This is a genomic window from Methanobacterium sp. BRmetb2, assembly GCA_003491285.1.
Taxonomy (GTDB): Archaea; Methanobacteriota; Methanobacteria; order Methanobacteriales; family Methanobacteriaceae; genus UBA117.
The window spans coordinates 1,136,543-1,194,213 of the sequence record CP022705.1; the positions used below are offsets into that span (position 1 = coordinate 1,136,543).

The window sequence follows — 57,671 nt, forward strand, 5'->3', positions numbered from 1 at the left end:
TTAAATTATTGTATAGTAAATAACTTAGAATTGACTTGATAAAGAGTAGTTTACACGCATATTACATGTTAATTCTTTAATAAGGCTCTAAAATTACTTTAAATTTATTCCTATTTGTACTAATTAGTGAATAAATTCCTTTAATATTTACTTTAGGAGGGATTATTTACTAGGAGAGGGGGACTTATGGGTGATAAACTCAATATCCTTATACTTGAAGATGTTGCTTTAGATGCTGAACTAATCGAATATGAACTGCGTAGAGAAAAAATAAACTTTTCATCAGTAATAGTTGAAACAGAAGAAGATTTTACTGATGCTCTTACTAATTTTAATCCAGATATTATACTAGCTGATCATTCACTTCCTACTTTTGATGGTTTATCTGCTTTGAAAATTACAAAAAAATTATCTCCAGAGATCCCTTTTATTTTCGTCAGTGGTAAAATAGGGGAAGAATTTGCAGTTGAAGTTTTAAAAGAAGGAGCAACAGATTATGTTCTAAAAAATAATCTTTCAAAGCTAGTTCCTGCACTTCAAAGAGCATTTAAGGAGACAAAAGAGCAATCAGAACGTAAAAATGTTGAAAATACTCTTAAAAAAAGAGATGAACAGCTGCGTCTTATTACAGATAATATGTTGGATATAGTTGTTCACATTGATTCTGACGGTTTTATTCATTATTTAAGCCCATCTGTAAAAACAGTTCTGGGCTATAATCCTGAGGAAATTTTAGGTTTAAAAATTTCTGAATTAAAGAAATTTGTTCATCCTGAAGATTTTCCAACAGTTAAAACCGGTTTTGAACAGGTTTTTACCAATAATACTTCTATTGTAGAATATCGTTGTCAAAATGTTAATGGAAACTACTTGTGGTTGGAGGCAATTGGAAATGTTTTGGCCAGTAATTCCCAAAAGTTAAGGGGCGCTGTTTTCGTGATTAGAAATATAAATGATAGAAAAATTGCTGAAAATAAGTTAAAACAATATCATGATGAACTGGAAAAAATGGTTACAGAAAGAACAGCAGAATTGGAAACCATTAACAAGGAACTTGAATCATTTAGTTACTCTGTTTCTCACGATTTAAGAGCTCCGTTGAGAAGAATAGACGGATTTAGTCAGGCACTTCTAGAAGATTATAGTGATAAAATGGATGAACAAGGTCTTTATTATCTCAATAGGATGAGAATAGCCAGTCAACGTATGGCTCAGCTCATTGATGATCTTTTAGAACTTTCAAGATTGAGCCGCACTACTATTAAAATTGAAGATGTTAATCTGAGCTCCATGGCCAAAAACATCGCCAATGAATTAAAAACTAACCATCCTCAAAGAGATGTAAACTTTATAATTGGGGATAATATCATGGTTAAAGGCGATCCCCGCCTCTTCCAGATATTGATGGAAAATTTATTAGATAATGCATGGAAATTCACCAGCAATAAAAGGGAGAGTATTATTAATTTTGGCTTTCAGGACGATAATGGAAGATTAACTTATTTTGTAAAAGACAATGGTTGCGGTTTTAACATGGAAGAATCTGAGAAGATATTCAAACCATTTAAACGTCTCAATTCTGAAAATAAATTTCCAGGTAGTGGTATAGGTCTAGCTACAGTACAGCGCATAGTGGCTAAACATGGAGGCGTTATTTGGGCTCAAGGAGAAATCGGCATTGGTTCAACATTTTATTTTACCCTTAATCCCAAAGGTGATGGACGTGAATAAAAATTTAAGAACAATACTTTTAGTTGAAGATGATCCTGATGATGTAAATTTAACTATACGTGCTTTGAACAAGTCTAAAATAGAAAACGAGATTGTGGTAGCTAACGATGGATTTGATGCACTAAATTATCTTTTTGGAGAGGGAAAATACGCTGATAGGGATTCAAGTAAAATTCCGGCAATAATACTCCTTGATCTAAAATTACCTAAACTGGACGGGATTGAAGTCCTAAAAAGGTTAAGGTCTAATGAAAAAACTAAAAATGCGACAGTTATAATTTTAACCTCTTCTAAAGAGACTGAAGATATATTGACTTGTTATAAATTTTGTGCTAATAGTTACATCCAAAAACCCGTTGATTTCAACCGTTTCATGGAAACAATATGGATTGTAGGTACGTATTGGTTAAATTTTAATGAAAATGCACCTTCAGGAGGATAAACTGTTGAATTCTCCTATTAAAATTTTGATTGTTGATGATTCTAAAGACGATACCGAACTAATTGTTAGAAAACTAAGACATAATCATCATGATTTAATTTATAAAAGAGTTGAAACTGAAAAATCCATGAAAAGTTGTTTGAAACATGGATCATGGGATATAGTAATTTGTGATTATGTAATACCTGGTTTTGGAGGTTTGCAGGCCCTGAAAATTTCGAAAATTATTGATGTGGATCTGCCAGTTATAATTGTTTCTGGAAAAATTGGGGAAGAAGTAGCAGTAGAGGCTATGAAAGCAGGGGCCCAAGATTACTTACTAAAAGATAATCTTTCAAGATTGGCACCTGCAATTGAAAGAGAGATTAATGAGTTTAAAACCAGGAAAAGACAGAAAATTGCTCTTAAAAAATCTGAAAGTATTTATAAAACTATTTTTGAAAATACTGGTACTGCAACAGCAATTATAAATGAAAATATGTACATTGAAATGGTAAATACTGGGTTTGAGACTATATCTGGTTGTAAGAAGGGCGAAATTGAGGATAAAATAAAATTCACAGATTTTACACTTGAAAAAGATAAGAAGATTCTTAAAAATTTATTATCATCTACACGAATTAATTCAAAACAGGCACCTCAAAACTTTGAAACCAAATTCAGGGATTCACGGGGCAAAACTAAAGATATTTTAATGACTTTAGCAGTTATTCCCGGCACTAAGAAAATTTTAACATCAATTTTAGATATAACTGATAGAAAGATTGTAGAAGATCAAATTATCGCTGCTTTAAATGAAAAAGAAATACTTTTAAAGGAAATTCATCATCGTGTTAAAAATAATTTACAGATTATATCCAGTCTTCTTAGACTTCAATCAAGGTATATAAACGATGAAAAGGTAGCTGAAATTCTTAACGATAGCCAAAATAGGGTAAAATCTATGGGAATGGTTCATGAAAAACTTTATCAATCTGATGATCTTTCTAAAGTTGATTTAGAAGAATATGTTAACAATTTGGCAGTTGAACTTTTCAGGTCCTATGGAAAAAGTATTCGTAAGATCAAATTAAGGGTGGATGTGTGTAAGATTTTAATGGATGCCGATGCGACCATAAACTTTGGCTTAATTATAAATGAATTATTGTCTAATTCGTTGAAACATGCGTTTCCAAGTGATTTAGAAGGTGAAATAATTGTTGAATTTTATCAGAGTCCAAATGGTAATTATATTCTAAAAATTGGCGATAATGGAATTGGTTTACCTTCAGACTTTGATCTTTCAAAATCAAACTCATTAGGGATGCGTTTGGTAAATAATTTGTGCAATCAATTAAATGGTGAGATGGAAATTATTCGGGATAATGGAACAATGTTCCATATAAAATTCGAAAGTCTATAACTAAAACATAAACAGTACTAATATTCAGTAATATATAAATATTTGCTGAATAAATATTTATATAAATTAAATTAATTAAATCAATATTTCTATAGCTTATATAAAAATTAGGGATTATATAAACGGCCGTGGGCATAATTAATATTCAAGGGGGTAATAAAATACCTAACCCAAAATTAATGATAGTGGAAGATGAAAGAATAACCGCCGAGGATTTAAAGGAGGGTTTAGAGGAATTAGGTTACACAATATCTGCTGTGGTTTACTCTGGGGAGGAATCGATTAAAAAAGCAGAAGAATTAAAACCGGATTTAATTATAATGGATATTCGATTAGAAGGGAAAATGGATGGAATAGAAGCTGCTGAATATATAAGATCTAATCAAGGTATTCCTGTAATATACCTCTCTGCTTATTCTGATGAAGATACCATTCAAAGAGCAAAAATCACCGAACCTTCTGGTTTTATTCGTAAAAGCCCAGCCGGTTTTTTAAACAAGCCATTCGAAGAAAGTGAATTACACACAGCCATTGAAATAACTCTATACCGTGATCGGATGGAAAAACGATTGAGGGATAATGAACGGTGGCTTAAAGCTATTTTGAATAATATTGCCGATGCAGTAATTGCTACAAATTCTAAAGGCCAGATAAAATTCATGAATCCAGTTGCAGAAGATTTAACTGGCATTCTTCAGGAAGATGCCATTGGAAAATATTTGGTAGAAGTATTCACCATTATAAGTGAAGGACCCGGAAAACTAAGCAGTGTATTGTTAAACAATATTTTCCAAGAAAATAGCTCCCGGCAAGTTTACATTGATCATGTTATATTACAATCTAAAAATGGAACGAAAATTCCCATTTACGGAGCTATAAATCCCATTAAAGACGACAAAGGCAGTATAATGGGTATTGTCGTTGTTTTCAGGGATATAAGTGCTTGGATTAATTAAATTGAATTTATTTGATGGAATTCAATCCAAAATATTTTTTAGCTAGTGAAAACACTTAATATTTTATTATAATTTGAATTTTTTCTTAAATATTATTAATCATACTTTTAATGTTTTAATACTACTTCAATGTAACAAATTGATTGTTAAAAGACAATTCTTTTGATATTATATGTGAGAAACTAATCATAAACTATATATAATATTGAACAACTGAAAATCATTATAGTAATTCTTTCGGAGGTAAAGTGATGTCAGAGGAAAATGTTGTATACATTGGAAACAAGCCTGTAATGAACTATGTTTTAGCTGTTGTAACTCAGATGAATGGTGGAACTCCTGAAGTCATTCTAAAAGCACGTGGAAGGGCCATAAGTCGGGCAGTAGATGTGGCTGAGATTGTTAGGAATAGATTCATACCAGATATAGACGTAGCATCTATAGACATATGCACAGAAGAAATCATCGGTAACGAGGGTGGATCAACTAACGTATCTGCGATAGAAATCCAACTCAGCAAAGATAATTAAAGGGGAATAAATTGAAACCTTAGGGTTTCATTTTTTTAAATTATTTTTCAACCGTTTTATTTACCTAGATCTTTTAGGAATTCTGAAATATTATTTTTAAATTAATTAGATATAATTTAATCAATTTTTGGTTAATATTTATTAATATCTCTTGGTTTTGAAATTAGAATCAAATTTAATACTGTTTAAATTTGTATTTTTAGAACTTTAAAATTAAAATTCTCTGGAATCCAAAAAATAAGAAATGTAGATCAACGATCTACAAACAAAAAATTATTCTTTTTTTGCCATTATTCCTCTAAATGTTCTAATAAATAACAAAATACCTATTAGAACGGCAGCAATGGCAATGATATAATATACAAATATTGAAGTTGGTCCTTCTTCTTTATCTGCATTTAAAACATACATATACCCATCTTCACCACCAATATAGACAGTTTGGCCGTATACTACTGGTGAAGAACTAAAGGGGGAGTTAAATATATAATAACCTGGCATGTAACTCCATTCTTGTTGCCCTGTATATTTATTCAAAACATAGACTGTTCCGTCATTTGATCCGAAGGTAATCTTATTATCAAACAGGGCAGGAGTTGATCTTACAGGTCCTCCTGCTTTATATGACCATTTAAGTTCCCCATTACGAGTATCAAGGCAAGTCATATTTCCATCATCTGATCCAACAAATAAGTTATTATTCATTGGTTCTATAAGGGCGGATGATCTTATGGGATTTCCTATATAGTAATTCCAGATTAATTCACCGTTGGTAGCATTGAGAGCATATAACTGCCCATCATCTGATCCAACATACAATGTCCCATTATAATATGCTGGGGATGATCTCACCTTGTCTGCTGTAGCATATTCCCAAATTTTGTTTCCGTCCAAACTGTTTAGGGCATAGATTTTGCTATCATCCGAACCCACATAAACAGTTCCATTAAAAACGGTTGGTGATGAAACTACAGCTTTACCCGTTTCAAATTTCCAGGCCAGAGATCCGTCACTAATATATGTAGCATAGATATTTTTATCATCAGATCCTACAAATACTAAATCGTTATCAACTGCAGGTGACGATTCAATTCCCGAGCCTGTTTTATATTTCCAGTCTAATTTTCCATTTCCGGAATTCAGTGAATATAAATACCCATCCATAGATCCAATATAAACCGTGTCGTTTACAACTGCAGGGGATGATAAAACTTCTCCTCCCGTTTTATAAGTCCATTCCTTTGAACCATTTGCCATCTTCACTGCATACACATTTTTGTCATTTGATCCAAAGTATAATATTTCATTGTATATTGCAGGAGAAGATTTAATAGGTCCATCTGTCTGAAAAACCCATAAACTTGGATTAAAATTCGCTGCTTCTGTTGCAAATCCTGTATTTTCCATATTTTGGTGGAACATTGGCCATCCGGTTGCAGCTGCTGCAGGACTTATCAATAAACCTATTAAAACCAATCCTATTATTATTTCCTTTTTTCCAATCATATTAACACCTTAATATATGTTATGGGGATTAGATGTCCCTATTAAATTTAGTTACACCTAATCCGAAGAATAAAGCGGTGAAACCTATTAGAACCAATATATCGATCCATACATCTCCAATACCTCCACCTTTAAGCATAACAGTACGCATAGCATCGTTTACATAGGTTAAAGGTACTAAATATGCAATTTTTTGGAATATCCATGGCATAGTTTCTATAGGATAAAAAACTCCTGAAACAAACATCATAGGCATGGCAAAGGGCATGACCATCTGCATATAATCTTCTTGGGTTCCGACCCGTGCTGAAATCATGATTCCAAAACCTACGAAACAAAGAGCTCCCAGTACTAAAAGCAATACTGTAAGTAACATACTGCCTTTGATCACAATACCAAACAAAATAATGGCTGCGATTATTAATATTAAAGCTCTACCAGTTTCAATCACTAGTTTTGATATTATTTTTCCACCAACTACTGTTGAAACATTTGTAGGTGTCATAAAAAGCCTTGCAAGTTCGCCACGTTCTCTTTCTCCAGCAATGGATTCACCCATTCCAAACATACAAGAGAACATTACGGTCATGGCCAGTACAGCGGGTACCAGAAAGTCGATGTATTTAACATCTCCATATAACTTGTCTATCTGAAAGTTGATGGAGTTGATTATGTTATTAAAATCCACGCCCTGATTGCTCTGTGCGGAGGAGGCAACATTTGCAGACTGAACCTGGATAAGGTTAGTTTGAGCGTTCATCATCTCTAACTTTTGGATACCAATCTGATTAGATATTTGGTTGAAAAGTGCTTGAGTAGCTGGAACAACTGCAGTGGAAGCCATTTGATCAGATGAATCAACATAAATTAGCACATTCTTGGCTTGGGGATCTGTTAGATTATCATAATTGGTAGGTAGAATTATGGCGGCCTTTACTTGTCCATCCATTACCATCTGTTTTGCTTCGTCAGGGTTACTGATAATGTCTTTTACATCATAAAGATCCATGTTCTTTATGGCGTTTAATGTGGCGTCAGTTACAGCCCCATTACTTTGATCCACAACTACTATTGGAATATTGCTTAGTTCCCCACCCATACCATATCCAAATAGAGTGATCATGATTATTGGAAACAAGAGGAGTGACAGTAAACGTGGTTTATGTCTCCAAAGCACCATTAAATCTTTTTTAAGCATCCACATAATTTTTTTGGTTTCCATCTAATCACCTTCCGCCTGTTTTTTAGCAGTAACTTTCATAAACACATCCTCTAAGGAGGGATCTTTAGTGGATAAAGAGGTAATATTCCCTCCATTTTCTATTATAAAGTTTAATACGTCATTAATAGCACATTCAGTACAGCTTATATCCATTGTAAGTCTTCCAGATTTATGCTGATGAACGTTAAAGACAAGGGGAATATCGGATATTTTTTCAAGCAGATCTTGGTCCAAGTTATTTATCATAACACTTAATTCTCTAAAATCTCCTTCTTCTTTTTCAATATCAATTATAGCATTATCAAGTTCACCTAACGCTTTTTCATCCATTCCAGATTCTGTCCTGATTTTAGACATGATCTCAGTTATTCGAGTATTTTTTTGGGATCTTTCCTCTTCCATTATAGTATCTTTCAATCCTTGAGGCGTGTCAAAAGCAGCTAATGTACCTGTATTTATGATACCTACATTTTCACAGAGGAGTTCTACCTCGTACATGTCGTGGGAACATAAAACAATGGTGTGGCCTTTAGAGTTTAATTCTTCAATTAAATCCCATAAAATTCGTTTGGTAGTGGGGTCTAAACCTATGGTTGGTTCATCAAGGAAAAGTATATCTGGTTGATGAACTAAACTGGCAACAATTGAAACTTTCTGTTTCTGACCGCCAGAGAGCTGTTTTACAAGTTTATTTTCAGCATATTTAATGTCCACCAGTTCCATAAGCTCTACTATTCTTTCTTCTTTCAAATCACGGGGTAGACCATAGTAATCTGCGCATAATTCTGCATTCTCTCTAACTGTGAGATCTCCGTAAAGACTAACTAATTGGGGAACCATTCCAATTTTTTGTCTTACTGCATTTGGATCTTTTATTATATCATAACCAGCAACTTTTCCGGTTCCAGCGGTTGGTTGGATAAGACATGTAAGCATTTTTATGGTGGTTGTCTTACCTGCCCCATTGGGACCTAGAAATCCAAACACACTTTTATCTTCTATTTTCATGTTCAGTGCATCTACTGCTAAAAAATCTTTATATTTTTTGGTAAGATCGAAGGTTTCTATTGCATATTTCATAATTTAACTCCTTCATGTCACGTAATTATTTTATGGATAGTATGTCTTCCAAGAATTCTTCGTAAAGATTGGTTTCACGGGCTTTAAATAAATTCTTAATTCGGTTAAGTGTTTCAACACCATCATCAGTTATTTCATAGAATTTAACCTTACGTTTTCCATGATGCTCCCATGTACCTTTTATAAGACCTTTTCTTTCTAATAAGTGCAGTTTAGGGTATATAATACTTGGACTGGGCATTTTAACATCTTTACCAAATGGTGAAGCTTCGTGTAATTGGGTCATTATTTCATATCCATGTTTTCCTTTTTTACTAATAAGCCAAAGCATAAATATTAAACCAGAACCTCTCATAAATCCTTTTAAAAGTTTTTTATCAAATTTATTTAAATTAAAAGTTTTTTCATATTCTTTCATAGATTTAACATGATATTGAATAGTTTTTTTTTTATTTAAATCATTTAAATCATTTAAATTCATTTCAGACGATTTTTCATTTGAATTTTCGTTAAAAGAATCATCATCGTCCATTAAAGCACACCTCACTTTTTTAGATATTAGTGTAAATCAAACATATCTGTCTAAGATATATCACTTTTGGATATAGTAAAACTTGATATATCAATTTTATATATAAATGTTTCTGTTGAAAAAAATTAATAGAGATAAATAACACAGATTTATAAAAATTTAACTAGCTTGGTAACATCTAAAATAGTCTAAAAGTGATTTAAATGAAAATAGGATTCTCTACTCTGGCACTTTTCATGGATTCTTTTGAAAATTTCTTAGAAAGAGCATCAACTGATGGATTTGATTTAATGGAAATATTATGTGAGGGTCCTTACTGGCCAAGAAATGTGATGTTAATGGACACAGAGGAGTTAGCTGTTTTCACTTCTTATGATATTGAAGTATTTTTACATTCTCCTACAATTGATCTAAACCCTGCTAGCCTTAATCCTGGAATAAGAAAAGAAACACTTCGTCAACTTGAGGAAACCATAGATTTAGCGGTTAAAATTGGCGCCGAAGCAGTTACCACTCATCCTGGAATGATCCATCGTCTGGAGGAGAGAGTTAGGGATTTAGGGAGGGAATATGCAATTGAAACACTTCAATCTGCCAGTGATCATGCAAATAATAGGGGAATAAAATTTTCTATTGAAAACATGCCTGGAAGATATGCCTATTTTTGCAACAACTTTCAGGAACACCAAACTTTTACAGAAACATGTGAATGTTACGCCACACTGGATGTAGGCCATGCCAACACATCCAAAAATACTGATTCCTTTTTTAAGATGGATAATATTCTGTATTACCACGTGAGCGATAACAACGGCGAAAAAGACCAACATTTGAGCTTAGGTGAAGGTAATTTAAATTTAAATCTATTAAAAGGTCTTGAAAATGTTATAATTGAATTAAATGATTATAATAACATCTTAAAAAGTAGAGAAGTTTTGATAAATCTGAATCAAAATTAATCTGTTTTATTTTGGAAAAAAATTTTTAGGTTTAGATTCATATTAATAACATAATCACAGATCAAATAGATTTAAAATTGATGAATTAATCCAATTAAAAAGGGGATACAATGAGGTCCGTAGTATATTTTTCTGATTTTAGATCAAGAAGTAGTCATGAAAACAAGTTAAATAAGATAATCAATCTTTTTGAAGCTTCTAAAATGGATGGAATTTTTGACGAAGGAGATTTAACAGCAATAAAACTCCATTTTGGAGAAGAAGGTAACGATTCCTTTTTAAACCCAGTTTTTGTCCGGATTATTGCAGATGAGTTACATAAATTAGGTGCCGAACCTTTTATAACTGATACTAATACTCTTTACTTTGGTAGCAGACACCAGGCAGTCAGTCATATTCAAACAGCTATTAAGCATGGATTTGACTATGCTGTGGTTGGTGCACCCCTTGTAATTGCAGATGGATTAATGGGAAACAATTATCGGGAAGTGGAAATTGATAAGGAGCATTTTAAAAAGGTCAAAATAGCTGGAGAGATTGAAGAAGCACAGTCCATGGTGGTACTCTCCCACTTCAAGGGCCATCCTATGTGCGGTTTTGGTGGGGCACTGAAAAATCTGGCTATGGGATGTGCCAGTGCTACGGGCAAGATTGATCAACATGAATGTTCTAAACCCCTTATAAATGAAAATTGCAATCTCTGTGGGACTTGTGTACTGCTATGCCCCCTAAAAGCTATTTCATTGGGAAAGGAGAGGGCAGTAATAGACATGGAATTATGTATTGCCTGTAACCTTTGCATGGCAGAATGTCCTTTTTCTGCTATTGATATGGATTGGGATAGTTTACCTGAGTTCATGGAAAGGATGATGGAATATGCATATGGTGCAGTGAAAAATAAACCAAATAAAATTGGATACTTCAATTTTTTAATGAATATAACTCCAGATTGTGATTGTGAAGCATTCAGCGACGCTCACATTGTACAGGATATAGGAATTTTAGCTTCCAAGGATCCGGTGGCACTGGATACAGCCAGTTACCATCTGGTCAATAAAGAGAGAGGTTTGAGAGGATCTGAAATTCAAACTAACTTAGATGAAGGTGAAGATAAATTCCGGGGAACATGGCCAGATGTGGATGGTTGGATTCAATTAAAACATGCTCAAAAGATCGGTTTAGGCAGTATGGATTATGATATGGTTAAAATATAACTGTTGAAATGATTAAATTTATAAATTCACAATAATGTTTTCAAAATATATCCTTTCTTAATGATTAACCCATTGGGGTATTAAAATGGTTAATGGGTGTGTATTAGGCCGTTTAGTGGATGAAGACGATAATCCTATTCCATATTTGGAAGTCAGGGTAAATGTAGATACCAATATTTTTTTACCTGACAATAAATTAGAAGAAAGAATAACGGATAATGATGGGAAATTCAAGATTAAATTTCATGAAGAAGATTTTAAAGATTTTTATGATGATAACAAGCCAAACCTTAAACTGGAGATATATATAGATTCTGAACTACTTTTCACCTCCCCGTTAATGGGGAATATAACTGATGATGTCCTTGACGTAGGCACCATAAAAATAGAAGGTCAAAATATAGGGATAAAAGGTAGAATAATAAATGAAAAAGGTAATACCATCCAAGGTTTGGTAGTGATGGCATGGGACAGGGATTTTGGCCCAGACGAATTCATTGGCAGTACTTTAACAGATAAAGACGGATATTTCAACATACGTTATCCTCCCCAAAAATACTTGAAGATAATAGATAAAAGACCAGATATCCAGATCATAATAAAAGATTATCTAGGAGTATTTGAACTATATAGAACCGATACTTATAAAGATATTGAAAAAACCTTTTTAAATATTGATGAAATAATATTAGACAGTTCATGGATTCATGGATGGTTTATTACCCTTAATGATAACAAAAAATCACGATTAATCAGAAATCATCAATCAGAAGTTCTTGTAGATAATGATAATTCCTTGAAATATATTGTAGATGCTATTAATAAGGCCAAATCCTACATTTATCTAACTCAATTTGAATTTTTTCCAGATTTTATTCCAATTTTTTTATCGGATGGTAAGCAGGAGAACACAGAATGCCTGATGGTAGATCTGCTAAAAAGAGCAGAAAAACGCGAAGTTAAAATTAGAATAATCTTAAATGAAAATGCGGTAATTCCAGACAATTATGCTGATATATTCTCCAAATTCAAGGATACGAATGTAAATGTCAGGCGATTTCCCACATCTGGTCCTCATGTGATGCATGCTAAGATCCTGGTGGTGGATGGTAAAGACTCATTCATAATTGGATCTCCCTTCAGGCAGGATTACTGGGATACTTCCCAGCATTTGATCAATGATACCCAAAGAGATGAATCTCACCCAGTACACGATGTTTCTATAAATATAAAAGGTGAAGCTGCTGTCTATATAGAAGAATATTTCATGGAAATGTGGAATTACCTTTCAGATGAATACTTCCACGGACAAGATAAATTAGTTCTTAATTCTAAACCTTCTTCAAATACTAAAGAACCTGTAAAAAGTATAATGCAAGTGGCTCGATCCATTACTCCTGGCACATTAAATAAAAATAGTGAAAGAGGTATTTTAGAGGGTTATCGTCGGGCTATAGGTGAGGCTAGGGAATACATTTATATTGAAAATCAGTACTTCACCAACCGTCTCCTTGCAAAGGCCTTAAAGAAAGCATTGGAAAAAAATCCTCAACTACAACTAATAATGGTTACCAATCAGGATCCAGACATACCTACTTACAGACATCAACAAAACGAAAATTTACAGGTATTAGGAGTTGATACAGATAAAGAAATACTGGAACATCCTCAAATAGGAGTTTTTACCCTCTGGGCATCTAAAATTGTCAGTAGTAATCCAAATTCTGAAAAACTCCATGTTCAGCCAATTTATGTTCACAGTAAAGTAGCAATAGCTGATGATAAATGGGCCACTGTCGGAACGGCTAATCTGGATGGATCTTCTTTAAATTCGGCTGATGAATTTGGAATAGCTGTAGATCCAGAAAAACATCTGAATATGGAAATAAATGCATTTTTAATGGACTGTGATAATGATAACCATGTTCTTAAAATCAGAAATGAATTATGGGGCGAACATCTGGGAATTGGAGATTTATCCTCTTTAAATCAACTGCAGCAGGGATGGCTAGGATTGTGGAACAAAGTTGCAGCAGATAATATTGCTTCATTAAACAGTAAAAATCCATGGATGAAATCTACTATTCTGCCCTATAGCTTTAAAATATCAGCTGAAAGTCAGATTAAATCCATGAAAGTAGATACCCGTAAAATAAATGTGATGGAAAAATAAAATAAATAAAATTAGTGAATTAGATAACTTTATAATTGAATTTTAAAATATTACAAGTAATCAAGTTTTCAAAGCATATTCTATTAAACTTCTTAATCAGTAAATGGATAATAGAGGAGATAATAAAAACATGGAACAGAGAAATAGGGACGTTTGGATGACAACTCAGCGCATAGAAACTCTGGTTGACGGCATATTTGCTATTTCAATGACTTTATTGGTTTTAAATCTTGATATTCCTCAAATCACTGGTGTAGTTTCTAATGCTGCCATATGGAATGCTTTAGTTAATTTATGGCCTAAAATATTTACTTATGGTTTAAGTTTTGTTTTGCTGGCCATATTTTGGAGGGTTAATCATCAGCAGTTCTATCTTATAAAAAAATCAGATACTACTCTTTTATGGATTAATATTTTCTGGCTGATGTTTGTGGCACTGGTACCCTTTTCCACGTCACTTGTAGGAGAATATGGTGAATTTGAGATTTCAGAACTGTTTTTTCAAATCAATTTTTTACTGATAGGAATATTTTTTAATTTAAACTGGAGATACGCGGTAAGTCGGGGTTTATTGGAGGAATCAGTTACTCCAGAAAAAATTGAACATGTAAAAAGAATAAATATAGTTCTTCCTGTTGCAGCTGTTTTTGCAATTATTTTAGTATTTATAATACCTAGCTATAGTTCTTTAGCCTACTTGTTGATTTACATTTTTAAAGGATTATTTAAAATGTCTGATTCATGATTTAGGTGGATAATTTCTAAATTTAGATTATTCATACCTATAATTTATTTATTATTCGATGAAAATAGTTAATGCGGTTTTGGGAAGATTTTACTATTTTTAAGAGTTTTAAATTTTGAAACATTACATTTAAGAAAGTATAATACTGAAAATTGACCATAAATGGATTAATAAACTTAAATCTACTTAATTTTTGTTATTAAAAATATTTGATACATTCGGATGTTTTTAAGCTAAAATCAATTAATTGAGATTATAAAATTAGGAATATTTGAGGGCTTTATCAAAAATCAATATCCAGAACTTCTTTTATGTTATTAACCACCACATCAGCAGCATCAAAGACTTTTTGAGGGGTATTTTCTTCCTGTTGTAAAGTTAAAACTCCAATATCTGCTTCTTCTAGGGCCAGTATGTCATTGGCACTATTCCCAACCATCATAACTTTATATTTCTTTTTTAATTCCCTTACAATTTCTTTTTTTCGTCGGGAATCAGCTGTACTGAACACATTTTCCAGTGGAATATCTATAAACCGGGCCAGTTCTTCAAGGGATTTTTTACGATCTCCAGAGGCAACATATATATCAATGCCTCTTGTTTCAAGTCTCCGAATAACATCTGTAACTTCAGGGAATAATTTACCCCCTGCAGTTATGGTAAATTCGATTTTACCTTTTTTGATATTGACTATAAAACCGGAACCACTGCATATTTGTACATTGAACTTTTTTTCAATAACTGCATTAATAGTATCCTTAACATCTTGTACTGTGGTTTTATCATCTTTTATTGCCTTTAAAACACTGTCTTTTTTTATATCTGCTGCAGAATAACTTACATCGAATTTTATATTGTTGCGGGTAATGAATTGATATATGGTCTGAGTTGGTATGGCGTTGATGATACATTTAGATGGGTCGGTTTGCAGGACTACCAGCGCTCTCTTGGAATCATAATCCACAACATCAATTGAACTGACGTAGTCACATATCTGGCCGTTCTTAATATTTTTCAGGGCCCGATACCTTTCAATCAAAGTTCCAGAGTTATCAAATACAACTGCCTTAGGAGTCATTTTATTCACATTCAGATATAATAGTAGTTAGATCGTCTAAACAATATATAATTATATAACCTCTACTTAAATCCGCTATATTGATTTGTTATCATATCATTTTAAAGGAATATTTAGGATTATTTAAGGATAGTAACGCTTGTTATGAAGTATAAACCAAGAGCTACTAAAAATACACCACATATCCTCATTATCCAGGTGTATGAATGTTTATTCATTATTCGAGATCCTTTACTGGTAAAAAACGACACCATACTGTACCATGATAGATCAGCAGACCAGTGGCCCACTAAAAATCCAAGAAGTCCAACTATTCCTGCGATTTCAAGTCCTTTAAACATGAATGCAAATCCTATGGTGGCCCACCAGATGAAAAAGTAGGGATTAGATATGCTGGTGATAATACCATCGGCGATTGAACTGTGATTACTTTTCAATTCTTCTTCAGGTTCATATGAATCAGGATCTGTCTTGAAGAGATTGTAACCCATGAACATCAATACAAAACCTCCCAATACTCCTATAACCAGCGCAGCCATAGGAGAATCTATTAACCAACGCAATCCGCCGATAATTAGGATTATCAAAACTATTTCTGCAATAATATGCCCGGAAACAACCATTGGGCCGGCCAAATATCCTTTTTTCAAAGAATCGGAGATGGTCACCGTTAGCATAGGCCCAGGAACCAGTGCTCCAGATAGTCCTGCTGCAAATGAGGTTAATACAAAAAATATTAATTCCAACAATTAAATCACGATAATTGTAAAAAATTACATGAATTTGGACTTATAAATCGATTTATGGGGTTAGTTACATTCATTTAAGATTTTCATTATTTCTGTGAGGTGATAGTCAATGGTTTCCACTTTTTCTTTTCTAAATGATTTTGTCCTGCTTAATAATCGGAAACGTTCGGAAATATGGCCCATCTTGTTAATTAAATCTGTTACATATACTTTATTTTGGTACATTGAACCACCAGTATGAGATTATGTTTCAATGGGTATAAATTTATTGAAGGAAATTTTTTTCCTTATTTAATACAGTAGATTATGTTAAAATAAAGTTAATATAAAACAATTAAGTATTTAAAATCTTTAATATTGGTTCAATTCATGAAAAAATAGGAATATATTAAAATATAAAATTTTGAAGTTATTATTTTCTTTAAAGAGAATTTTAGAGTATTAATCGAGGAAGTTGATTTTTTGGCCCTTTCCTTCTTTCAATGCTTTTTCATAGATCATCCAAGCGGTTGTTATATCTTGAACAGCAAGCCCAGTAGAATCAAAAATTGTTATTTCTTCATCGGACTGTCTTCCTGGACTTTTTCCGGCGATAACATCCCCAATTCTAGCTTGTATATCCTCTCTTTTAATTTGTCCTGTGGATACGGGTATATTTATTTCACCACTGTGGCTAGCCTGTTCCCAGCAGTCTATTACTACTTTTGATCTAAGAGTTAAACTGGTTTCAAGTTCTTGTTTTTCAGGAGCATCAGCACCCATGGCATTTATATGTGTTCCTTCTCTTATCCATTTCGATTTTATAACCGGAACTTTTACAGGGGTACTGGTTACCACCACGTCAACATTAGTAACGGCCTCTTTTGCAGAATCCACTGCTTTTACAGGAAATCCAAATTTTTCGGATATCATTTTAGCAAATCTGGTACGGGATGCACAGGTTCGACAGAATACCTTGGCATTTTTGATATCCATAACTTCGTTTAGAGCCATTATTTGTGTTTCAGCTTGTTTACCTGCCCCCACCAGTCCAATTGTTTCAGAATTGTCACGGGCCAGATATTTGGTTGCAATACCCCCGGCGGCACCAGTTCTCATGTTGGTTATCCAGGTTCCATCCATTAATGCTACTGGAAAACCTGTTTTTGGTTCAACTAATTCAATTAATCCCATTACTGTGGGAAGGCCATGATTTTGTGGATTGTCTGGGTGTACATTAACATTTTTTACCCCAGATTGGTCCATATTTCTAAGGTAACAGGGCATTATCCGCAAATCCCCATTATGTTTTCTATAATAAAGATATTTTTTGGCAGGCATCTGCACCCTACGCCGGGCATGCTCCAAATACCCAGTTTCAACAGATTCTATTATTTCATCCATTTTAGCCATTTTTTTTATTTCGCTCTGTTTTAACACAATTGTTGCCGGCATTCATGCACCTCAAAGATTGATAGATATACTGATATTCTCATGTATCCATATACAGATATACTATTTTAATTTTACTAGTAGTGCACGTTAATTCACAAATGGAGAAATGTTGATTAAAATTAAGAAAGTAGAATTCTAAACTCAAAAAAAACTCATAAAGTTTTGTAAATGTTATCGAAACTCTTTTTTTATAGTTTGATACCAAATTAACTTAAATTGTAAATTATTTATTAAACATTCACAATAATGATTTAAAGGAAGATGTAATTTCACTTAATTCATACTTATATGTTTAAATAAAGGCTTTTTTAAAATAGGATTATAATAATCTTAGATCATAGTTTTTAGAAACCATCAGCTTTAAGTACATTATCTTTTTATCAAGAGCACTCATCTTATCTTTCATTTCACGATACATTTCCATATATTTGGCTCTATCACTATCTGCATCTTTATACTCTCTTTTGAGGTCTTCGTGTAATTTAATAAGGCTTTTTTTGACAATTTCATCTTTTTCTTTGTTAGCAGTGTCTATTTCATCTTTTTTCTGGACGATTCGCTTTTCAACATCTTCTTTATTCTGTTTTAGCTCATCAATTTCTGTTTCCAGATTTTTTAAGAGTTTTTCCATTTCAGAGTCATTTTCTTTTTCCAGTAATTTCTCTTTAAGTTTTATAATCTTGTCTGCTGTGTTTAAAACTATATCATCGTTTTTGACTTTTAAAGACTTTAATTTACTTAATTCATCTTCAGAATTATTAATAATATCTTCCATAGATTTAACTGTGTTTAATACTCCAGCATCTTCTAAAAATTCATCTAATTCAATTATAATAACATCTCCAGTTAATCTTCAATAAGTTAATCAAAAAATAAATCTATATCAGCATTTAAATAAAAACTAAAATTTTCATTCTTTGACGTAAACTTATATTGATCTTATGCAGATATAATACTTGTGAAAATTTTTTTAAAATCATTATAAACAAATTGTTTTAGCTATAAACATTTAAAACTATTTAAAAAATATAAAAATTACTTTTTAATGTTATAAAATAAAAAATGGAATTAAAATTTCATTTTTCTAATTAAAAAACTCAATCTAATCAATCAAACTTTTTTGAAAGAAATTCTCTTTTAAAAAAATAAATTTAGAAAGGTAATTGAGCGTATCTACCTTTCCAATACAAGATTTTACAGTTGTTTTGTGTTCCAAAAGTATTTCTGGAGCTAGTTGGGTCAGCTGTGATCCATTTTCCATTTACATAAAGTTCAGCCCAAATGTGTCCCACGGTCATACTGGTAAATTTGCACTGTGCATGAGCATATTTCGCTGGTATCCCTGAGGCTCTAGCAAGAGCTATCAGTAGATGACTCTGGTCTATACAATTGGCATTCTTACGTTCCATAGTTTTGATGGCACCGTATTTAGTGTTATAATAAAAAGTGTAACTGACTTTGTCTCTGACCCATTTAAATAAAGCATTAGCTTTATCATAGTTAGAAGTTAATCCTTTGGTTATAGATTTTGCCAGGGCTTTTATCCTAGAATCAGTCGATTGACAATTGTTAGTGGATTTTAAGTATTGTTGAAGTGAACTGTTAGTTTGATTGATTTGTTTATCAAGTTCTGATTGTTTTACATATTTGTAAGCGTATTTTGTCTGATATTTGTACGCTGTTCTATATTTCCATTGGTATTTCCACTTGTAAGTCCATTTATAGGTCCACTTGTAGCTATAGGAAGATTTCCAATAGTATTTCCAACGTCCGTAAGATTTATACCATCGCTTGTAACTTCGTTTGTATGTTTTTTTATACCATTTTTTATACCATGATTTATAATAACTCTTATATTTTTGTTTATAAGCCGTTTTCACGGTATAACTATACTTTACTTTGACTAGGGGATCTTCTATTGTGGTGTTGGTTTTGTTTGTTTGATTGGTTGTATTTACCGCACCTTCTTCAAGGTCATTGTCTGTAGTATTATTTGTAGTTTCTATGGTTTGATTTTCTTCTGTTGCACTGACACTAGTGACACAAATTGCCATAACGCTAGCTACTAAAAAAATTGCTAATAATAATCGCCGCGTAATTTTACCGCCTCCAACCCAATACAAGGATCTTCAATTCATGTTTCACCGGATATTTTCAATTTTTTAATATCTTTTTTTAGGTGGATGATCACTTGTTTGGGACTGGAAATAAAATTAATTTGAGAGTATTTAAAGTTTTTCATTTATTTTCCATAAAAAAACTTTTTTAAAACTTATTTTTTGGTTTAAAACACTTTTAAAACGAATTATATTGGGGTAAATGGAAGTGTTTATCCCTATATCTTTTTTACAAAAATATCCTTTTTTAATGACTATTTTTATATAAAAACAGTTTAAATTGTTTTGTTTTATCATCATTTATCAGAGGATATGAGTATTTAGAGTAAAATTACAATTTAAATTATATGACGACCTATTTTTATTCCTGTTAGAATTAGATTCAGAAAATTTGTTATTTATCTATTAAAAAGCAACATATACCTTTTTTAAATATTAAACTCGTTTTTAATAGAATAAATATGCTAATTCCCCACAATATTAATGAGGGATTCATAAAAAGTTATATTCAGTACTTTTATTTAGTAATTCAAACGATTTTACTAAATTTAATCATTAAAAACATCAGTTTTAATAGTGAATATTAATTATAAAAATCTATTTACCCATTATAATGGAATAAAAAATTATATTTAGCTTATGGTTTGTTTTAAAATTCATTTATTTTATTAAATAATAAATATGAATCATATATCATTTTATTAAATAATTCAGGTTGTATCAGGTTCTAGATAAAATATATTACAAAATTAAAATATTAAACAGGGTATTATTATGGTTTGGTAAATGAATGAAATTATCATTTTGCAAAAATTTATATAGAAAGGCTCTTTAACATTAATCGATTTTTCGAATATTTCCATTAAAATATTTCCATTAATAATTTTATAAAGATCATTTCTTAAAATAGATTTGCAGGTGCTTTAATGTATGTAGTTATTATGGGTGGAGGAAGAGTTGGATTGAACCTGGCCAAGGCACTGGTTATGGGGGGGCATGACATAACTCTTATTGAATCTGATGATGTTTTATGTGGAGATTTAGCTTCGGAATTGGATGCTCTGGTCATATGTGGAAACGGTTCTGATAAAAAAATATTGGACGAGGCTAATATTGGTGACGCTGATGTTTTTGTTGCAGCCACGGGTAATGATGAATCAAACATTTTAGCTTGTATAATGGCCAATGATTATGACCTTAAAAAGATTATTGCCCGAGTTACTGATCCTAATCACGAAAAAGTTTTTTTGAAGATTGGAGTGGACGCGGTGGTTAGTCCAGAACTTACAGCAGCAAGTTATCTGGAAAAAGTCATAATAAGGCCTAAAGTGGCGGATCTGGTTGTTTTAGGAAAAGGCGATGCGGAAATTATCGACATTACTGTTGCTAATAAACAGGTAGTAGGGAAAAAAATTAGTGAAATTAACCCTACTGAAGATTACATGATATGTGCCATGCACGAAAATGAAGACATTGTTATTCCTAAACCAGACATGGTTTTAAAAAGGGGAGACAGAGTTTCTGTTCTTGCCAAAACAAAGGCAGTTAGAAAAGTAGTAAATAAATTCATGGTTTAAACAATCTTATTTAGATTTAACTTTCATTTTAAAGTCTATTAGCAATAAAAAATTTTTTTCAAAATTAAAATAATTTAGATGGATTAACTCTATTTCTGTTCCTATTTTGTGCCTGATTTTTTTGTCTGGGCTCTGATTCAATATTGGTTTTGTAATTGGTTACAATTGTTAGTACAATCTGCTTTGATTTTGATATTTGGTCTGATTTTGTTGTTGGCTTTGATTTTATGTTTGTAAATATGTTCTATTCGTATCTTCCAGTCTGCTAATGCCTCCTATAAATTGATAATGATATTTAAGTTTTCAAAAGTTAAAACTTATGTTAAAATGATGGGAAATATAAATCTAATCAATATTAATCTCTAATCATTTGCATTTAATGCTTTTTTCCTAAATTGGTTCCAGTATTGCTAACTGACAAAATTATTTCTTATATACGAATATAGTACATCTTAATAATCTTTATTATAAAATATTTCCAGGAATATAAAGGGTTTTAGAAATGAATAAAAATTTAAAAAAAAGATTCTGGGAAATTGATTCTTTAAGGGGTATTGCAATAGTATTGATGGTAGTATACCATTTTTTGTTTGATTTAAACTATTTTAATATTTATAATTTTAATTTAAGTTCAGGATTTTTATGGTGGTTTGCAAGAATTGATGCAGGCATATTCATACTATTGGTGGGAATCTCTTTAACTCTCAGTTATTCTAGAAACAGATTAATAGGTATTGATTATGAAAAAAAATCGTTGTTTATCAAATATCTTAAAAGAGGTTTGAAAATATTCTTTTATGGTATGATAATAACTTTGATCACTTGGATTTTTATTAGAGAAGAGTTTATTATATTTGGAGTTCTTCATTTCATTGGTTTGGCCATAATTTTAGAGTACCCCTTTATTAACTATAAATATCTCAATTTAGTTTTAGGAACGATTTTTATAGGTTCTGGTATTATCTTAAGCTATTTTAGGTTTAATTTCTATTTTTTAGCGTGGATTGGTTTCATACCTTCAACTTTGAATACTGTTGATTATTTTCCTCTTTTGCCATGGTTAGGTGTGGTTTCCATAGGTTTGTTTTTAGGAAATATTTTTTATAGGAACTACAAGAGAAGATTTTTTTTGCCGGATCTATCAAAAACCGGGATCATTCGACTATTTAGTTTTTTAGGACGAAACTCATTAATCATATATTTAATCCATCAACCAGTATTGATAGTTACTTTATATTTATTGGGGGGTTTAAATATAACTCTTTTGTTCAATTAAACCATTATTGCATGTTAGTTTTACTAATGGAAAAAATGTTATTTGACATAATTTTGTAATAATAGATAATTAAATACTAAAGGAACCATGATATATTATGGTTATATCCAGACATGATTATATGCTAGTCATATCGGTTTTAATATGGAAATTGTACTTTTATCAAATGTCATAATAATTCATTGTAGGATATTCTTATCTAAAAATTGTCGGGTGTAATTATGGACACTATAAAAAAATCAAAATCAATTAAAAATCATGATTTAACTGCTTCAGATAATGTAAATAATTTTATTAAGAAAATAGACAAAATTAATCCTAATATTAATGCTTTTTTGGATATAAATAAAGAAAAAGCCCTTAAAACTGCCGAAAATATTGACAATAAAATTAAAAAAGGTGAAAAGACAGGTAAATTAGCTGGGCTGGTAGTAGCTATAAAAAGTAACATTAACGTTGAAGATTTTAAAATTACAGCAGCATCTAGAACTTTGGAAAACTATCTGGGAAGTTATGATGCAACCGTTATCCAGAGAATAAGGCAGGAAGATGGTATAATAATTGGAATGACCAATATGGACGAATTTGCGGCTGGGAGTTCCACTGAAACTTCTTATTTTGGCTATACTGAAAATCCTGCAGCTCCTGGCAGAATCCCAGGAGGTTCAAGTGGGGGAAGTGCAGCAGCTATTGCAGCCGAGCTTTGTGATCTGAGTTTGGGATCAGACACAGGAGGATCAATTCGTAATCCTGCATCTCACTGTGGTGTCATGGGATTTAAACCAACATATGGTGCGGTTTCACGGCAAGGGTTGTTGGATCTGGCCATGAGTTTTGACCAGATTGGTCCTTTTGCTCGGGACACCAGTGGAATTGCACTTATGATGGATACTATCACTGGTTTTGATGAGAGAGAATGTACCACTATCGATTGGGATGTGCCCCACTTCACACAAAAAGGTGAAAATTCACAAAATCCACTAAAAGGGATCAAGGTGGGTGTAGTAGAACAGTTCATGGAAGTATCTGATGAGAACATAGTCACTATAATTGAAGGAAGCATTGATAAAATGGTGGATATGGGGGCGGAAGTTGTTGAATTAAGCTTTGATTATATTGATTTATGCCTACCTACCTACTATTTAATAAACTATGTTGAATTTTTCTCAGCCACCAGAAAATATGATGGAAGAAAATATGGTTATAACATAGAGAACGTATGCGGAGAAGAAGTTCTACGAAGAATACATATGGGCTCCTACATAAGTCAAAAAGAATACAGTGGTAAATATTATAAAAAAGCTCTCCAAGCCAGATCATTAATAAGAACCGAGATGAAAAAATTATTATCTGATGTAGATGTTATTGCTGGCCCTACAGTTCCAAAACTACCCCACAAATTAGGAACCTCACTTGACACCATGGAAATGTACGCTTACGATGTATTAACCGTAATAGCTAACCTCGCAGGGATTCCAGCAGCAAGCATGAATGCCGGAAAAGTGAATGGAATACCAGTAGGGATCCAATTACAAAGCAAACCACAAGAAGATGTTAAGATTCTACAAGTAATGGCAGGATTAGAAAATATTCAGAACAAATAAATCTGAAATTAAACCAGATCTTGTAAAATAAGATTAGCATGTCCAAAGAAAAACTTCTAAACGAGTATGAACATTTAAACAGGGAACACTACAAAATATTTGGACTTTGCTTATCCGGATGGATCTTTGATTTTTATGATCTGATCCTGTTTACTTTTTTAATTATTCCCATATCCTTTGAATTCCAAGTAACCAACTTCACAATTTCCTTTGTCCTTGGAGCCTCATTATTAGCTGCTGCAGTTGGGGGAGTAATTTTTGGGATACTTTCAGATCAACATGGAAGAAAAAAGGTTCTCCAATGGACAATTGTGATATATAGTTTGGGAACCTTTCTTTGTGCTTTTTCTCCTAATGTTGAGTCACTAATAATATTTAGAATTATCACAGGTTTAGGTATAGGTGGTGAATGGGCCGCCGGGCAAACTTTTGTTGGCGAAACAGTTCCTCCCAAATACAGGGGATTTACCGGAGCTTTACTCCAAATGGGCGGACCATTAGGTTTCATTTTAGCGGCTATTGTAGGCGGATTTATTGCACCTGAGATTGGATGGAGGGAATGCTTCTTACTATCTGCCATACCTGCTCTAATGGTAATCCTAATTCGTACGAAAATATCTGAATCTGATGTGTGGTTAAAAAATAGGGAATCAAAATCTAAAATAAGAAGATCATTTACCCTGACTGAAAATAAATTCTTTTTACTATTTTCCAAACCATACCGAAAATTATTTTGTTTATCATTAATCTTGGCTATCATAGGAAGTTCGGCTTATTGGTTAACATTTTCATGGCTACCTGATTACCTTTATTCTGAAAGAAATCTTTCTCTAGCCAAATCTGCCTTGTGGATTATATTGTCCCAATTAGGAGCAATTATAGGTCATATAATATTTGGTTTGACTGCAGATTACTTGGGAAGAAGACCGGCATTTACTATTTTTTCTTTCATAATGGCATTAGGAATAGTGATGATAACCATGTTATGGGTCCCCATCTCAGTTTATCCAGTATTAATTATGATTTTTATGTTCTTGGTAGGATTTGGAACCGGTTTATACGGTGGTTTTGGTCCTTTAATGTCAGAACTTTTCCCCACTTCTGTTAGAAACACAGCAATGGGTTCATCATTTAATCTTGCCCGGGGGGTGCAATTTTTCACACCGGTTATAATCGCGATAATTGGAGGAAGTTATGGTCTTTCCAGTGGAATATTCATAGCCGCCCTTTTTGCCTTGAGTATAGGATTATGGGTTTGGACTCTACCTGAGACCAAGGGTAAAAAACTTCAAGAACTTGAAAATAATAGAATAAAATTAGGGAATTAAAATGAAGATAGGAATTGTATATGTTAAAGGAGCAGTACCTGCATTTGAAAATTTCGGCAATTTACCCACGCACCTAGTTAAAGAAAATGGAATGGTTAATGGCCAAAAAGCCCACAAAGTTCTAGACGGCCTTATAATCCCTGGGGGCAGTATTGTTGAATCTCAAAGTATTAGTAAGGATATGGCCCAAGAAATAAAAAAAATAAATCGAGAAGGGCTTTTCATAGTGGGGATGTGTTCTGGTTTTCAAGTACTGGCTAATAAGACAGACATCGGTAGAAAATCCCCTTGTCCCATTGAAAAGGAAGGGTTAGGTATTTTAAATGTTTCTTTTAGTCCAATGATTAGTAATGATCGGGTGGAAGCAGAAATTGTAGATCAATCCTTCTTAACCAAAGGAATGATAGGTAGTACAGCAACTGGATTCCATTGCCATACTTATGGAAAAATTGAAGGGGAAGCTCCACCACTATTCTTTTCAAGAGTTAAGAGAAGAGATTATAAGGAGAATCCAAGTAAAATTTTATCTGGCGTTAGAAATGATGATGGAAATGTGGTAGGAACCATGATTCACGGATGTCTGGATGAAAATCCAGTTCTGGTACAAAATACATTAGATTATCTTGGTGCAGATAAAGATGATTTTGAAAAAATTCAGGAAGCTAATAAAGACTTGATTAAAGTCATGAAAAGTGAAATAGGCATTGATACCAACATATTTTCACCAAAACCACTAAATAAAATTCAAAGTAACTCCCATTCGAAAGACATTCCTCCAACTTTAATGATATCCAGCACAGGTTCTGATTCTGGTAAAACTTTTTTAACTACGGGTATTGTTGGAAATCTTAGAAAAAAAGGTTACAAAGTCGGTGTTTTAAAGATAGGTCCAGATATTAGAGACATAGTTCCTTCCCTTTATCTTAACAAAGAAAACATGGAACCATTCTCCTCAATAAAAATTGGCCATTTAGGATGGATGGAACTGGAAAGTGTGTTAAATGAATTTAAAACTAAAAATTATGATTTAATCGTGATTGAAGGAGTTATGAGTGCATTTACGGGATTATTAAATGAAAAAACGCCCTATTCCTCTGCTGAAATAGCAAAAGCAGCCAACATTCCAGTAATTCTTGTATCGGCCTGTAATAAAGGGGGAATAGAGACGGCTGCAGTTGATCTTGCATCTCATGCTGAAATAATGAATAAAATGGGAATAGATGTAAGTGGTCTTATTTTAAATAAAGTTTACGACGAGAATATAACTGAATCAGCTTCTTATTACCTTAAACAAAAAGTGGAAATAGATAATATATGGAAGGTTCCTAAAATCAAAATCACTGAAAGAGGTAATATTCCAGAAGTGGAACTAAAATTGGAAGATTTCTGTTTGAGTTCTATGGAAACAGTTGAAAAATATTTAAATATAGAAGATATAATTAAAATTGCTAAAAAACCAAGTTTCACAGGTTATTTATCACATAAATCTATTTTAAATACCTTTAAATAATAATACTGCAACTTTTTTCTAATTTAAAGTAATGTACAAGATTTTATATCTTGATAATTACATATTTATACCAGTTTTTCAGGAGGTATTTCAACGCGAAAATACAGAATCCACATATACAAGGTCGAGGCAGTAGGTGTAGTTGATTTAGAGGCTGAAAATAATGTAGAAGCTAGAGAAAAGGCTCTTTCGATCGCTAAAAATAAAAAAATCGATTTTAAAAAACCTAAATCTGATTTAATTGCTGAAACCTTTTTGGTGGGATGGTAATGATTTTCGCCTAATATCATATCATTTTCTTAAAATAAGTTAATTAGACATTTTCCTTAAATAAAAAATTTAAAGGTAAATTTTTTAAATTACCTATAACCATTATTTTTGTGCATTGAATTCTTTATATGCTTTTATAACATCGTCACCACTTAAAAATACCAGATCATGCTCTTCTGCATATTTTTTGGCATCATTGGTGCTTAAGGAACCACCACTAACATCATCCATCATCTCACAGCACACGGCAACCTCTGTAAGGCCGGCCATTTCCATGAGTGCGATACTCATTTCAGTATGACCTTTTCTTTTAAGTACATGTCCTTCTGCAGCTCGCAGTAGTGTAACATGCCCTGGTGATCTGAATAATTTACCAAGATTCTCTTGATTTTCATTTTTACAGATTAATCCCAGTTCTTTAATAGTAAGAGCTCGGTCAACATCTGTAATTCCTGTAAAAGTTTTCCTATGATTTACAGTTATAGAAAAAGCAGATTTTTCATCGTAAGGTATATCTGTAGGTGATAATTCTTTAAGAACCGGATATTTTTCACTGGCTGCTTCCATGATATCAGTCATAAAGGGTATTCCCAGTTTATCGGAATTTTCAGATGATATTGGGACACAAAAAAGTCCGCCAGCATCATTTCTCATTACAGTCATGTGTTGTGGGGTCATAAATTCAGCGGCCACAATCATATCTGTTTCTCTTTCCCGGTTGTCTGCATCAAATACTAATACTATTTCTCCATTTTTTAATGCTTCTAATGCTTTTTGAATCATATAATCACAACTTAATAGTTTTATTTAATTATTCACTCGTTTTAAAGGTAAATGTGATAATAACAGAATCGCCATCTTTAAGATTTAATTTTTTTCTTAAATTAGTAGGGGCCACAAATTCTAGTAAATTTTCGGGGTGATGTGTTTTTTCAGGAAAAATAACTGCGCCCTCAGTTTCATGGTTTAAATAAGCCTTTATAAATTTAACATCTCCAAAGTTTCCAGAACCTTTTATAGTTCCATAATGTTCATTTGGAATTTCTTTTAACCTTGAAAGTTCTTCTTCTATAATTTCAATATTTAAAGTACCGGTGTAGGGGGTAAATCCTAGTTTATCCGGAAATTGATTTTGATACACATCTTGACCTATAAAGTAGGCACCTTCCTTGGATCCTGAAACAACAATTCCTTTAATTTTCATTTTAACTCCTAATTTTAACATATTTTAAATTATTTCGATTTAGATATTGTATCTAATATTTAATTCATAAATAATTATTTTAAAAACTTTTTTAAGATATTGGTAATTTTATTAAGCCCATTTTCCCAGAGAAAGACATCTACAATCTATTTAATGTAATTTTTTTTAATTGAGTATTAATATTATTCTCATATTTTTATAAATTAAGTACCATGATATGTATAACTTTCACTTTTTAATCTTTTTCATGTTAAATTATTTTAATTAAATCATATCATTAGGCAATTTTTAATGTGCTGCTGATTGTTACTAAGATGTAAAAATAAACTAATCTATTTAAAGCTATATCTTTTTGTTTAGTTAAAAAAATTAAATAGATGATTAATATATTATTTAAGCGTTGAATTTATTAAAAGCTATTTCATTGGATTGTACATTTTATTGTAGAGAATATGGGTCCTCTAATGTCTATAGTCTTATTTAAACTGGTTATGTAATTTAAGCCCATCTCATCCAGTCTTAAATTAATATCTGAAATTGATCGTGATATGGTTGTTCTAATCTTAACCTCTTCTTCACCACTTACAACCATTTCCTCAATTTTATATGCTGCATAGGCTGCTACTCCGTCCATATAACTGATATTTAGATTTATACCTTTATCAATAGCATTAAACGCTATTTCATCGGTTATTTGTCCTTCAACAGCTGTTCCAACGATATTTCCCTGGTATAAATATATCTGATTCCATGCTGCGGGCCCTAATAGTTTCGTTCCTTCTTCCGGTTCTATTAATTCAACCTTTATATTTTTTCCCAGAAATTCACCTTCAAACACTGTAAATTCGCATGGAGATAATTCATCAGCATATTCTTGGCCAGTTTTTAATATTTTTTCCATTAATGATCGACCCTCTGCAGTGGCGGGATAATAATTAATTCGAAGCATAGATGCCAGTTCACGATCAGTTACCTCCCATTTTTCATATATTTGGGGATAAACCATTTCTCTGATATCTTTTTGCTCATTTAAAATCATGGCTATTCTTTCAGCACCAACACCGAGATTCATCACTTCTACTTCGATCCCATATTTAGCCAGTGCTATAGGTGAATAAATTCCAAATGTTGCAATTTCCACCCAATTATTTAATTGGGGGTGGTAACCATAGACTTCAGTTTGAGTACCGGGTATGTAGTACTTGGATTTCTTTTCATCAGGCAGGAATTTGAATTTTTCAAAACCAAAATGTTCCAGTAAACTTTCTGAAACTGCCATTCCCATATCCAGTGATACTTCATCATCCATAATAACACAGGAAGCAGAATGATAGGTCATAAGATGACTCATATCCTCTTTTTGTTCTCTTCTAAAACATCGATCAATTGAAAAAAGTTTAAGAGGCAAAGATCTTTTGTTTTTAAGATGATTAAGTGTTATAAACCATCCAGAGGTCATGTGAGATCTTAGGGTAGTCCTGCCGGCAATGGGTTTCAGTTCATGGATTTCAGGAAAAACCCGCTCTAGAACCCTTAGGCCCATTTCATTTTCCACATTTAGGGCAATGGAGAGATCTTGGACCAGATCATCACCGCTGATATCTCCTTTTTTGTATCCTCTAAACACATTTTTAAGATTATCTACTTTATCGTCACTTAATTCAATACCTAGTTTCTCAATTTTTTCAATCTTTTCCATTCCTAAACCAATATCTGGCCGTGGAAGCCCTGCCAGATAGAAGCACCTGTCTAAAACTGCCGGGGCTTCAGGTCCAAATTGTTTGTAAATATGTTCTTCATCAATGAACACTGGATTAATTACCTCATCAAATCCCAACTTAATATAAGCTTGTCTTAATTCTGATATAGTATCGTAAAGCATGTGAGTTTTACCGGTTTTAAAACGCAGCCGGGGATATTCATAGTCGTGATGGGGCTTTTTCAGCGTTTTTGAAGTTTCAACCCATGCCTTCTCAAAATCTTTTTTTGCAAGTTTTATAATTTGCTTTTTATTCAGTTTAACTGCCCCCATTCTCTCTTGGTTCATATTATCTTACTAATCACTTTTATATTTTAATGGGTTTTAATGATTGATGAACTTGGAATCTTTTATATTTTAATGGTTTGGTTATTAATCCTGCTTGAAATAAAAATCATAAATTTAAATATTCATGATACACAATGTGTGATCATGGAAAGCGAGATATACCAATGTGATGTTTTAATTATAGGATCTGGTGGGGCTGGATCAAGAGCAGCTATAGAAGTTTCTAATTACAATTTAAAACCCATAATAGTTTCAAAAGGATTATCCTTCAAGTCAGGATGTACTATGATGGCTGAAGGTGGTTACAATGCTGCATTTGCATTTGTAGATGCTGAAGATAGCACAGATATTCATTATGAAGATACATTAAAAGGAGGAGCTTATTTAAATGACCCAGTACTGGCCAGGATTCTGGTGAACGAAGCACCAGATCGTTTAATTGAATTGGAAAGATTCGGAGCTCTGTTTAATAGACAAAAATCTGGTAAAATAGATCAAAGGCCTTTCGGCGGTCAAACTTATCGACGAACATGTTTCCAAGGAGATAGAACTGGCCATGAAATGATTTCTGCTCTCAAAGAAGAGATCATAAGGCGCAATATTAAAACCATTGATGAAGTGATGATAACTTCACTGATCACTGACGAACCACACAAAAAAGTTTTAGGAGCTATTGGATTATCACTCAAAGATTCTAAATTCATTATCTTTAAGGCTAAGTCAGTCATACTTGCCACTGGGGGGTCTGGTCAGATATATCCTGTAACTTCCAATACTATGCAGAAAGGAGGAGATGGTTTTGCCCTGGCTTATAATGCCGGAGCAGATTTAATGGACATGGAACAGGTACAATTCCACCCTACAGGAATGATATATCCTGAATCACGAAAAGGTATTCTAGTTACAGAAGCAGTAAGAGGAGAAGGAGGAAAACTCATCAATAGTGAGGGGACCCGTTTCATGAAAAAATATGACCCTCGAGGAGAACTGGCCACAAGAGATGTAGTGGCTCGGGCCATATATAACGAAATCCGTGAAGGCAGAGGAACAAAAAATGGTGGAGTTTACCTTGATGTCACTCACCTCCCAGAGGAACTTATAAAGGACAAACTGGAAACTATGTTTTTACAATTTCAGGATGTTGGTGTAGATATAAGGAAAGAGCCTATGGAAGTAGCACCTACTGCTCACCATTTTATGGGGGGAGTAAGAATTAATGAAAATGGTGAAACTTCAATAAAAAATTTATACGCTGCTGGAGAAGTTACTGGTGGAGTTCATGGGGCAAACAGGCTTGGTGGAAATGCACTGGCAGATACACAGGTATTTGGACGAAGAGCAGGTATCGCTGCTTCAAAAAATGCTCTTAAATCTGAATTTGATCTAAACCGAAAACAGATTGCCTTGGAAGAAGAAAAAATCTTAAATCTCTTTAAAGAAGGCGATATTTATCCACATGAAATAAAAAAAGAATTAAAAGATACTATGTGGAAGAACGTAGCGATAATAAGAAATGAAAAAGCATTAAATTCAACTTTATCCACAATAAGGAATTTAAAATTAAAATCGAATAATATGCATGTTTCAGGTGGTTCAAGTTTTAACAAAAACCTTCAAGACGCTATAGAAGTTAAAAATATGTTGGATATGGCAGAATTAGTCACTAAATCTGCTTTACTACGTGAAGAAAGTCGCGGTTCCCATTTTAGAGAAGACCGCCCTGAAACAAGTGATAAATGGAAAAAGAGCATAATCCTGAATAAAAATGGGGATGTAAGATTTATTAAAAGATAAATTATTTCTATTTTATTAAAATTTAATGAAATTTTTTTAAGATTTAAATCAAGGGGTTTAGATGATTTTTAATATTTCCAAGGATGATAAGGATTATAAATCCGAAGTTAAAGTCCTTTTAGGGGAAGAAGTTTTACTTGATGTTCAGGATTTACCTTTGAATAGAAATGTGACTATTCATCTTAGTAAAAGAAAAGGTAGGTCATGAAGATTTAGTGGCAAATTTTATTATTCCGAAAATAAAACCAACATTTCTCCTATAATAATTGGCAGCGGTTCAGAAGGTGGTATATCCCCCCAGATGTAGTGGCAGGTATTCTAGCATCTAAAGGTTACGCAGCCATGGTTTCGGCTTACTTTGAAATGCCGGGGTTGCCTCAATACTGGAAGAAATTCCTTTAGATTACATACAAAAAGCAATTAAATGGCTTTTAAATCATAAAAATGTGGATAAAGAAAAGTTGGCTATGATGGAACGTCTAAAGGGGCAGAACTTACATTATTATCGGCTTCCATTTTTCCTGAGATAAAAATGGTTATTGCTACCTCTCCTAGTGGTGCAGTTTCTCAGGCTATAAACCCGAATCCTGATGCATCTCCCAAATCTTCATGGATATATAAAAATGAACCTGTACCTTTTGTACCATTTATTTATTCCAATGAATTCTTAAAGCAATTTTCAAAAGGATATCCAAAACGCATGGAATTTTTACCCCTTTATAAAGCAAGTTTCCAAATGAGGGGGCAGTTGAGAAGGCATTTATTGAAGTAGAAAATATTAATGGGCTGTTATTATTGATTTCCAGTGGCGATGACAGGGTATGGCCCTTGAAAAAAATGTCTGAAATGATTATAGAACGTCTAAACTCTCATAATTTTAAATTTAAGGTTAAACATTTAAGCTATGAATGCGCAGGACACCTTGCTGGCAGGCCAGGATACATGTCATGGCCGGTACGATTCTATGTAAGGGCATGAACTCCCCAAATCAACTGGAAGACTCAAGTAAAGATTTGAAAAGTTATTTTAATTTTTTTTGGGTTAAAATACTAATCACAGAATAAATAACAGTTAATGTTTATTTTGAGTGGATAATAAAATTAAATTTTTAAGAAACTATTTTAATAACTTAGAAATAATTTAACTATTATTACTTAAATTAAAAATAGAAATTTCTCATAATATTTTGTCTGCATTTAAATATTTTAAATTAACATCATAAGATTTAACGGGGAAAGTCTATGGGCCGCTATCAGCTGATTCTTTTGTTTTTAATAGTTATCCTGGTCTTGGTGGGGGCCTGGCAAGTCTCCATATCCAACGACCCGGATATCATAACTGTGGGTTATATACCCTGTGATCATTCTGCTGCTTTATTTGTAGCTGAAGCGAATAACACCTACGAAAAAGAAGGTTTAAACGTTAAATCCACTCAATTAGCAACAGGTTCTGACATAATTAGTGCTCTTTCCAGTGGTAAATTGGATGTTGGGTATTTGGGAATTACTCCCACACTTCAAGCCATCAGTCAGGGGGTTCCCATTAAAATAGTGGGGGCTGTTAACCTAGATGGCACGGGCATAGTAGTTCAAAAAAATTCTAAAATTCAAAAAATACCTGATTTGGAGGGTAAAACTGTAGCAACTCCTGGTGTAAGTTCCATTCAAGACATTCTCTTACTTTATGAATTGCAAAAGTATAATATGACATCAGATGATCTTAATATTGTATCCATGAACATTTACGTGATCCCATCGGCTCTAGCTGCAGATAAAATTGATGCTTATATAGCATACGAACCATTTGTATCCATAGCTCGTTACCGAAATACGGGTCAGGTAATGATGTACTCGGGGGAAATAATAAACAATCATCCTTGCTGTGTGATTGTAGCTCGAGAAGATTTTATTAAGGAACATCCTGATGAATTACAAAAATTCCTTAAAATTCATCATACAACCACGGAGTATGTTAAATCCCATCCAGAAGATTCTGCAGAAATGGTATCTCAAGAAATAGTCACAAACAGTAAAGTGGAACAAATGGCTATGAAGAATGTTATATATGTATCATTATTAGATGAAAAATTCCAACAAAGCGTCATAGATTTCATGATAATGGAAAATAAGTTAGGATATCTTAATAAAACATTAACTGCAGAACAACTATTTGACACTCGATTTTTAGGTGGTTAGTTTGAGAAAAATAATTTACTCCCTAATATTACCCATTCTAATTATCGTGGTCTGGGCCATTCTCACCACCTTCACCGGATATATACCTTCTTATATTTTACCTAGTCCTTCAGAGGTCTTCCAGTCTTTTTTGGAACTTATTTACAACGGTAGTTTACTGGAAGCTACTATTTATACATTAACTCAAGTTTTTTTTGGTTTAATTGTTTCCGCAGCTGTTGCCATTCCTCTGGGCATATTAATGGGATGGTCACGTAAGGTTGAAGGACTTTTTGGATTAATAGTTGGAATCTTAAGGCCAATTCCACCAATAGCATGGATACCTTTTGCCATCTTATGGTTTGGAATAGGGATGACTTCTTCAATTTTCATTATTTTCGCAGGAAGTGTTTTCCCCATACTAATAAATACTATTGACGGGGTTAAAAGAATAGACCCTGTGTTACCAGAGGCGGCTTATACTTTGGGGGCCACTGAATTCCAAACCATTAGAAAAGTTGTACTACCTGCAGCGTTACCTAACATTATAACCGGACTCAAGGTAGGGGTGGGTATTGGACTTATGTGTACTGTAGCTGCAGAGATGATAGGATCCAATAATGGTTTAGGATATATCATACTGACTTCAACAAGCATGTTAAACACTGGAGCCGCGATTGTAGGTATGCTGACCATTGGAATCATTGGTCTAGGTCTAGATTACCTTTTTAACAGAGTGGAGAAAGATCTAAGATGATAACTCTAAAAAATGTTTCTAAAACTTTTAATCACAATGGAAAAGCCTTGGAAATTTTAAAAGATATCAATCTTAAAGTCGTTGATGGAGAATTTTTATGTGTTTTAGGACCTTCTGGTTGTGGCAAAACTACTTTACTACGTATGATGGCTGGTTTAGATTTCCCTACGAGCGGCGAAATTAGGGAGGGTGATAAAATAGTGAGTGCTCCCACCAGAGGTCGGGGTTTTGTTTTCCAACAATATTCACTTTTTCCCTGGATGAATGTGCTGGATAATGTTAGTTTTGGTCTGGAATTAAGGGGTATTGCCAAAAAGGAGCGTTATATTCAATCACGAAAATATTTGAAAATGGTGGGACTTCTTCCCTTTCAGGATAGTTATCCCCATGAACTTTCAGGGGGCATGAAGCAGAGGGTTGCCATAGCCCGTTGTCTGGTAAACAAAACCCGTATCTTATTGATGGATGAGCCTTTTTCTGCATTAGATGTTCAAACCAGAGAGAAATTACAAGGAGAGCTTGTAAAAATTTGGGAAAATGAGAAAAAGACGGTAGTGTTTGTGACCCACTCGGTTGATGAGGCAGTGTTCCTTGCAGATCGAATAGTTGTTCTCAGCAGTGGTCCGGGATGTGTACTCCAAAATATTCCTATTAAAATGAAAAGAATTCGGGATAGGACTTCATATGAATTTTTAGACATTAAAAAATACATAATTAATTTGTTGAATGATTAATTTAAGAATTTTTAAATTTTTATTATAATCCTATATTTTCAATGAAACTCTTTTCATCAGTCAAATCATCCATTATAAAATCAACTTTCGATTTTATTAGTTCTTCAGAACTGTAGCGGCCGGTGGCAACACCAATGGTTTTTGCACCTGCTTTTTTACCTGCCACCACATCTCGGGGAGTATCTCCAATTACAAAAATTTCATCTCCCTTAAAATTAAACTCATATCTGGCTACTTTAATTGCTTTTTTAACAAGCAGGGAGCGTTCAGCATAGTCACTACCAAAACCACCAAAAGGAAAATATTCATCTAAACCTGCACGATTCAACTTAGCATAAGCTATAGGCTCTAAATTCCCAGTGGTAAGTCCCAAAAGAACTTCTTCTTTTTCAAGCAGATTCAAGAGATTTTTAGCACCATCAAGTGCTTTGACATTTTCCAGGTGCACATTTTCCAGATAATATTGAATCATATAATCCAAACAATTCTGAAAATTCTTTTTAATAGTATCTTCTTTAAATTTTCCCAATTCCAATACTTCTCTAAGAATTTGAGGGTCAGTTTTGCCAGCATAGTTTATACCGCTTATGTCTTCTTTCATACCATAGAACTTACCGACGGCGTGTACAAATGCTTGGTAGTGACAACGAGCCCCTCTGACTAAGGTTCCATCAATATCAAAAAGAGCTAAAATACTATTTGTCATGATTTATCTCCACATTGATTAAGATTTAGATAATAGTTCTGCTGCTGCATTTTCAGCAATATCTATCACAACTGCTTCTTCAAGAGTGACTACCTCTTTATCTTTCATTAAAATTTCTCCATTACATATCACAGTATTGATATCGGAACCATTAGCAGCGTATACTAAATGGGAAATTGGATGTCTATATGGTGTTAAGTGTGCTGAATTCATATCTGCTAATATTACATCTGCTTTTTTACCTACTTCAATTGTTCCTATCTCATTTTCAAGTCCCAAAGTACGGGCACCATTAATTGTACTCATTTCAAATACTTTTTTTGCGGATAACGCCATTGAATCAAGATTATGTACTTTTTGCAGTAGGGCGGCGATTTTCATCTCCTCTACCATATCTAAATTATTGTTTGAAGCCGCACCGTCAGTTCCTAAAGAAACACAGACTCCTCTTTTAATTAACTCATCTACTGGTGATATTCCAGAAGCTAATTTCATATTACTTGAAGGATTATGGGATAGTTTGACATTATTGTTTTTAATTATATTTTTTTCCTCTTCACTGAGCCAAACAGCATGGGCTGCAATTACATCTTCGCCTAAAAATCCCAACTCATCCAGGTATTCAAAAGGTCTCTTTCCCTGGGCCGCTATAACTTGTTCTACCTCGTTTTGGGTTTCACAAACATGTATATGAATATTTACTCCATACTTATCTGCTTTTTTTCGAACCTCTTCAAGTAGTTCTGGGGAACAAGTATATGTGCTGTGCGGGCCAAATGCAACTTGTATACGTCCTTCAGCAGTGTTATGGCATTTTTTAATTATTCTGATACTTTCTTTAAATTCATTTTTCCTTTTTTCTTCATCAAAAAGATCTATCATACCATGGGATAGTACTGAGCGCAGTCCAGACTCTTCTACTGCACGGGCCACATCATCCATGTAAAAGTACATGTCGTTAAAGGTGGTGGTACCTGATTTAATCATTTCTAAACAACCCAACAGGGCACCAGCATAACAATACTCCCCACTTAAATTAGCCTCCATAGGCCATATATATTCATTTAGCCAAGTATCCAATGGTAAATCATCAGCAAGACCTCTCATTAATGTCATTGGAACATGAGTATGGGTATTAACAAAGCCTGGCATTAATACTTTTTTATAGCCGTTTATAACTTCATCAGCATCTTTTGAATTTAATTTATCGTTAATTGTAGTGATTTTGTCATTTTCAATCAGTACTGATCCTTTTTTTAGATCTCCACCCAGTATTGCAATGTCTTTGATTAAAATACTTTTATTCTCCATGATACCACCATTCTATTTAAGAGGGATTAGACTACCTATTATATCTAAAGGTTAATATTATAACTGTCAATATTATAAATTTTCATAAATATTAATATTCACGAATTTTGAGATTCGGGATTAAAAAACTTTTAAAATTACTATTATAGGGAGGATTTTAATGAAATTAAGAATTGCCTTACCATCCAAGGGGAGAATAAGTGATCCTGCCGTTAAACTTTTAGGAAAGGCAGGAATTGGTTTAAAGGATACAGCTAATAGAAAACTGTTCTCAGAAACACATGATAATGATATAAGTGTAATGTTTACTCGTGCTGCAGACATACCCGAATTCGTTGCTGACGGCGCCGCAGATTTAGGAATAACTGGATTAGACCTTATAGGAGAAAAAGGTGTTGATGTAGAAATTTTAGAAGATTTAAACTTTGGAAGAGCTAAACTCGTTCTGGCAGCTCCGGAAGATTCTAAAATCAATAATATATCTGATATAGATGATGATGCAATTGTTGCTACAGAATTTCCCAATTTAACAGAAAAATATCTAAAAGATAACGGAATTAATGCTAAAATAGTGGAACTTAGCGGATCAACAGAAATAGCTCCTTTTATAGGGGTGGCAGATATAATCGTTGATCTAACCAGTACAGGAACCACACTCAAGATGAATCATCTGAAAATTATCGACACGGTTGTAGAAAGTTCTGTAAAACTTGTAGCTAATAAAGAAAGCTATAATGCCAAGGAAGAGAAGATTGAAGCTGTAAGGACTGGTATTAAAGGAGTTATTGATGCTGAAGGTAAAAAACTGGTTATGATGAATGTGGATGAAAAACATCTAAAAGCCATAAAAAAGGCTATGCCCGGACTCACCGGCCCAACTGTGTCACAAGTTTTATCCAATAATGGTGTGGTGGCAGTCCACGCTGTGGTGGATGAAAAAAAAGTTTTTAAACTAGTAAATAAGCTTAAAATGATAGGTGCCAGGGATATCCTGGTGGTTCCAATTGAAAGAATAATATAAGCTCCTGTTTTATATTAATCCCATTTTATTGGGTTAATATTAATAAATTTGCATAGAAACATTTTTTAGGATTTTTTAAAAATTATACGTGATCGGCATGAGAAAACTACTTTGGTGGTTAATTGCAGGCTCAACCGGAGGGCCTAACCGTGCTAAAATTATAATGACACTGCATAAAAGACCATCAAATGCTAATCAACTTTCAGAAAATCTAAAATTAAATTATAAAACCGTAAGGCATCACTTAAAGATTTTAGAAGAAAACGATGTTATCACCACTACAGGTAAGAAGAAATATGGTGAAATATATTTTCTTTCAGAAAAGATGGAAGAAAACTATGATACTTTTAAGGATATCTGGAATGAATTGGAATAAATAGAGCACTAAATTAAAAGGGGTTTGAAGATGCAAATAGGAAATTTTGAAACAATCAAATTATTAATCTATATAACCGCCATAGTGGGAATAGCTAATGTTAGCTTATTGTTATTATTATTAAAATCCTATTGGAGAACATATAAAGAATTGAAATCTGAATTTACCATAGGACTTTTATATTTTTCAACATTTTTACTTCTTCAGAATATCATAACCACTGTTTTTATCACTTTACAATTAATATTAATTCCTTTTTCATCTGTATTAGAGATTCGTGGGCCTCATTTACCTTTATTTTTAATCAACTTAGTCCAGTTAGTTGCCTTATCTATACTCTTTAAGATCACCAGAAAATAAACTGACCAATAAGATTTGTGCATAATTTGTGCATAATTAATGTTTTATTCTTGCTTAAATTCGGCATAGGACTATATTAGTCCCTTAGTATAGATAGGTTCATGTCTTATTTATCACTAATTCTGAAAAATCCCTTCAGAAATAAAACAAGAAGTTCCCTTGCAATTATCGGGATTGCAATTGGAATAGCGACCATCGTAGGGTTGGGTCTCCTAACTGGTGGTCTAAAAGCCTCCACAGAATCTAAACTCAAAGCAGGGGCAGCTGAAATTACAGTTGTTCAGGCCAACAGTGGAATGGGTATTGTTGGTAGCACTGGTACTATTGATGAGAGTAGGGTGGCGGATATTCAAGAATTAAGCGGCGTTAAAGATGTTGCCGGAGTTTTAACCACAACTTATATGGATTCAAATTCAAGCGGCGGCAGTTTTAGGTCTGGACAGATATTTATCACAGGAATCAATAGTAACAAATTAAATCTTGCCAATATTGAGAGTGTTAACGGAACTATTTTCTCTAACGGAAACACAAATGAGATAATAATGGGTAAAACTGCTTCTGAAAACCTTAATAAAACAGTGGGAGATACCATCAACCTTTTTGGTACTGAATTCAAAATTACGGGAACATTTGAAAGTGGAAATATCATGACGGATAGTGGCATTTTCATGTCATTAGATACACTACAGAGTTTAACCAACAAAACAGGCACAGTCAGTACTATATATGTTAAGATAGCAGACAATGCCAACGTCACAACTGTGAGTAAAGCAATTGACAATGCTTATCCTAATGAACTCTCAGCTTCTTCAGCAGCAGCACAAGCAAACAGAATGAATGAAGCATTAAGTACCATAGATACTGCAACATGGGCAATTTCTCTTTTAGCAATCTTTATCGGTGCAGTTGGAGTTATAAATACCATGATAATGTCAGTTTACGAGAGAACTAGAGAGATAGGGGTTCTAAAAGCTGTGGGTTGGAAAGAACACAGAATACTAGGAATGATACTGGGAGAATCAATAGTTTTAACATTAATAGCAGCTGTTGTTGGTTCAATATTAGGAATAGTAGCTGTAACAGTCGGGTTAATGCTTATTTCAAATGTCGGATCAGTGATTACTCCTGTATATTCAGTGGACTTATTTTTAAGAGCTTTTGCTGTAGCACTATTTGTGGGAATAATAGGTGGAATATACCCAGCATATCGGGCATCAAGGTTACCACCGACTGAGGCGTTGCGTTATGAATAATGAAAATATTATTGAGATTAAAAATCTTAAAAAAAGTTACGACCATGGGAAAATAAAGGCATTAAACGGAATAGACCTAAATGTTCAAAAAGGAGAGTTTGTATCCATAATGGGACAGTCTGGTTCTGGAAAATCAACTTTACTCAACATGATAGGGGCCTTAGACCAGGCGGATGAAGGATCAATACAAGTAGCAGATAAGGATCTTATGAAAACCAAAAACTTGAATGAATTTCGATCAAAAGAAATTGGGTTTGTATTCCAGATGCACAATTTGATACCTAATTTAACTGTCCTGGAGAATGTGCAAATACCTATGTTTGAAAGAAACTTATCATCAACTGAAATGGATAAAAGAGCCAAAAATCTTTTAAAATCAGTGGAACTAGAAGATAGAATGAATCAAACACCCAACAAACTTTCTGGAGGGGAAAGACAGAGAGTGGCCATAGCCAGAGCCTTAGTAAACCATCCATCCATAATACTGGCCGACGAACCAACAGGATCCCTGGATTCCAAGACTGGTGATGTAATCCTAAATTTAATAAAGGATATTCACCAGAAAGAGAATGTAACTTTGGTTATGGTAACCCACGAGGCTTACGTGGCAAATATGGCGGACCGAACAATAACTGTGCTTGATGGGAAAGTTCAAGGAGATAATTAAAAAAATTAACAATGCCAAGATTAATTTTTTTTATCCATTTTTTTTGACTCTAAAAGAATTAATATTTTAGATTAACATGCCACTAATTGAAATTGCAGCAATGGGTTTGTTATTAATCATTGTAACTGTAACTGTGGGAATAGCAAATATATGCTTGTTATTATTGCTTATAAGTTCCTACTGGAAGACTTATAAAAAATTAAAATCTGGATTTACCATAGGACTTTTATATTTTTCATCATTTTTACTTCTTCAGAATATTATGGTAACTAGTTTTATGGCATTTCAATTGTTTTTACCTCCAATTTCTCCATTTGCAGAGGTTCACGGACCAAAATTGCCCTTATTTTTAATTAACATTGTACAGTTAATTGCCTTATTTATACTCTTTAAAATCACCAGGAAATGACCTAACAGTTTTACGGGTTTAATAGTAAGGAGCTATAATTATTAGTAATTAGTACAACATAAAAAAGGTCATGTCATATTTTTCTTTAATACTGAAAAACCCATTCAGAAATAGAACCAGAACTTCTCTGGCAATAGTAGGAATTGCCATTGGAATCGCCACTATTGTGGCATTAGGTCTAATTACTGGAGGTCTTAAAGCATCTACTGAAACTACTCTAAAAGCGGGAGGTGCTGAAATTACAGTTCTCCAAAACAATTCTGGACAGTTCATGAATGGGCGCATTGATGAAAATCGCGTCGATGAAATTAAGGAGATATCTGGAGTTAAGGATACTGCAGGAATTTTAAGAGCCCAGGTTGAAGTACCTGGCGCAGATTTCCCTTTATCTCTAACTGGTATTAAAGTAGAAAAGTTGATCTTGGCCAACATTGACAGTGTCACTGGAACAAAATTTTCTAATGGAAGTCAGGACGAGGTTATAATTGGCAAAACTGCATCTGAAACCCTTAATAAAGGTGTTGGGGATACTATAGTTCTTTTTGGTAAGAACTTCAAAATAACTGGTATTTTTGAAACAGGAAGTTTTATCCAGGATGCAGGGGCCTACATGTCTTTAGATACTCTTCAAAATCTTACCTCAAGGGAGGGAGAAGTTAGTATGATATACGTTAAGATCACCGACAATGCTAACATTACTCAGGTAAGTAAAAGAATTGAAGATGCTTATCCAAATGAATTAACCACCACCACGGCCATGGCCCAGGCCAGCAGAATAAACACAGGATTAAGTGCAATAGACACTGCTACATGGGCTATTTCACTCCTTGCAATTATAATAGGGGGAATAGGCGTTATAAATACCATGATAATGTCAGTTTACGAGAGAACCCGGGAAATCGGAGTTTTAAAAGCAGTAGGATGGAAGGGCCGCAGAATACTGGGAATGATCTTGGGTGAAGCAATTGTATTAACATTAATTGCTGGAGTGGTAGGTACAGTAATGGGTATAATTGCAGTTGAGGTTTTATTGTCCATTTCACCAACTACCAGTTTCATTGAACCGGTTTTTTCTATGGATATATTTATTAGGGCGTTTGGTATTGCTTTTCTTGTAGGTGTTATAGGAGGTTTATATCCTGCTTATCGAGCTTCAAAACTTGCTCCAACCGAGGCGCTGCGTTATGAATGAAGAAAATATTATTGAGATTAAAAATCTTAAAAAAAGTTACGACCATGGAAAAATAAAGGCATTAAACGGAATAGACCTAAATGTTCAAAAAGGAGAGTTTGTATCCATAATGGGACCTTCTGGTTCTGGAAAATCAACTCTACTTAATATGATAGGGGCTCTGGATAAGGCTGATGAAGGATATATTAATGTTGCAGGCATAGATTTAATTGAAACTAATGATTTAAGTGAATTTAGATCAAAAGAGATAGGCTTTGTATTTCAACTTCATAATCTAATACCTAACCTGACTGTTCTAGAGAATGTTCAGATTCCAATGTATGAAGGAAGTTATACCAGTAAAAAAATGGATAAAAGGGCTAAAGAACTTTTAAAATTAGTTGGCCTCGAAGATAAAATAGATCAAATGCCTACCAAACTTTCCGGTGGTGAAAGACAGAGAGTAGCAATTGCAAGAGCGTTAGTGAATCATCCTTCTATAATATTAGCCGATGAACCAACGGGTTCATTGGATTCAAAAACAGGAGATGTTATTTTGGGTATTCTAAAGGATCTCCACAAAAAAGAGAATGTCACTCTGGTAATGGTTACTCATGAGCCCTACGTGGCTGAAATGGCCGATCGAAAGATTAAAGTTCTTGACGGCACAGTGGCGGAATAGTTAAATTGGAGATAACTTAACTAATAAACTTGATAATTGGATCATGATTTAATAAGCTTCAAATCTTTATTTTTACTTATTGTTTATTAAATGAATTTTATTAAATTAATTTTACATTATCCAAAGTATTATAATTCTAAAACTATTAAACAATCTTTTATGGTGATTTAATGAAATTAATAAGATTCGTTAAGGATGGAAAAGAGAAAATCGGAATATTAGAATGTACAACAATAAATGAGATTTCCATTCCAATGATCCAAGCTTTAAACTCAGAAGACCTTTCAAACTTTCAAAAAAAATCTTATAAATTGACTCAAGTCCAAATAAAACCTCCAGTAATCCCTTCTAAGATAATCTGCATTGGCTTAAATTATAAAGACCATGCTGAAGAATTAAACATGGAAATTCCTGAAGAACCAATTATTTTCATGAAACCACCCACATCGGTCATAGCACATTATGAAAAGATTATTTATCCCGAAAAAGTTACCCAACTTGATTATGAAGCTGAAATGGCTGTTGTTATATCCAATAAAGCACATCATGTTAAAGATGATGATGCTAACAATTATATTGGAGGATTCACAGTTTTGAATGATGTAACTGCCCGAGATCTTCAACGTAAAGATATTCAGTGGACTCGTGCAAAAAGTTTTAACACCTTCTGTCCTTTAGGTCCGTGCATCGAGACGGAAATGGATCATTCTAATCAAAAAATTTCCCTAAAACTAAACCACCAACTTAAACAGAATTCCAATACTAAAAACATGATTTTCTCTGTGGAAAGACTAATTGAATTCATATCCCACATAATGACCTTAATGCCCGGTGATATAATAGCAACCGGCACACCTCCAGGGGTGGGTCCCATGAATAGGGATGATGTTGTCCAGGCCGAGGTAGAGGATATTGGAATACTGAAAAATAGGGTTATATGAATTAAACCCGAGATGTAATTTCAAAAAAAAGAATTTTAAAATAACTATTCTATTTTTTTGAATGAGCATAGGGCGTGGGGTACTGGTTTTAATCACTTAAATTTAAATAAAAAAATAAAAACTAATTAGTGATTATTCAATGTATATTGCTGGTTTGTAGGGTAGAGCATTTTTAGATTTGTTCTCAGGGTCATAATCGGGATGTTGATATACTATCACTTCTGCGTCTGCCTCTTTGGATAAAAATTCAAGGGAATCTTTAATAATGGAGTATTCATCTAAACGGCCTACATAGTTTGTTTTGGTAATTTCACGGGCAATTTTCTTGGCGAATTCTGCTATTTCTTTTTTATTGTCATGGACATTCATTTTAATGGATTTACCCATAATCTGTCCAATATCTGGTCTTTTTATTTCATCAGCAATCTCAAAAACATTCCATTTCCAATCAGGGGCAATGTAAATATGGATCTTTTCAGGTTTTACGTCTATTATCTTTTGAATTTCTTTTATATCGTCGGATAAGCTCTGAATAATCTCTTCAGATTTTTGTACCTTTTCATCGATAAGTTCCAGCTTATATTCGGGCCAGGCTGCTTTTGATACCAGATCTTCTCCTTTATATTTGGACCACATCTCTTCACAGGTATGGGGGACAAAGGGTGTCATTAAACGTATCCAGATATTCAGTAGATAGGTTAATGTATCAGTAACTTCATTTAGAATCTTTTCATCTTTTATTTCATGTTTTACACGATATAAGTAATGATCAACATCTTTTTTCATTAAAAAGAGTGCTTCCTGTAATGCTTTACGTGTCTGGAAACCTTCAAGAGCTTTGGTTGAATCTCTTATCCTCATATGTACTTGACTTATTAACCAGGAATTGATTGGTTTAAGATCATTGAATTTAATTTCAAGATTCAGGTCTATTTTGGAACTTTTTAATTCTTCTATTAAATTTCCAAATCCTGAAAACCATTCTAAACGTTTTTTAATACCTTTTACTTCATTTTCACGCCAGTCAAAGTCCTGCCATGGTTCTGCTGAGGACATTAAGAATAATCGCACCACATCTGCGCCGTGATTATTTATGGCATCTTTTAAAAGTATCACATTTCCTTTGGAGGAGGACATTTTATTTCCCTCTAAAAGTCCCATACCAAAAACAACAGCACCTTGGGGCCATTTTTTCTCAGGAAAAATGGCTGAATGATGGAAAAGATGGAATGTTAAATGGTTTCCAATAAGATCTTTTGCAGATAACCGCCAGTCCAGAGGATACCAGTAATTAAATTCGTTTTTTATGTCTTGAAAGAGTTCATCGCTGATTTTATCTGAATATGGGGTGTTAAAATCTAAAAATACATTTTCGAAGAAGTTGTCATCCAGATTTTCAGCATCTATCTTTTTCAAGTATTTTGTAATAGCATAATAAGCCATGTATATGGTTGAATCACTTAATGGTTCTATTATCCATTGAGGATCCCATGGAAGTTTTGTTCCAAGACCTATCCTTCGGGAACAGGCCCAATCCTGCAACCAATCAATATAATATTCAAAATTAGCTTCTACCTCTTCAGGAATTATCTGCATTTGTTTGAGACATGTGTGTGTTTTTTCTTTCCAGTCTAGGTCAGAATATTTCATAAACCACTGATCTTCCATTATTCGAACCACACATTTGCTTCCACACCTACATATTACTGGTCTTTCCGCAAAATCGTGCATTTTATCCCCTTTACCAGATTCAAGGAGTTTTTCAATAATCTCATCACGAGCTTTGCTAACACTTAATCCGTTATAATCAGGGATGTGGTCTGCCATAACTCCTTTTGCATGTTCTAATTTGTAGAGTTCATTGGTGGCTTCTTTAAGTTTCTCATCCTGCTGGTTTTGAACTCCTAATTTAGATATCATGTCCTGAGCAGGATATTGGCCGAAATCTTTGAGTTTAATCACATTCCTTGGCTGAAGATTTTCAACCTTTTTGGTTAAATTATACTTCTCAAGTAGGGCTTGATCTTTTTTCAAATCTTCCAGAGCAATAAAATCAGCAGGGGCATGGCCAGGTACAGAATAAACTACTCCTGAGGCATATTCGGGGTCGACAAATGAAGCAGGTAGTATTACATGTTTTTCCCCCGTGATGGGGTTTATTACATTTCTTCCAATCAAACCGTGGACATCCACTTCTTCTACAATTTCAACATTTTTTTTCTGATGAATCAAATTGTTATAGGCCATTTTACTGATGATCCATTCGTCATCATCAACTTTGACTTTCATATATTCTTCATCAGGGTTTAACCATAGGTTGGTAACACCAAATATAGTTTCTGGACGGAATGTGGCGGGAACCAGATATGCACCGTCAATTTCAAACTTGATAAGTGTTAACTCATTAATTCCTACTCCTTCCCCCTCCAGTAAGTCATGGTCTCCCACCGGGTTTTCGCATTCAGGACAGTACTTAACTGGATGAGCTCCCTTCCTGATTAATCCTTTATCTTTTAAACTTCTAATCTGCCATTCAATGAATTTTTGATATGGGGGGTCTATGGTTTTAAATTCCCTTCTCCAATCAATTGAATAACCCATTTCCTGCATTACATCTTTATATTCACTGCTGAAATAATTTACAATGTAATTGGGGTCGGTGAACTTTTTTAGTTCTTCTTCTGGCACTTTGTGGACGGTTTGGTAAATATCCAAAGTCCATGGATCTTTTCTTTCAATTCTCTTTGCAATCCCTATTACAGGGGCTCCGGTAACATGCCAGGCCATTGGGAAAAGGACATTGTAACCTTGCATTCGTTTAAAACGGGCATAAACATCAGGTACAGTATAAGTTCTGCCGTGTCCAATGTGCATAGCCCCACTGGGATATGGATAGGCCACGGTCACGAACATTTTTTCTCGATTATCTGGATCAGATTCAAATAACTTTTCTTCATTCCATCTTTTTTGCCATTTTTTCTCTATATTGGTATCTGTCAATTCTTCACCACCAGAATCAGCATAACTATGATCAAATTCATCATTTCAATTAAAATTATTTAAGAAGATTTTAAATTTAGTAGTTACAGCTACTAATAATAAGTAAAACTCAGATATCTTATATTTTAACTTCTTAATTTAAATTATTATCCTTAACTTTTGTTGTTTCATTCTATATTAAATGGAAAATGTATCCTTATTAACCAATTTTACCATCTAACCATTTTAAATAATCATCAGACCCTTTTATTATGGGAATGGCCAGTATACACGGAATATCATAACTATGAATACTTTTAACCTTTTCAATAATCTTTTCAACTTTACTGGTATCGGTTTTAGCTATTAACAAGGACTCAGAATCTTCTTCTAAATCACTTTCCCCTCTGTATATGGATTTAATGGAAGGTAAAATATTTGTACATGCAGCTAATCTTTCATCAAGGAGTACTCGTGCTATTTTTTCGGATTCTTCTATTCCTGAGGTTGTAATATATACTAAGACATACATATTTATCACCGTAGCAAAGGTATTTCCGGTAATAATAATTTATGTTCATTTTGTTTAATCATTTTTTTAACTCTAATAACTTCATTTAAAGGAAGATTAAGGGCTTCTGATACTTGTTCTTCTGACAATTTCTGGTCAATCAGCAGGTTTAATAGTTGATCAAGAATATCATATTTAATTCCCAACTCTTCTTCGTCGGTCTGACCGGACCAGAGGCCAGCACTCGGTGCTTTTTCAATTATTTCGTCTGGAACACCAACATAAGAAGCTATTTTTCGTACATGGGCTTTGTAAAGATCACCGAGAGGTAATATATCTACTCCTCCATCACCATACTTGGTGAAATAACCAATCAAAAGTTCTGTACGGTTTCCAGTACCTACAACCAGCCTATTAAGACTATTAGCATGATAGTACAGTATCATCATTCTTGATCTTGCTTTTAAATTAGCAGCAGCTAGTTTATTAGCTTCATGGGGACACATGGTAGGGAAAAGTTTTATTAAGGGATCTATATGAATAATCTCATATTCAATTCCTAGATCTTCTGCTACCTTCTGGGCATGTAAAACATCTTCACTGGAAGTGGTTTCGCTGGGCATTATCAATCCCAGTATCTTTTCTTTTGTCAGCGACTGGGCACAGATATAAGCTGCTGTTGAAGAATCAATACCTCCACTCAATCCTAAAACTAATCCATCTACTTGAGCTTCATCTATTTTTTTTTGTAGAAATTCTATTATTCTTTCAGTAGCTTTTTTTTCATCTATATTCTCTAGTCCTGATTTTCCGTGCATAAAATCACTTTTTAGATTTTAATTGATAAATTTGAGAAATTATGACAATTAATGCAGTTTTTCACCAATACAGTTCCATGATTGATATTCCATTTTATTTTTTACTGGGTGAAATTTCAGTTCCCTTTATATAAATCTATAAGTTTATTATATATGATAATAAGTTTAAAACTGAATATTTATAATGGTATTATACTAGTAATTTCTAAAGCTCATTTTAGACTACTTAACTGATACTAAAAATTTGGAGGTATTAAATGGCATTCAAAGATCTTTTTAAATTCAACAAAGGTAAAACTACATTTGTTTTCATTGGAGGTAAAGGAGGAGTAGGTAAAACTACCATGTCTGCTGCTACTGCCCTTTGGACTGCTCAACAAGGTAAAAAAACGTTGATAATATCCACAGACCCTGCACACTCCCTTGGAGATTCATTTGAAAGAAACATAGGGCACGAACCAACACCTATAAAGGAAAATCTTTATGCTGTTGAAATAGACCCTGAAGTTGCAATGCAGGACTACGAGGCTAAAATGAAGGAACAAGCTGCATTAAACCCTGGTATGGGAATGGACATACTCCAGGATCAGATGGACATGGCTTCTATGTCTCCAGGAATAGACGAAGCAGCAGCTTTTGATAAATTTTTACAGTACATGACCACAGATGAATATGATATTGTAATATTTGATACAGCCCCTACTGGCCACACTCTCCGGTTCCTCTCATTCCCGGAAATGATGGACTCCTGGGTAGGAAAAATGATTAAACTACGAAAACAAATAGGTGGTATGGCTAAAGCCTTCAAAAACATTTTACCATTCATGGGCGATGAGGATGAGGAAGACAGGGCCTTGGAAGATATGGAAGTAACTAAAAAGAAGATAAGAGAAGCCAGAGCCGTCATGGCTGATCCGGATCGTACCTCCTTTAAAATGGTTGTAATACCTGAAGAAATGTCTATATATGAATCTGAAAGGGCTATGGAGGCACTTAGAAAATACAATATATTTTCGGACGGTGTTATTGTAAACCAGATTCTACCGGAAGAGACTGGTTGTGAATTCTGTGAAGCACGTAGAAATTTACAGCAAAAACGTCTTGAAACTATCCATGAGAAGTTTGGAAGACAGTTAATAGCAGAAGTACCACTTCTTAAAGAGGAAGCAAAAGGAATGGACACTCTTAAAGAGGTTGCAAATATTCTTTATGGAGCATCTGATGTTCCACAAATTGAAGGTGATTAATTAATCACAAATTATTACTTTTTTAGAAAAGTTAGGGAGGTATAGTACATGAGAGAAAATCAAAGGAATGCACTTCTGAGTTTAATAGGTGGGATCGGCCTTTTAGTTTTGTTAGGTGGATTGTTTGGATTGTATCCATTTAATTATGGGTTATTAGGTGCTTTTGTTTTTTGGATAATTGCAGGAGTACTGAAAGCTTATTATGGCTGATTTGGGCTGTTATTTATTAAAATAATTATTTTTTAACTTTTTTAAATTTAAAATAACAATTTTAGTGTTTATATGTTAATTAAAGATCTAAATAACTGCAAAAATTTCAAGGCTTTAGATGAAACAATTATATGCGAATTATTACATCCAAAAAACGAAGTTGAAGACTTAAAAATGGAGTTTAGTTTAGCACACGCTATTTTAGAACCAGGAAAATCTTCTCTACCTCACAAAATAAAAAATTCAGTGGAAGTTTATTATATTCTAGAAGGGCAGGGATTGATGCATATTGACCATGAAGAAAATGAGCTAAAAGAAGGTCAAACAGTTTACATACCTCCAGATTCTATACAGTACCTGGAAAACACTGGAGATTCAAAATTAAAATTTTTATGTATGGTTTCTCCGCCGTGGAAACTCGAGAATGAAAAGTTAGTGGGATATTGATTAATATGTCCTTATATTCATAGTTAGCCGTTAAAATTGGTTAATATATAACCATTACACACATGTAACTGAAATCTTCGTTTAACAGATTCTTAAGCGGCGTTTTAATTATTCTTTCGTCATCATAACTTAATCTTTCACATACAGCTACATTTTTTTTGGGATTAACCCCGTTATTCAATAAAAAAGTTACAATTTCATCCATGTTTAAGTTGGGAAGTATAATAGTGGGGTTTCCATTATTTATTAGAGATATTAATTCTTTTGAAACTCCTTTTCCATGGATGGTGATTAAATTTGCATCGTCCCACGGTATTTGTAGTCTGGCAGCACAAAGCTGGATAGAACTAATGCCGGGGATTACTTCAATTTCGATGTTATTTGTAGTTTTAAGCACGGTTTTCAGTAGTCCGGAAAATCCTGGGTCTCCTGTAGAGAGTATACTAACATTCAAACCGTCGTTAACCTTTTTAATACCATATTCAATCATTTCTTTAATATTATTGGCATTTAAATAAACTTTATGAGTTTTTATATCTTCAAATAGATTCAAAGCTCTTTTACTACCAATAACAATGTCTGACGATTCTACGGTATTAACTGCGCTTAATGTCAAATATTCCTTGGATCCCGGACCTATTCCTACTATGTAAAATTTTGACATTTCCATCCTCAACTTTAACCCATTAATTTTGTTAAATTTTTTAAAATAACATTTAATATCTGTAGTCTTCTAGGTAATAAAAATCTTTATTTTTAATGAAAAACATAATACATCTAAATAATTAACATAGTGAAAATTATGATTAAACGCATTATATTATTTTTGTTTGTTTTTGTATCAATTTTAGGAATATGTGGAGCAGCTTCAGCTACATTAATTTCAGATAATAATACACAAGATTACACTATATCTGAAAATGAAACAGAGATAAATGATACTAACTCAACGGTTGATAATTCAACTTCAAATATCTCTGATGAAACTACTGGAAACTCATCAGCCAAATCAATTCTAAATGAATTATTTGTTAGATTTAAAATTACAAATCCAAGTACTAACCCAATTGCCAAGAATTTGCATGCCCAAGTTAATGCTACAGTTATAAAAGATTATAAGGAAATAAGCGGACTGCAGCTGGTTAAGATACCTGCTAATATAAGTTTAGAGGATGCAATTCACATATACTCCCAAAACGCTTATGTTTTGTATGTTGAACCAAATCAAGTTTATCAGATCGGTTTAATACCTAATGATACGAGTTTCAATAACCAGTGGGGTCTTTATAACAATGGCCAGATAATTTATGGTTGGTGGGGGATAGCCGGAGCAGATATTAATGCAGTTAATGCATGGAATATTAGTACCGGTTCTTCAAATGTGGTTATTGCTGTTTTGGACACAGGCATTGATCTAAATCATATTGATCTACAAGGTAATTTATGGATAAACAGGGGAGAAATACCTAATGACGGCATAGACAATGATAATAATGGTTACATAGATGATTATTATGGTTGGGACTTTTTTAATAATGACAATGATCCAAGTGACGACAATGGACACGGAACAAGCATTGCAGGGGTTATAGCTGCAGTTGGAAATAACAGTCAGGGAATAACAGGAGTAATGTGGAATGCCCAAATAATGACATTAAAATTTCTTGATAAATATGGCTACGGCACAGATGAAGATGCACTTGATGCAATTTTATATGCCAATAAGATGGGTGCACATGTAATAAATAATTCATGGAATGGTGGAAGTTATTCTAAAGTTTTAAAAGACGCTATAAGTTTATCAAAAGCTTTGGTAGTATGTGCGGCAGGGAATGAATCTAAAAATAATGATATTATACCTGAATATCCTGCAAGTTATACTTGTTCCAACTTAATCAGTGTGGCTGCAACGGATATGGAGGATTATATAACTTATTTCTCTAATTATGGAATCACCAGTGTTGATGTGGCAGCACCGGGGACGTATATTTACAGTACATTACCTGGAAATAAATATGGCTTTTCAAGCGGAACATCAATGTCTACTGCATTTGTTTCAGGATTAGCTGGACTGATAAAATCAGTAAGACCGGATCTTACCAACATTCAAATAAAAAATACAATCCTAAATAATGTGGATGTTAAATCATCTCTGGTAGGTAAAATATTAACCGGGGGCAGAATTAACGCTTATAAAGCATTAACTAATATAATTACCAGTTTAAATTATCCAAAGATATTAAACACAGATCCCGGTAAAAATTCAGTAGAAGTTCCTCTTAATAAGATAATAAAAATATATTTCAATGGAGATGTCAAAAAGGGAAGCAATTTTAATCGGATAAGCCTTAAAGATGCAAAAGGAAAATCAATTTCGATACAAAGATCTATAAATGGCAATATTCTAATTATTAATGCCTCAAAACTAGTCTACGGAAATAAATATACTTTAAAAATCCCTGCTGGATCAATAAGGAATATTTATGGTAACTATTTCTTGTCAAATTACAGTTACTGTTTCAACACTATTAAACTACATAATTCCTATATTAAAGTTCAAAATAGGGGTTATGGTTCCTTACACTTTATATACTATGTTGCCATAACCCGGCCGGCTATGAAAACAATTTATAAACGTCTTAGTGGTACACTTTACCGTGGAAAAACTACCTTTTTAAATATAGGTAAACATCCTCTGGGGACAAAGATCCTGTTATCAGCATATATCTACAATAAATCCAGGTATAGAAGAACCGTAAGTATAAGAAACACTTTTTTAGTGCAAAACATGAATTCATTGAGTCGAAAAATTTACATGAGATGGGTTAAAGCTTCTCCGGGAAAACGATATAAAAGCCCACTTTATACTCGTAGGTTAATCCAAATAACTTCATTAGGATTGAAAATCAGGGTAATTACTCCACTTCGTAGATTATAGATAGTAAATTTAAACAAAAATTGGCTTTTATTTATTAAATCAAATTATAATAAGGACAATTAACTCTTTTTTTAATATAAAATTTGGATTATCCTTCTTAAAAAATTATTTATATCTTGCTTTAAGATATAATGAATTAAGATAAGTATAATTTTAATCAACAGATTCATTTAAAGAATACTATTAAGTGATAAAATGCTTCAAATTGCAGTAACCGGAAAACCAAACGTTGGAAAATCATCTTTTTTTAATTCATCAACCTTATCTGATGCTGAAGTGGCTGGATATCCATTCACCACTATAAATGCAAACAAAGCAGTGGCTCATGTGGTAACCACTTGTCCGTGCAAAGAACTAGAACTGGTTTGCAGTCCCAAGAATTCAAAATGTGTAAATGGACAGAGATTTATACCTGTAGAGTTGATAGATGTTGCGGGTTTGGTCCCAGGAGCACACGAGGGACGAGGTCTTGGAAACAAATTTTTAGACGATTTAAGACAGGCAAAAGCATTTATACATGTAGTAGATGCTTCTGGGTCTACTGATGAGGAGGGAAGGCCTTGTGAGGCAGGAAGTCATGATCCATTAGAAGATGTGGAATTTCTCCAACACGAGATAACCATGTGGCTTTTCGGTATCCTAAAGAAAAACTGGAATCGGCTGGTAAGAAAAGCCCTATCTGAAAAATTGGACATCTCAAAAGTATTATACGAACAGCTCAGTGGAATTGGAATAAAATTAGAGGATGTTATAGAGGCTAAACGAGGATTAAAAACTGAATATCATACTTGGAGTGATGAAGATATTATAAGTTTACTGGATAAACTCCTTCGAATATCCAAGCCCATGCTAATTGTGGCTAATAAGGCAGACATTCCAACGGCAGAGGATAATATCAAAAGGTTAAAAGAAAAATATGACAATGTGATACCTGCATCAGCTGAAGCCGAACTCGCATTAACTAAAGCTGCAAAGGCGGGTTTAATTTCTTATAATCCTGGGGATTCAGATTTTGATGTCCTGAATTCTGATGGACTAAATGAAAATCAGAAAAAAGCTCTTGGATACATAAGAGAGAATGTACTTCAGAAATATGGCAGTACAGGAGTTCAAGAAGCACTCAATAAAGTTATATTTGATCTTTTAGATATGTTGGTTGTTTTCCCCGTAGAAGATGAACATAAACTCTGTGATAAAGATGGAAATATTTTACCTGATGCTTTATTGATCAGTAAAGGGTCTAAACCTCGGGACATGGCCTATGTTATCCACACTGATATTGGAGATACTTTCCTTCATGCTATTGATGCTCGAAGTGGTAGGAGAATTAGCAGTGATTATGAAATTCAGGACTTGGATATTATAAGTATAATCTGCAGATAGTGGGTGCATAAAAAGAAAGGATACATTTGTTTAAAAAGTAATCATAGTTAATTTGGAAAACTGATTGATCTTTTTATCCAATAAATTTGAAACGTATGTTATGGAGTTGATATTACGGATTTAAAAAGTTTATGGAATGTGATATAAAAACGGGTGTAAAAATGACAGAAACTAAAACAGAGATTTATCTTTGTAAGTGTGGCAAGGATTATATAACATTAGAAAAAAGTGTCAGTAGTAGGTTGCGTTCATCCATTAAGAAAGGAAATTATAGTTTTATTACTCCATGTCCTGTCTGTGGAGTATGATTGATGAAAATGGTAGAGATTTGCGTAAAATGATAAAATTTTGATAATTTATTCAATGGATTAGGAGGTTCTCTTTCAGTTAAATGAAACAATCATATTTATGTCCCAAATTTGACTATTTTCTTAATTATTTTTCCTATTATCTATTATCTGCTTTTAATAAGTAATAATTTCTCTTATTTGATCATAAAAACATTTTTAGTAAACTTTTATTATTCAATAAGGGATTAACCTTAATTTTATATCTTATTCTATTCATAAAAATAATGGGAATTATTATTTAAAGAGGTATATTTCAACTGTAAGTGAGGAAAATGAAAATTTATAAACTTCCTCCTGAAAAAGTATATGAAAAATTGGACACATCAACATCTGGTTTATCTGAAAATGAAGCAGATAATCGTCTAAAAAAATATGGCCTCAATAAAATAGAAGAATTTAAAAAAACCCCATTAATATACATATTTTTAGCTAATTTTTATCATGTACTTGCTTTACTTTTATGGGCTGCTAGTATACTGGCTTTTATTTCTGGAACTCCTCAGCTGGGCGTTGCTATAATTGCTGTAATTATAATTAATGCTATTTTTAGTTTCTGGCAGGAATATGAAGCAGAAAAGGCAACTGAAGCTCTTAAAAAAATTTTACCCACCCATGCAAAGGTTATTAGGGATGGTAAAGAGGAAAAGATACTGGCAGAAAAATTAACACCGGGAGATGTCATTGTACTGGAAGAAGGTGATAATATATCAGCTGACGCCCGTTTGGTGGAATCTTACCAGATGAAAGTTGATACTTCTACTCTAACTGGCGAATCAAGACCTGTGCGAAAAATTTCAAAAATTCCTAAAAAGGAACATAACTACTTGGAAATGCCGAATATTGTTTTTGCTGGTACCAGTGTATCTTCTGGATCTGGAAAAGCTGTTATAATATCAACGGGAATGAACACGGAATTTAACAAAATTGCCTCCATGACCCAGGTTGTGAAAGATGAACCCAGCCCTCTTCAAAAACAGATAAACAGATTAGCACAGATAATAGCTGTGGTTGCTGTATCAATGGGATTCATATTATTTGTAATCGATATATGGGTGATTAATTTACCACTTGTACTTGGTTTTACTTTTGCTATAGGTTTAATGGTGGCTAATGTTCCAGAAGGGCTGCTTCCGACGGTGACACTAGCACTGGCAGCATCAGCCAAAAAAATGATCAAAAAAAATGCATTGATAAAACGTTTATCCAGCGTGGAAACCTTGGGATCCACCACTATTATATGCACAGACAAAACAGGAACCTTAACCAAAAATGAAATGACTGTGCGCAAAATCTGGATACCCTATGAAGTAATTGACGTTACAGGCACAGGATATGATCCTGAAGGAGAATTTCTCCATGAAGGACAAAAGGTATCCCACAAAGAATTTAAAGAACTTGAACTGGTTGTTAGGACTGCTGCTTTTTGTAATGACGCAAAATTAATTGAAACGGAAAAATCTACAGATAAATATAAAATTATAGGAGATCCAACTGAAGCTTCTTTACTGGTGGCTGCACGTAAAATTAATTTTAATTTAGAAGAAGAATTAAAAAGGATGCCTCGAATAGAAGAACTTCCTTTTGATTCAGATAGAAAATCCATGAGTTCCATCCACCAGAAAAAGGATAAAAAAGTTGCCTATGTCAAAGGAGCTCCCAAGAAGATAATTTCTCTATGTAACCAAATTTCGGTAGAAAATACTGTTCGGGAGTTCACTTCTGATGAAAAAGATGAAGTTACAAAAA

The 57,671-nt window shown here is 33.3% G+C and carries 53 protein-coding genes (1 of these 53 cut by a window edge); 34 read left to right on the top strand and 19 right to left on the bottom strand.

The window, feature by feature from the left end:
• Positions 1-186: 186 nt before the first annotated feature.
• The 5 genes from CIT01_05725 (at position 187) to albA (ending at position 5,061) form a co-directional block, all read left to right on the top strand.
• Positions 187-1,731, top strand: a complete 1,545-nt coding sequence (locus CIT01_05725; GenBank protein ID AXV37731.1) for a hypothetical protein — start codon at positions 187-189, stop codon at positions 1,729-1,731.
• Complete coding sequence (locus CIT01_05730) at positions 1,718-2,173, top strand: two-component system response regulator (GenBank protein ID AXV38738.1); 456 nt, start codon at positions 1,718-1,720, stop codon at positions 2,171-2,173. Before CIT01_05725 ends, CIT01_05730 begins: the two co-directional genes overlap by 14 nt.
• Positions 2,148-3,575, top strand: a complete 1,428-nt coding sequence (locus CIT01_05735) for a hypothetical protein (GenBank protein AXV37732.1) — start codon at positions 2,148-2,150, stop codon at positions 3,573-3,575. The genes CIT01_05730 and CIT01_05735 overlap by 26 nt, the downstream gene beginning before the upstream one ends.
• Before the next feature lie 161 nt (positions 3,576-3,736).
• Positions 3,737-4,531 carry a histidine kinase gene (locus CIT01_05740; protein AXV38739.1) on the top strand — a complete coding sequence of 265 codons (795 nt, stop codon included), beginning with the start codon at positions 3,737-3,739 and terminating at the stop codon, positions 4,529-4,531.
• A gap of 251 nt (positions 4,532-4,782) precedes the next feature.
• Positions 4,783-5,061: a DNA-binding protein Alba gene (albA, locus tag CIT01_05745; GenBank protein ID AXV37733.1), complete on the top strand. Its 279-nt coding sequence runs from the start codon at positions 4,783-4,785 to the stop codon at positions 5,059-5,061.
• A gap of 273 nt (positions 5,062-5,334) precedes the next feature.
• On the opposite strand, the gene CIT01_05750 is transcribed toward albA, so the two are convergent.
• The 4 genes from CIT01_05750 to CIT01_05765 are packed head-to-tail and all read right to left on the bottom strand — an operon-like array spanning position 5,335 to position 9,401.
• The gene (locus CIT01_05750) at positions 5,335-6,567 is read right to left on the bottom strand and encodes a serine/threonine protein kinase (protein ID AXV37734.1); all 1,233 of its coding nucleotides are present in this window, start codon (positions 6,565-6,567) and stop codon (positions 5,335-5,337) included.
• 28 nt (positions 6,568-6,595) lie between these two features.
• Positions 6,596-7,789 (bottom strand): ABC transporter permease, encoded by a 1,194-nt coding sequence (locus CIT01_05755; protein ID AXV37735.1) that lies wholly within the window; start codon positions 7,787-7,789, stop codon positions 6,596-6,598.
• A complete protein-coding gene (locus CIT01_05760) occupies positions 7,790-8,869 on the bottom strand; it encodes a daunorubicin ABC transporter ATP-binding protein (GenBank protein AXV37736.1) in 1,080 nt (359 codons plus the stop codon).
• Between the two features lie 25 nt (positions 8,870-8,894).
• Positions 8,895-9,401 carry a hypothetical protein gene (locus tag CIT01_05765; protein AXV37737.1) on the bottom strand — a complete coding sequence of 169 codons (507 nt, stop codon included), beginning with the start codon at positions 9,399-9,401 and terminating at the stop codon, positions 8,895-8,897.
• 203 nt (positions 9,402-9,604) lie between these two features.
• Here CIT01_05765 and CIT01_05770 point away from each other — a divergent pair, with 203 nt between their 5' ends.
• The 4 genes from CIT01_05770 to CIT01_05785 all read left to right on the top strand — a co-directional run bounded on the left by CIT01_05770 (position 9,605) and on the right by CIT01_05785 (position 14,492).
• A complete protein-coding gene (locus CIT01_05770; GenBank protein AXV37738.1) occupies positions 9,605-10,360 on the top strand; it encodes a xylose isomerase in 756 nt (251 codons plus the stop codon).
• A 110-nt stretch (positions 10,361-10,470) separates the two neighbouring features.
• Entirely contained in the window at positions 10,471-11,574 is a 1,104-nt protein-coding gene (locus tag CIT01_05775) for a 4Fe-4S ferredoxin (protein ID AXV37739.1), read from the top strand.
• Between the two features lie 85 nt (positions 11,575-11,659).
• A complete protein-coding gene (locus CIT01_05780; GenBank protein ID AXV37740.1) occupies positions 11,660-13,747 on the top strand; it encodes a hypothetical protein in 2,088 nt (695 codons plus the stop codon).
• Positions 13,748-13,850: 103 nt separating this feature from the next.
• Positions 13,851-14,492, top strand: coding sequence for a hypothetical protein (locus CIT01_05785; protein ID AXV37741.1), 642 nt, complete (start codon positions 13,851-13,853; stop codon positions 14,490-14,492).
• A 283-nt stretch (positions 14,493-14,775) separates the two neighbouring features.
• On the opposite strand, the gene CIT01_05790 is transcribed toward CIT01_05785, so the two are convergent.
• The 6 genes from CIT01_05790 to CIT01_05815 form a co-directional block, all read right to left on the bottom strand.
• Complete coding sequence (locus CIT01_05790; GenBank protein AXV37742.1) at positions 14,776-15,570, bottom strand: cation transporter; 795 nt, start codon at positions 15,568-15,570, stop codon at positions 14,776-14,778.
• A gap of 119 nt (positions 15,571-15,689) precedes the next feature.
• The gene (locus tag CIT01_05795) at positions 15,690-16,319 is read right to left on the bottom strand and encodes a lysine transporter LysE (protein AXV37743.1); all 630 of its coding nucleotides are present in this window, start codon (positions 16,317-16,319) and stop codon (positions 15,690-15,692) included.
• Positions 16,320-16,760: 441 nt separating this feature from the next.
• Positions 16,761-17,753, bottom strand: a complete 993-nt coding sequence (locus CIT01_05800; protein ID AXV37744.1) for an alanine dehydrogenase — start codon at positions 17,751-17,753, stop codon at positions 16,761-16,763.
• Positions 17,754-18,072: 319 nt separating this feature from the next.
• Entirely contained in the window at positions 18,073-18,528 is a 456-nt protein-coding gene (locus tag CIT01_05805; protein AXV37745.1) for a hypothetical protein, read from the bottom strand.
• Between the two features lie 376 nt (positions 18,529-18,904).
• Positions 18,905-19,876, bottom strand: a complete 972-nt coding sequence (locus CIT01_05810; GenBank protein ID AXV37746.1) for a hypothetical protein — start codon at positions 19,874-19,876, stop codon at positions 18,905-18,907.
• Positions 19,877-19,981: 105 nt separating this feature from the next.
• Positions 19,982-20,167 carry a hypothetical protein gene (locus CIT01_05815; GenBank protein AXV37747.1) on the bottom strand — a complete coding sequence of 62 codons (186 nt, stop codon included), beginning with the start codon at positions 20,165-20,167 and terminating at the stop codon, positions 19,982-19,984.
• A 629-nt stretch (positions 20,168-20,796) separates the two neighbouring features.
• On the opposite strand from CIT01_05815, the gene CIT01_05820 reads away from it, so the two are divergent.
• The 5 genes from CIT01_05820 (at position 20,797) to CIT01_05840 (ending at position 27,165) form a co-directional block, all read left to right on the top strand.
• Complete coding sequence (locus tag CIT01_05820) at positions 20,797-21,447, top strand: potassium transporter TrkA (GenBank protein ID AXV37748.1); 651 nt, start codon at positions 20,797-20,799, stop codon at positions 21,445-21,447.
• Positions 21,448-21,949: 502 nt separating this feature from the next.
• Positions 21,950-22,723, top strand: a complete 774-nt coding sequence (locus CIT01_05825) for a hypothetical protein (GenBank protein AXV37749.1) — start codon at positions 21,950-21,952, stop codon at positions 22,721-22,723.
• Between the two features lie 221 nt (positions 22,724-22,944).
• Complete coding sequence (gatA, locus tag CIT01_05830) at positions 22,945-24,327, top strand: Asp-tRNA(Asn)/Glu-tRNA(Gln) amidotransferase GatCAB subunit A (GenBank protein ID AXV37750.1); 1,383 nt, start codon at positions 22,945-22,947, stop codon at positions 24,325-24,327.
• A 38-nt stretch (positions 24,328-24,365) separates the two neighbouring features.
• Positions 24,366-25,655 (top strand): MFS transporter, encoded by a 1,290-nt coding sequence (locus tag CIT01_05835; protein ID AXV37751.1) that lies wholly within the window; start codon positions 24,366-24,368, stop codon positions 25,653-25,655.
• Between the two features lies 1 nt (position 25,656).
• Positions 25,657-27,165: a cobyrinic acid a,c-diamide synthase gene (locus tag CIT01_05840; GenBank protein ID AXV37752.1), complete on the top strand. Its 1,509-nt coding sequence runs from the start codon at positions 25,657-25,659 to the stop codon at positions 27,163-27,165.
• A 372-nt stretch (positions 27,166-27,537) separates the two neighbouring features.
• On the opposite strand, the gene ribB is transcribed toward CIT01_05840, so the two are convergent.
• The 3 genes from ribB to sepS form a co-directional block, all read right to left on the bottom strand.
• Positions 27,538-28,218 carry a 3,4-dihydroxy-2-butanone-4-phosphate synthase gene (gene ribB, locus CIT01_05845; GenBank protein ID AXV37753.1) on the bottom strand — a complete coding sequence of 227 codons (681 nt, stop codon included), beginning with the start codon at positions 28,216-28,218 and terminating at the stop codon, positions 27,538-27,540.
• Positions 28,219-28,246: 28 nt separating this feature from the next.
• Positions 28,247-28,639, bottom strand: coding sequence for a hypothetical protein (locus CIT01_05850; GenBank protein AXV37754.1), 393 nt, complete (start codon positions 28,637-28,639; stop codon positions 28,247-28,249).
• Between the two features lie 421 nt (positions 28,640-29,060).
• The gene (gene sepS, locus CIT01_05855; protein AXV38740.1) at positions 29,061-30,671 is read right to left on the bottom strand and encodes an O-phosphoserine--tRNA ligase; all 1,611 of its coding nucleotides are present in this window, start codon (positions 30,669-30,671) and stop codon (positions 29,061-29,063) included.
• Between the two features lie 159 nt (positions 30,672-30,830).
• Between sepS and CIT01_05860 the strand changes: the two genes are divergently transcribed.
• From CIT01_05860 to CIT01_05885, 6 genes are all read left to right on the top strand, one after another.
• Positions 30,831-32,480, top strand: a complete 1,650-nt coding sequence (locus CIT01_05860; protein ID AXV38741.1) for a fumarate reductase subunit A — start codon at positions 30,831-30,833, stop codon at positions 32,478-32,480.
• 532 nt (positions 32,481-33,012) lie between these two features.
• Complete coding sequence (locus CIT01_05865; protein ID AXV37755.1) at positions 33,013-33,252, top strand: hypothetical protein; 240 nt, start codon at positions 33,013-33,015, stop codon at positions 33,250-33,252.
• Positions 33,243-33,458 carry a hypothetical protein gene (locus CIT01_05870; protein ID AXV37756.1) on the top strand — a complete coding sequence of 72 codons (216 nt, stop codon included), beginning with the start codon at positions 33,243-33,245 and terminating at the stop codon, positions 33,456-33,458. The genes CIT01_05865 and CIT01_05870 overlap by 10 nt, the downstream gene beginning before the upstream one ends.
• Before the next feature lie 263 nt (positions 33,459-33,721).
• Positions 33,722-34,675: an aliphatic sulfonate ABC transporter substrate-binding protein gene (locus CIT01_05875; protein AXV37757.1), complete on the top strand. Its 954-nt coding sequence runs from the start codon at positions 33,722-33,724 to the stop codon at positions 34,673-34,675.
• A 1-nt stretch (position 34,676) separates the two neighbouring features.
• Positions 34,677-35,411, top strand: coding sequence for an ABC transporter permease (locus CIT01_05880; GenBank protein ID AXV37758.1), 735 nt, complete (start codon positions 34,677-34,679; stop codon positions 35,409-35,411).
• Complete coding sequence (locus CIT01_05885) at positions 35,408-36,145, top strand: nitrate ABC transporter ATP-binding protein (protein ID AXV37759.1); 738 nt, start codon at positions 35,408-35,410, stop codon at positions 36,143-36,145. The genes CIT01_05880 and CIT01_05885 overlap by 4 nt, the downstream gene beginning before the upstream one ends.
• Before the next feature lie 22 nt (positions 36,146-36,167).
• Here the strand turns inward: CIT01_05885 and CIT01_05890 are convergent, their stop codons facing one another.
• Positions 36,168-36,851: a haloacid dehalogenase gene (locus CIT01_05890; protein ID AXV37760.1), complete on the bottom strand. Its 684-nt coding sequence runs from the start codon at positions 36,849-36,851 to the stop codon at positions 36,168-36,170.
• A gap of 18 nt (positions 36,852-36,869) precedes the next feature.
• Positions 36,870-38,162 (bottom strand): N-ethylammeline chlorohydrolase, encoded by a 1,293-nt coding sequence (locus tag CIT01_05895; protein AXV37761.1) that lies wholly within the window; start codon positions 38,160-38,162, stop codon positions 36,870-36,872.
• A 160-nt stretch (positions 38,163-38,322) separates the two neighbouring features.
• Here CIT01_05895 and CIT01_05900 point away from each other — a divergent pair, with 160 nt between their 5' ends.
• From CIT01_05900 to CIT01_05940, 9 genes are all read left to right on the top strand, one after another.
• Positions 38,323-39,183, top strand: coding sequence for an ATP phosphoribosyltransferase (locus CIT01_05900; protein ID AXV37762.1), 861 nt, complete (start codon positions 38,323-38,325; stop codon positions 39,181-39,183).
• A 97-nt stretch (positions 39,184-39,280) separates the two neighbouring features.
• On the top strand, positions 39,281-39,559 hold the full coding sequence (locus tag CIT01_05905; GenBank protein AXV37763.1) for a transcriptional regulator: 279 nt from the start codon (positions 39,281-39,283) through the stop codon (positions 39,557-39,559).
• Between the two features lie 30 nt (positions 39,560-39,589).
• Positions 39,590-39,919 (top strand): hypothetical protein, encoded by a 330-nt coding sequence (locus CIT01_05910; protein ID AXV37764.1) that lies wholly within the window; start codon positions 39,590-39,592, stop codon positions 39,917-39,919.
• Positions 39,920-40,020: 101 nt separating this feature from the next.
• The gene (locus CIT01_05915) at positions 40,021-41,172 is read left to right on the top strand and encodes an ABC transporter permease (GenBank protein ID AXV37765.1); all 1,152 of its coding nucleotides are present in this window, start codon (positions 40,021-40,023) and stop codon (positions 41,170-41,172) included.
• A complete protein-coding gene (locus tag CIT01_05920; GenBank protein AXV37766.1) occupies positions 41,165-41,839 on the top strand; it encodes a lipoprotein-releasing system ATP-binding protein LolD in 675 nt (224 codons plus the stop codon). The genes CIT01_05915 and CIT01_05920 overlap by 8 nt, the downstream gene beginning before the upstream one ends.
• Before the next feature lie 76 nt (positions 41,840-41,915).
• Complete coding sequence (locus CIT01_05925) at positions 41,916-42,248, top strand: hypothetical protein (GenBank protein ID AXV37767.1); 333 nt, start codon at positions 41,916-41,918, stop codon at positions 42,246-42,248.
• 70 nt (positions 42,249-42,318) lie between these two features.
• On the top strand, positions 42,319-43,440 hold the full coding sequence (locus CIT01_05930; protein ID AXV37768.1) for an ABC transporter permease: 1,122 nt from the start codon (positions 42,319-42,321) through the stop codon (positions 43,438-43,440).
• Positions 43,433-44,101 carry a lipoprotein-releasing system ATP-binding protein LolD gene (locus tag CIT01_05935; protein AXV37769.1) on the top strand — a complete coding sequence of 223 codons (669 nt, stop codon included), beginning with the start codon at positions 43,433-43,435 and terminating at the stop codon, positions 44,099-44,101. Before CIT01_05930 ends, CIT01_05935 begins: the two co-directional genes overlap by 8 nt.
• A gap of 170 nt (positions 44,102-44,271) precedes the next feature.
• The gene (locus tag CIT01_05940; GenBank protein ID AXV37770.1) at positions 44,272-45,042 is read left to right on the top strand and encodes a hypothetical protein; all 771 of its coding nucleotides are present in this window, start codon (positions 44,272-44,274) and stop codon (positions 45,040-45,042) included.
• A gap of 132 nt (positions 45,043-45,174) precedes the next feature.
• Here CIT01_05940 and leuS read toward each other — a convergent pair whose 3' ends face one another.
• The 3 genes from leuS to CIT01_05955 form a co-directional block, all read right to left on the bottom strand.
• Complete coding sequence (gene leuS / locus CIT01_05945; GenBank protein ID AXV37771.1) at positions 45,175-48,042, bottom strand: leucine--tRNA ligase; 2,868 nt, start codon at positions 48,040-48,042, stop codon at positions 45,175-45,177.
• 199 nt (positions 48,043-48,241) lie between these two features.
• On the bottom strand, positions 48,242-48,553 hold the full coding sequence (locus tag CIT01_05950; protein ID AXV37772.1) for a divalent-cation tolerance protein CutA: 312 nt from the start codon (positions 48,551-48,553) through the stop codon (positions 48,242-48,244).
• A 5-nt stretch (positions 48,554-48,558) separates the two neighbouring features.
• Positions 48,559-49,350: an NAD(+) synthetase gene (locus CIT01_05955; GenBank protein AXV37773.1), complete on the bottom strand. Its 792-nt coding sequence runs from the start codon at positions 49,348-49,350 to the stop codon at positions 48,559-48,561.
• 257 nt (positions 49,351-49,607) lie between these two features.
• Here CIT01_05955 and CIT01_05960 point away from each other — a divergent pair, with 257 nt between their 5' ends.
• Both CIT01_05960 and CIT01_05965 read left to right on the top strand, forming a co-directional pair.
• The gene (locus CIT01_05960; protein ID AXV37774.1) at positions 49,608-50,597 is read left to right on the top strand and encodes an arsenic-transporting ATPase; all 990 of its coding nucleotides are present in this window, start codon (positions 49,608-49,610) and stop codon (positions 50,595-50,597) included.
• Between the two features lie 282 nt (positions 50,598-50,879).
• Positions 50,880-51,254, top strand: coding sequence for a mannose-6-phosphate isomerase (locus tag CIT01_05965; protein ID AXV37775.1), 375 nt, complete (start codon positions 50,880-50,882; stop codon positions 51,252-51,254).
• Positions 51,255-51,294: 40 nt separating this feature from the next.
• On the opposite strand, the gene cbiE is transcribed toward CIT01_05965, so the two are convergent.
• A complete protein-coding gene (gene cbiE, locus CIT01_05970) occupies positions 51,295-51,924 on the bottom strand; it encodes a precorrin-6y C5,15-methyltransferase (decarboxylating) subunit CbiE (protein ID AXV37776.1) in 630 nt (209 codons plus the stop codon).
• A gap of 132 nt (positions 51,925-52,056) precedes the next feature.
• On the opposite strand from cbiE, the gene CIT01_05975 reads away from it, so the two are divergent.
• The 3 genes from CIT01_05975 to CIT01_05985 all read left to right on the top strand — a co-directional run.
• A complete protein-coding gene (locus CIT01_05975) occupies positions 52,057-54,192 on the top strand; it encodes a hypothetical protein (protein AXV37777.1) in 2,136 nt (711 codons plus the stop codon).
• A 195-nt stretch (positions 54,193-54,387) separates the two neighbouring features.
• Positions 54,388-55,575 carry a redox-regulated ATPase YchF gene (gene ychF / locus CIT01_05980; protein AXV37778.1) on the top strand — a complete coding sequence of 396 codons (1,188 nt, stop codon included), beginning with the start codon at positions 54,388-54,390 and terminating at the stop codon, positions 55,573-55,575.
• A 622-nt stretch (positions 55,576-56,197) separates the two neighbouring features.
• On the top strand, positions 56,198-57,671 hold the 5' portion of the coding sequence (locus CIT01_05985) for an ATPase (protein ID AXV37779.1). The gene runs 1,265 nt beyond the window's last position; the window shows 1,474 of its 2,739 coding nt (coding positions 1-1,474); the start codon lies at positions 56,198-56,200; its stop codon lies off the right edge, out of view.

Coding starts and splice junctions, on each gene's coding strand:
- CIT01_05725 (AXV37731.1), top strand. CDS start 187: ATGGGTGATAAACTCAATATCCTTATACTTGAAGATGTTGCTTTAGAT.
- CIT01_05730 (AXV38738.1), top strand. CDS start 1,718: ATGGACGTGAATAAAAATTTAAGAACAATACTTTTAGTTGAAGATGAT.
- CIT01_05735 (AXV37732.1), top strand. CDS start 2,148: ATGAAAATGCACCTTCAGGAGGATAAACTGTTGAATTCTCCTATTAAA.
- albA (AXV37733.1), top strand. CDS start 4,783: ATGTCAGAGGAAAATGTTGTATACATTGGAAACAAGCCTGTAATGAAC.
- CIT01_05750 (AXV37734.1), bottom strand. CDS start 6,567: ATGATTGGAAAAAAGGAAATAATAATAGGATTGGTTTTAATAGGTTTA.
- CIT01_05755 (AXV37735.1), bottom strand. CDS start 7,789: ATGGAAACCAAAAAAATTATGTGGATGCTTAAAAAAGATTTAATGGTG.
- CIT01_05760 (AXV37736.1), bottom strand. CDS start 8,869: ATGAAATATGCAATAGAAACCTTCGATCTTACCAAAAAATATAAAGAT.
- CIT01_05765 (AXV37737.1), bottom strand. CDS start 9,401: ATGGACGATGATGATTCTTTTAACGAAAATTCAAATGAAAAATCGTCT.
- CIT01_05770 (AXV37738.1), top strand. CDS start 9,605: ATGAAAATAGGATTCTCTACTCTGGCACTTTTCATGGATTCTTTTGAA.
- CIT01_05775 (AXV37739.1), top strand. CDS start 10,471: ATGAGGTCCGTAGTATATTTTTCTGATTTTAGATCAAGAAGTAGTCAT.
- CIT01_05780 (AXV37740.1), top strand. CDS start 11,660: ATGGTTAATGGGTGTGTATTAGGCCGTTTAGTGGATGAAGACGATAAT.
- CIT01_05785 (AXV37741.1), top strand. CDS start 13,851: ATGGATAATAGAGGAGATAATAAAAACATGGAACAGAGAAATAGGGAC.
- CIT01_05790 (AXV37742.1), bottom strand. CDS start 15,570: ATGACTCCTAAGGCAGTTGTATTTGATAACTCTGGAACTTTGATTGAA.
- CIT01_05800 (AXV37744.1), bottom strand. CDS start 17,753: ATGCCGGCAACAATTGTGTTAAAACAGAGCGAAATAAAAAAAATGGCT.
- CIT01_05805 (AXV37745.1), bottom strand. CDS start 18,528: ATGGAAGATATTATTAATAATTCTGAAGATGAATTAAGTAAATTAAAG.
- CIT01_05815 (AXV37747.1), bottom strand. CDS start 20,167: ATGATAAAACAAAACAATTTAAACTGTTTTTATATAAAAATAGTCATT.
- CIT01_05820 (AXV37748.1), top strand. CDS start 20,797: ATGTATGTAGTTATTATGGGTGGAGGAAGAGTTGGATTGAACCTGGCC.
- CIT01_05825 (AXV37749.1), top strand. CDS start 21,950: ATGAATAAAAATTTAAAAAAAAGATTCTGGGAAATTGATTCTTTAAGG.
- gatA (AXV37750.1), top strand. CDS start 22,945: ATGGACACTATAAAAAAATCAAAATCAATTAAAAATCATGATTTAACT.
- CIT01_05835 (AXV37751.1), top strand. CDS start 24,366: ATGTCCAAAGAAAAACTTCTAAACGAGTATGAACATTTAAACAGGGAA.
- CIT01_05840 (AXV37752.1), top strand. CDS start 25,657: ATGAAGATAGGAATTGTATATGTTAAAGGAGCAGTACCTGCATTTGAA.
- ribB (AXV37753.1), bottom strand. CDS start 28,218: ATGATTCAAAAAGCATTAGAAGCATTAAAAAATGGAGAAATAGTATTA.
- CIT01_05850 (AXV37754.1), bottom strand. CDS start 28,639: ATGAAAATTAAAGGAATTGTTGTTTCAGGATCCAAGGAAGGTGCCTAC.
- sepS (AXV38740.1), bottom strand. CDS start 30,671: ATGGGGGCAGTTAAACTGAATAAAAAGCAAATTATAAAACTTGCAAAA.
- CIT01_05860 (AXV38741.1), top strand. CDS start 30,831: ATGGAAAGCGAGATATACCAATGTGATGTTTTAATTATAGGATCTGGT.
- CIT01_05865 (AXV37755.1), top strand. CDS start 33,013: ATGGTTATTGCTACCTCTCCTAGTGGTGCAGTTTCTCAGGCTATAAAC.
- CIT01_05875 (AXV37757.1), top strand. CDS start 33,722: ATGGGCCGCTATCAGCTGATTCTTTTGTTTTTAATAGTTATCCTGGTC.
- CIT01_05885 (AXV37759.1), top strand. CDS start 35,408: ATGATAACTCTAAAAAATGTTTCTAAAACTTTTAATCACAATGGAAAA.
- CIT01_05890 (AXV37760.1), bottom strand. CDS start 36,851: ATGACAAATAGTATTTTAGCTCTTTTTGATATTGATGGAACCTTAGTC.
- CIT01_05895 (AXV37761.1), bottom strand. CDS start 38,162: ATGGAGAATAAAAGTATTTTAATCAAAGACATTGCAATACTGGGTGGA.
- CIT01_05900 (AXV37762.1), top strand. CDS start 38,323: ATGAAATTAAGAATTGCCTTACCATCCAAGGGGAGAATAAGTGATCCT.
- CIT01_05905 (AXV37763.1), top strand. CDS start 39,281: ATGAGAAAACTACTTTGGTGGTTAATTGCAGGCTCAACCGGAGGGCCT.
- CIT01_05910 (AXV37764.1), top strand. CDS start 39,590: ATGCAAATAGGAAATTTTGAAACAATCAAATTATTAATCTATATAACC.
- CIT01_05915 (AXV37765.1), top strand. CDS start 40,021: ATGTCTTATTTATCACTAATTCTGAAAAATCCCTTCAGAAATAAAACA.
- CIT01_05920 (AXV37766.1), top strand. CDS start 41,165: ATGAATAATGAAAATATTATTGAGATTAAAAATCTTAAAAAAAGTTAC.
- CIT01_05925 (AXV37767.1), top strand. CDS start 41,916: ATGCCACTAATTGAAATTGCAGCAATGGGTTTGTTATTAATCATTGTA.
- CIT01_05930 (AXV37768.1), top strand. CDS start 42,319: ATGTCATATTTTTCTTTAATACTGAAAAACCCATTCAGAAATAGAACC.
- CIT01_05935 (AXV37769.1), top strand. CDS start 43,433: ATGAATGAAGAAAATATTATTGAGATTAAAAATCTTAAAAAAAGTTAC.
- CIT01_05940 (AXV37770.1), top strand. CDS start 44,272: ATGAAATTAATAAGATTCGTTAAGGATGGAAAAGAGAAAATCGGAATA.
- CIT01_05950 (AXV37772.1), bottom strand. CDS start 48,553: ATGTATGTCTTAGTATATATTACAACCTCAGGAATAGAAGAATCCGAA.
- CIT01_05955 (AXV37773.1), bottom strand. CDS start 49,350: ATGCACGGAAAATCAGGACTAGAGAATATAGATGAAAAAAAAGCTACT.
- CIT01_05960 (AXV37774.1), top strand. CDS start 49,608: ATGGCATTCAAAGATCTTTTTAAATTCAACAAAGGTAAAACTACATTT.
- CIT01_05965 (AXV37775.1), top strand. CDS start 50,880: ATGTTAATTAAAGATCTAAATAACTGCAAAAATTTCAAGGCTTTAGAT.
- cbiE (AXV37776.1), bottom strand. CDS start 51,924: ATGGAAATGTCAAAATTTTACATAGTAGGAATAGGTCCGGGATCCAAG.
- CIT01_05975 (AXV37777.1), top strand. CDS start 52,057: ATGATTAAACGCATTATATTATTTTTGTTTGTTTTTGTATCAATTTTA.
- ychF (AXV37778.1), top strand. CDS start 54,388: ATGCTTCAAATTGCAGTAACCGGAAAACCAAACGTTGGAAAATCATCT.